Annotated in this window: 54 protein-coding genes and 1 riboswitch (2 of these 55 running past the window's edge); of the genes, 23 read left to right on the forward strand and 31 right to left on the reverse strand. The window is 59.8% G+C overall.

What is annotated here, in order from left to right; translation table 11 throughout:
* The 3 genes from DXD49_RS04625 to DXD49_RS04635 form a co-directional block, all read right to left on the reverse strand.
* A protein-coding gene (locus DXD49_RS04625) for an elongator complex protein 3 (RefSeq protein ID WP_117763707.1) crosses the window boundary here: on the reverse strand, positions 1–1,611 show its 5' portion. Its footprint begins 297 nt before the window's first position; 1,611 of the gene's 1,908 nt are visible here — the first part of the coding sequence; its start codon is at positions 1,609–1,611; the stop codon falls past the left edge of the window.
* A 97-nt stretch (positions 1,612–1,708) separates the two neighbouring features.
* Entirely contained in the window at positions 1,709–2,605 is an 897-nt protein-coding gene (locus DXD49_RS04630) for a DUF4097 family beta strand repeat-containing protein (RefSeq protein WP_158564862.1), read from the reverse strand.
* Positions 2,605–3,321, reverse strand: coding sequence for a helix-turn-helix domain-containing protein (locus DXD49_RS04635; protein ID WP_117794342.1), 717 nt, complete (start codon positions 3,319–3,321; stop codon positions 2,605–2,607). Before DXD49_RS04635 ends, DXD49_RS04630 begins: the two co-directional genes overlap by 1 nt.
* Positions 3,322–3,586: 265 nt before the next feature.
* On the opposite strand from DXD49_RS04635, the gene DXD49_RS04640 reads away from it, so the two are divergent.
* The 3 genes from DXD49_RS04640 (at position 3,587) to DXD49_RS04650 (ending at position 8,407) form a co-directional block, all read left to right on the forward strand.
* Positions 3,587–4,459 (forward strand): class I SAM-dependent methyltransferase, encoded by an 873-nt coding sequence (locus DXD49_RS04640; RefSeq protein WP_117794343.1) that lies wholly within the window; start codon positions 3,587–3,589, stop codon positions 4,457–4,459.
* 117 nt (positions 4,460–4,576) lie between these two features.
* On the forward strand, positions 4,577–5,416 hold the full coding sequence (locus DXD49_RS04645) for a tRNA (guanosine(46)-N(7))-methyltransferase TrmB (RefSeq protein ID WP_117794344.1): 840 nt from the start codon (positions 4,577–4,579) through the stop codon (positions 5,414–5,416).
* A 309-nt stretch (positions 5,417–5,725) separates the two neighbouring features.
* Positions 5,726–8,407 (forward strand): RNA helicase, encoded by a 2,682-nt coding sequence (locus DXD49_RS04650; protein WP_117794345.1) that lies wholly within the window; start codon positions 5,726–5,728, stop codon positions 8,405–8,407.
* A gap of 79 nt (positions 8,408–8,486) precedes the next feature.
* Here DXD49_RS04650 and DXD49_RS04655 read toward each other — a convergent pair whose 3' ends face one another.
* The 9 genes from DXD49_RS04655 to DXD49_RS04695 form a co-directional block, all read right to left on the reverse strand.
* Positions 8,487–10,244 (reverse strand): DUF2130 domain-containing protein, encoded by a 1,758-nt coding sequence (locus DXD49_RS04655; RefSeq protein ID WP_117743399.1) that lies wholly within the window; start codon positions 10,242–10,244, stop codon positions 8,487–8,489.
* 139 nt (positions 10,245–10,383) lie between these two features.
* Entirely contained in the window at positions 10,384–11,148 is a 765-nt protein-coding gene (locus tag DXD49_RS04660; protein ID WP_117743398.1) for a ChbG/HpnK family deacetylase, read from the reverse strand.
* Between the two features lie 78 nt (positions 11,149–11,226).
* Positions 11,227–12,675 (reverse strand): PTS transporter subunit EIIC, encoded by a 1,449-nt coding sequence (locus tag DXD49_RS04665; protein WP_117743397.1) that lies wholly within the window; start codon positions 12,673–12,675, stop codon positions 11,227–11,229.
* Between the two features lie 341 nt (positions 12,676–13,016).
* A complete protein-coding gene (locus DXD49_RS04670; protein ID WP_158553152.1) occupies positions 13,017–13,853 on the reverse strand; it encodes a PRD domain-containing protein in 837 nt (278 codons plus the stop codon).
* A gap of 73 nt (positions 13,854–13,926) precedes the next feature.
* Entirely contained in the window at positions 13,927–14,472 is a 546-nt protein-coding gene (locus DXD49_RS04675; RefSeq protein ID WP_117794346.1) for a metallophosphoesterase, read from the reverse strand.
* 66 nt (positions 14,473–14,538) lie between these two features.
* Positions 14,539–14,718: a hypothetical protein gene (locus DXD49_RS04680; protein WP_117743394.1), complete on the reverse strand. Its 180-nt coding sequence runs from the start codon at positions 14,716–14,718 to the stop codon at positions 14,539–14,541.
* 18 nt (positions 14,719–14,736) lie between these two features.
* Complete coding sequence (locus DXD49_RS04685; protein WP_117743393.1) at positions 14,737–15,063, reverse strand: HIRAN domain-containing protein; 327 nt, start codon at positions 15,061–15,063, stop codon at positions 14,737–14,739.
* Positions 15,064–15,154: 91 nt separating this feature from the next.
* Complete coding sequence (locus DXD49_RS04690) at positions 15,155–16,534, reverse strand: aldehyde dehydrogenase (protein ID WP_117794347.1); 1,380 nt, start codon at positions 16,532–16,534, stop codon at positions 15,155–15,157.
* An 8-nt stretch (positions 16,535–16,542) separates the two neighbouring features.
* On the reverse strand, positions 16,543–17,763 hold the full coding sequence (locus DXD49_RS04695) for an iron-containing alcohol dehydrogenase (protein ID WP_117794348.1): 1,221 nt from the start codon (positions 17,761–17,763) through the stop codon (positions 16,543–16,545).
* A 253-nt stretch (positions 17,764–18,016) separates the two neighbouring features.
* Here DXD49_RS04695 and DXD49_RS04700 point away from each other — a divergent pair, with 253 nt between their 5' ends.
* A complete protein-coding gene (locus tag DXD49_RS04700; protein WP_070097113.1) occupies positions 18,017–18,580 on the forward strand; it encodes a ferritin family protein in 564 nt (187 codons plus the stop codon).
* Positions 18,581–18,822: 242 nt separating this feature from the next.
* Here DXD49_RS04700 and DXD49_RS04705 read toward each other — a convergent pair whose 3' ends face one another.
* On the reverse strand, positions 18,823–19,704 hold the full coding sequence (locus DXD49_RS04705) for a hypothetical protein (protein WP_117794349.1): 882 nt from the start codon (positions 19,702–19,704) through the stop codon (positions 18,823–18,825).
* A gap of 537 nt (positions 19,705–20,241) precedes the next feature.
* Positions 20,242–21,681, reverse strand: a complete 1,440-nt coding sequence (locus tag DXD49_RS04710) for a PLP-dependent aminotransferase family protein (protein ID WP_117794350.1) — start codon at positions 21,679–21,681, stop codon at positions 20,242–20,244.
* A 145-nt stretch (positions 21,682–21,826) separates the two neighbouring features.
* Here DXD49_RS04710 and pdxS point away from each other — a divergent pair, with 145 nt between their 5' ends.
* The 3 genes from pdxS to DXD49_RS09645 all read left to right on the forward strand — a co-directional run bounded on the left by pdxS (position 21,827) and on the right by DXD49_RS09645 (position 23,686).
* The gene (gene pdxS / locus DXD49_RS04715) at positions 21,827–22,717 is read left to right on the forward strand and encodes a pyridoxal 5'-phosphate synthase lyase subunit PdxS (RefSeq protein WP_117794351.1); all 891 of its coding nucleotides are present in this window, start codon (positions 21,827–21,829) and stop codon (positions 22,715–22,717) included.
* A 20-nt stretch (positions 22,718–22,737) separates the two neighbouring features.
* Positions 22,738–23,325: a pyridoxal 5'-phosphate synthase glutaminase subunit PdxT gene (pdxT, locus tag DXD49_RS04720; RefSeq protein WP_117743387.1), complete on the forward strand. Its 588-nt coding sequence runs from the start codon at positions 22,738–22,740 to the stop codon at positions 23,323–23,325.
* A 184-nt stretch (positions 23,326–23,509) separates the two neighbouring features.
* A complete protein-coding gene (locus DXD49_RS09645) occupies positions 23,510–23,686 on the forward strand; it encodes a hypothetical protein (protein ID WP_158557570.1) in 177 nt (58 codons plus the stop codon).
* Positions 23,687–23,751: 65 nt separating this feature from the next.
* Here DXD49_RS09645 and DXD49_RS04725 read toward each other — a convergent pair whose 3' ends face one another.
* The gene (locus tag DXD49_RS04725; protein ID WP_117794352.1) at positions 23,752–24,645 is read right to left on the reverse strand and encodes a hypothetical protein; all 894 of its coding nucleotides are present in this window, start codon (positions 24,643–24,645) and stop codon (positions 23,752–23,754) included.
* A gap of 214 nt (positions 24,646–24,859) precedes the next feature.
* Between DXD49_RS04725 and DXD49_RS04730 the strand changes: the two genes are divergently transcribed.
* Positions 24,860–25,270: a peptide deformylase gene (locus DXD49_RS04730; protein ID WP_117734541.1), complete on the forward strand. Its 411-nt coding sequence runs from the start codon at positions 24,860–24,862 to the stop codon at positions 25,268–25,270.
* A 75-nt stretch (positions 25,271–25,345) separates the two neighbouring features.
* On the opposite strand, the gene DXD49_RS04735 is transcribed toward DXD49_RS04730, so the two are convergent.
* Both DXD49_RS04735 and DXD49_RS04740 read right to left on the reverse strand, forming a co-directional pair.
* Positions 25,346–26,827: an aminotransferase class I/II-fold pyridoxal phosphate-dependent enzyme gene (locus tag DXD49_RS04735; protein ID WP_117734733.1), complete on the reverse strand. Its 1,482-nt coding sequence runs from the start codon at positions 26,825–26,827 to the stop codon at positions 25,346–25,348.
* A 202-nt stretch (positions 26,828–27,029) separates the two neighbouring features.
* Positions 27,030–27,887 carry a LysR family transcriptional regulator gene (locus tag DXD49_RS04740; RefSeq protein WP_117794353.1) on the reverse strand — a complete coding sequence of 286 codons (858 nt, stop codon included), beginning with the start codon at positions 27,885–27,887 and terminating at the stop codon, positions 27,030–27,032.
* A gap of 118 nt (positions 27,888–28,005) precedes the next feature.
* On the opposite strand from DXD49_RS04740, the gene DXD49_RS04745 reads away from it, so the two are divergent.
* Both DXD49_RS04745 and DXD49_RS04750 read left to right on the forward strand, forming a co-directional pair.
* Entirely contained in the window at positions 28,006–28,917 is a 912-nt protein-coding gene (locus DXD49_RS04745) for a DMT family transporter (RefSeq protein ID WP_117794354.1), read from the forward strand.
* 140 nt (positions 28,918–29,057) lie between these two features.
* Positions 29,058–31,307: a KUP/HAK/KT family potassium transporter gene (locus DXD49_RS04750; protein WP_117794355.1), complete on the forward strand. Its 2,250-nt coding sequence runs from the start codon at positions 29,058–29,060 to the stop codon at positions 31,305–31,307.
* A 79-nt stretch (positions 31,308–31,386) separates the two neighbouring features.
* On the opposite strand, the gene bsh is transcribed toward DXD49_RS04750, so the two are convergent.
* Positions 31,387–32,352: a choloylglycine hydrolase gene (gene bsh / locus DXD49_RS04755; RefSeq protein ID WP_117794356.1), complete on the reverse strand. Its 966-nt coding sequence runs from the start codon at positions 32,350–32,352 to the stop codon at positions 31,387–31,389.
* 243 nt (positions 32,353–32,595) lie between these two features.
* A complete protein-coding gene (locus tag DXD49_RS04760) occupies positions 32,596–33,015 on the reverse strand; it encodes a peptide deformylase (RefSeq protein ID WP_117734546.1) in 420 nt (139 codons plus the stop codon).
* A 194-nt stretch (positions 33,016–33,209) separates the two neighbouring features.
* On the opposite strand from DXD49_RS04760, the gene DXD49_RS04765 reads away from it, so the two are divergent.
* Positions 33,210–34,523 (forward strand): NCS2 family permease, encoded by a 1,314-nt coding sequence (locus tag DXD49_RS04765; protein WP_117794357.1) that lies wholly within the window; start codon positions 33,210–33,212, stop codon positions 34,521–34,523.
* A gap of 137 nt (positions 34,524–34,660) precedes the next feature.
* On the forward strand, positions 34,661–35,326 hold the full coding sequence (locus tag DXD49_RS04770) for an alpha/beta hydrolase (RefSeq protein WP_147347832.1): 666 nt from the start codon (positions 34,661–34,663) through the stop codon (positions 35,324–35,326).
* Positions 35,327–35,387: 61 nt separating this feature from the next.
* Here the strand turns inward: DXD49_RS04770 and DXD49_RS04775 are convergent, their stop codons facing one another.
* From DXD49_RS04775 to DXD49_RS04790, 4 genes are all read right to left on the reverse strand, one after another.
* A complete protein-coding gene (locus DXD49_RS04775; RefSeq protein WP_117794359.1) occupies positions 35,388–36,722 on the reverse strand; it encodes a uracil-xanthine permease family protein in 1,335 nt (444 codons plus the stop codon).
* Between the two features lie 122 nt (positions 36,723–36,844).
* Positions 36,845–37,978 carry a 5-methyltetrahydropteroyltriglutamate--homocysteine S-methyltransferase gene (locus DXD49_RS04780; RefSeq protein WP_117794360.1) on the reverse strand — a complete coding sequence of 378 codons (1,134 nt, stop codon included), beginning with the start codon at positions 37,976–37,978 and terminating at the stop codon, positions 36,845–36,847.
* A 156-nt stretch (positions 37,979–38,134) separates the two neighbouring features.
* Entirely contained in the window at positions 38,135–39,031 is an 897-nt protein-coding gene (locus DXD49_RS04785; protein ID WP_117734551.1) for a LysR family transcriptional regulator, read from the reverse strand.
* Positions 39,032–39,041: 10 nt separating this feature from the next.
* Positions 39,042–39,950, reverse strand: coding sequence for an HAD-IIB family hydrolase (locus DXD49_RS04790; protein WP_117794361.1), 909 nt, complete (start codon positions 39,948–39,950; stop codon positions 39,042–39,044).
* Positions 39,951–40,011: 61 nt separating this feature from the next.
* Positions 40,012–40,122: riboswitch (TPP riboswitch) on the forward strand.
* 51 nt (positions 40,123–40,173) lie between these two features.
* Between DXD49_RS04790 and thiM the strand changes: the two genes are divergently transcribed.
* From thiM to DXD49_RS04805, 3 genes are read left to right on the forward strand one after another with little or no spacing between them, the layout of a single operon-like run.
* Positions 40,174–41,013: a hydroxyethylthiazole kinase gene (gene thiM / locus DXD49_RS04795; protein WP_117743297.1), complete on the forward strand. Its 840-nt coding sequence runs from the start codon at positions 40,174–40,176 to the stop codon at positions 41,011–41,013.
* 3 nt (positions 41,014–41,016) lie between these two features.
* On the forward strand, positions 41,017–41,358 hold the full coding sequence (locus tag DXD49_RS04800; protein WP_233541750.1) for a thiamine-binding protein: 342 nt from the start codon (positions 41,017–41,019) through the stop codon (positions 41,356–41,358).
* Positions 41,355–42,050, forward strand: coding sequence for a thiamine phosphate synthase (locus DXD49_RS04805; protein ID WP_117743298.1), 696 nt, complete (start codon positions 41,355–41,357; stop codon positions 42,048–42,050). Before DXD49_RS04800 ends, DXD49_RS04805 begins: the two co-directional genes overlap by 4 nt.
* 100 nt (positions 42,051–42,150) lie before the next feature.
* Here the strand turns inward: DXD49_RS04805 and DXD49_RS04810 are convergent, their stop codons facing one another.
* The gene (locus tag DXD49_RS04810) at positions 42,151–43,020 is read right to left on the reverse strand and encodes a patatin family protein (RefSeq protein WP_117794362.1); all 870 of its coding nucleotides are present in this window, start codon (positions 43,018–43,020) and stop codon (positions 42,151–42,153) included.
* Between the two features lie 257 nt (positions 43,021–43,277).
* Between DXD49_RS04810 and DXD49_RS04815 the strand changes: the two genes are divergently transcribed.
* From DXD49_RS04815 to DXD49_RS04830, 4 genes are all read left to right on the forward strand, one after another.
* Positions 43,278–43,901 (forward strand): flavodoxin family protein, encoded by a 624-nt coding sequence (locus DXD49_RS04815; protein WP_117794363.1) that lies wholly within the window; start codon positions 43,278–43,280, stop codon positions 43,899–43,901.
* A gap of 17 nt (positions 43,902–43,918) precedes the next feature.
* Positions 43,919–44,260 carry an arsenate reductase family protein gene (locus DXD49_RS04820; protein ID WP_055252194.1) on the forward strand — a complete coding sequence of 114 codons (342 nt, stop codon included), beginning with the start codon at positions 43,919–43,921 and terminating at the stop codon, positions 44,258–44,260.
* Between the two features lie 86 nt (positions 44,261–44,346).
* Positions 44,347–45,477, forward strand: a complete 1,131-nt coding sequence (locus tag DXD49_RS04825) for a GTP-binding protein (protein ID WP_117794364.1) — start codon at positions 44,347–44,349, stop codon at positions 45,475–45,477.
* A 93-nt stretch (positions 45,478–45,570) separates the two neighbouring features.
* Positions 45,571–46,170 carry a tRNA (cytidine(34)-2'-O)-methyltransferase gene (locus DXD49_RS04830; protein WP_117794365.1) on the forward strand — a complete coding sequence of 200 codons (600 nt, stop codon included), beginning with the start codon at positions 45,571–45,573 and terminating at the stop codon, positions 46,168–46,170.
* A gap of 29 nt (positions 46,171–46,199) precedes the next feature.
* On the opposite strand, the gene DXD49_RS04835 is transcribed toward DXD49_RS04830, so the two are convergent.
* The 4 genes from DXD49_RS04835 to DXD49_RS04850 form a co-directional block, all read right to left on the reverse strand.
* Complete coding sequence (locus tag DXD49_RS04835; protein WP_117794366.1) at positions 46,200–48,692, reverse strand: excinuclease ABC subunit UvrA; 2,493 nt, start codon at positions 48,690–48,692, stop codon at positions 46,200–46,202.
* Between the two features lie 52 nt (positions 48,693–48,744).
* The gene (locus DXD49_RS04840) at positions 48,745–49,299 is read right to left on the reverse strand and encodes a GNAT family N-acetyltransferase (protein ID WP_117794367.1); all 555 of its coding nucleotides are present in this window, start codon (positions 49,297–49,299) and stop codon (positions 48,745–48,747) included.
* Between the two features lie 46 nt (positions 49,300–49,345).
* Complete coding sequence (locus tag DXD49_RS04845; RefSeq protein WP_117794368.1) at positions 49,346–51,349, reverse strand: translation factor GTPase family protein; 2,004 nt, start codon at positions 51,347–51,349, stop codon at positions 49,346–49,348.
* A gap of 254 nt (positions 51,350–51,603) precedes the next feature.
* Positions 51,604–52,092, reverse strand: coding sequence for an N-acetyltransferase (locus tag DXD49_RS04850; protein WP_117734562.1), 489 nt, complete (start codon positions 52,090–52,092; stop codon positions 51,604–51,606).
* A 76-nt stretch (positions 52,093–52,168) separates the two neighbouring features.
* Here DXD49_RS04850 and DXD49_RS04855 point away from each other — a divergent pair, with 76 nt between their 5' ends.
* Positions 52,169–52,465, forward strand: a complete 297-nt coding sequence (locus DXD49_RS04855) for a hypothetical protein (protein ID WP_055310006.1) — start codon at positions 52,169–52,171, stop codon at positions 52,463–52,465.
* 48 nt (positions 52,466–52,513) lie between these two features.
* Here the strand turns inward: DXD49_RS04855 and DXD49_RS04860 are convergent, their stop codons facing one another.
* Positions 52,514–53,218, reverse strand: coding sequence for a class I SAM-dependent methyltransferase (locus DXD49_RS04860; RefSeq protein WP_117734563.1), 705 nt, complete (start codon positions 53,216–53,218; stop codon positions 52,514–52,516).
* 435 nt (positions 53,219–53,653) lie between these two features.
* Here DXD49_RS04860 and DXD49_RS04865 point away from each other — a divergent pair, with 435 nt between their 5' ends.
* Entirely contained in the window at positions 53,654–54,055 is a 402-nt protein-coding gene (locus DXD49_RS04865) for a hypothetical protein (RefSeq protein ID WP_117734564.1), read from the forward strand.
* A gap of 125 nt (positions 54,056–54,180) precedes the next feature.
* Here DXD49_RS04865 and DXD49_RS04870 read toward each other — a convergent pair whose 3' ends face one another.
* Positions 54,181–54,996, reverse strand: coding sequence for a putative RNA methyltransferase (locus tag DXD49_RS04870; protein ID WP_117734565.1), 816 nt, complete (start codon positions 54,994–54,996; stop codon positions 54,181–54,183).
* Between the two features lie 193 nt (positions 54,997–55,189).
* Between DXD49_RS04870 and DXD49_RS04875 the strand changes: the two genes are divergently transcribed.
* On the forward strand, positions 55,190–56,572 hold the full coding sequence (locus DXD49_RS04875; RefSeq protein WP_117763680.1) for an MATE family efflux transporter: 1,383 nt from the start codon (positions 55,190–55,192) through the stop codon (positions 56,570–56,572).
* 27 nt (positions 56,573–56,599) lie between these two features.
* On the opposite strand, the gene DXD49_RS04880 is transcribed toward DXD49_RS04875, so the two are convergent.
* Entirely contained in the window at positions 56,600–57,466 is an 867-nt protein-coding gene (locus DXD49_RS04880; protein ID WP_117734567.1) for a LysR family transcriptional regulator, read from the reverse strand.
* A 158-nt stretch (positions 57,467–57,624) separates the two neighbouring features.
* On the opposite strand from DXD49_RS04880, the gene DXD49_RS04885 reads away from it, so the two are divergent.
* Positions 57,625–57,671, forward strand: the 5' portion of a protein-coding gene (locus DXD49_RS04885) for a DMT family transporter (RefSeq protein ID WP_117734568.1). It continues 856 nt past the right edge of the window; the window shows 47 of its 903 coding nt (coding positions 1–47); the start codon lies at positions 57,625–57,627; its stop codon lies beyond the right edge, outside the window.

A 57,671-nucleotide genomic window follows, 5' to 3' on the forward strand; every position in this document is an offset into this window, starting at 1 on the left:
CAAAAAGCCCGCGATCTTGCCCTGCGGCGTTACCCACTGCAAAAAGCGCTCATGCGTCACCGGCGTCTCGTACGCCACCTCCTCGTTAAGGGTCAACTCGCCCAGGTCGGCGCCCGCCGTGCTGATCTCGCGATAGCGAATCTCGCGCACCTTGGCGCCCTTGCCCTGCGCCGCCAGGCGATTCTCGACCAGCTGGCGAAGGTTAGGCTTCTTGTTGCCCACCATAATGTCGTCGGAACTAAAGTCGCGAATCATACGGCTAATGCGGCAGAACGCCGGTGTCACCACGATGTCATCGGCCAACACATCGAGCAGCTCGTCCTCGGTATAGGGGCGCCACTCGCCACGCTCGTAGCATCCCACCAGACGCGAGCCCTCAATGAGCGCACACGGGTAGACCTTGACCTCGTCGGGCATAAAGGCGCCCTCGGTCATAAAGCGCTCGTAGTCGCGCTTGTCCCCCGCGGACGTGGCGCCCAGCAAGTTAAGCATAAAATGTGCGTGGATCTTAAAGCCAAACAGGCGCGCGAGCGAAAACGCCCGATCGATCTGCGCCACCGAAATGCGACGCTCGTTGATATCGAGCAGGTGCTGGTCGAGACTCTGGATGCCCATCTGAATCTTGGTGCAGCCCAGACGGCGGATGAGCGTGAGCGCCTGCGGCGTCACGGCATCGGGGCGCATCTCGATAACGAGCCCCACCACGCGATGCTTCGCCGTCTCGTTGATGCGCTGCTGGCGCTCAAGCTCCTCCATTGTTGCCGTCTGCCACTCGGCAACCCGGCCCCACGGCGTGCCGGGGCCATAGAGCTTTCGCACCGCGCGGTTATAGCCACCCACGGCAGCATCCACACGCCCTTGCTCGCCGGCAACGCCGGCGGCAAGCTCAGCCTCATCGGTCGCAATGCCGGCAGTCCTATAGCGCTCGCGACGCACCGCCACCACCGGCGGCAGGGCATCGGCGGGAGCGTCATCGAGCAGGCGCCCCGCCTCGGCACGGCTGATGCCCGGACGCGCCAACATGGGGTTGGCTGCCACGCCGGCCACGGCATCGTCATTGAGCGCACGGAAAAGCTCCGACACGAACCATGTTTGATACCCTTGCGGATAGTCGCTCCAAGTACCGCCAAGTACGATGAGCTCGATCTTGTCGGTCGCATGCCCCATTTGCGAAAGCGCGGTCAGACGAGCGCTCACCTGCAGATACGGATCAAAGCAGTTTTGCTCCGCACGGGCGCACGCCGGCTCAGCGTGCAGATAGCTCTTGGGCATGCGCAGGTCGTTGGGGCAAAACAGGCAATCGCCCGAGCACGGCCACGGCTTGGTGATGACGGTAATGGTCGCCACGCCCGAGGCCGTTCGGCGCGGCTTCATACGCAGCACCTGCAGCAGTTGACGTTCCAGATCGGAATCGACATTCCACGCAGCCCACCGAGCCGGCTCCTCACGTTTAACCCGCTGGTAGAACGGCAGCAGACGGCGCTTGGCCAAATCGCGTTTGTCGGCACCCTCGCGGCGCGCCTCGGCATGTATCAGTTTGACGAGCGCTTTGTCGTCCACGGTCTCGCCGCGACGCAGAGCCTCGAGTATGTTCAAGATAATCTGTTCCATGCCCCCATTGTAAAGGCAAAGGCGCCGAAGCCGATCTCGGCTTCGGCGCCTTCATCAAACAGCGCGTCTATGCTTACGGGTTTTCGAAAAGCGCCCGTTACTCCGAATCAAACGACACGTCGCCCGAGCCGATCTCAAAACGATACGTGGCGGACTTATCGCCATTGTCGAATTCAGAATTCAATATGGTCTCGCCATCGTAGCCAAGCGGAAGGAAATCACTCTCGAAGTCGCCACTGCCCAGGGTAAGGCTCGCCTTAAAGCCCGTAGAGTTCGGAACCGTTATCTCTACATCGCCCGAGCCCACGGTAACGTCCATCGAGCTCGCGGGGGCCTGATTCAGCTCAAACGTCGCATCGCCCGAACCGACCTCGGTATTCAGGGTATCGGTCACGGCGCCCGTAAACTCGACGTCTCCCGAATTCAACGTTATATCCAGATCATGGCACGCAATGTCCGCGACCGTCAGGTCGCCTGATCCTACATTCGCCGTAATGCCCGCCAGGCTATCCGCAACATCTCGCGGCAGCTCAATGGTAATTGTGCGGTCAATCGCGCGCTTATCATCGTAGTCGAACTGACTGATCTTGAGCGTAGAGCCCTTGACCTCAGCAAGGTTCCGGGTAGCCGCATCAGAAGCAGACGTCCCCTTCGCAACGCGGCCGCTTTCGATAACACGCACCGGGCCGCCGGTGACGTGTTTGACCTCGACCGTGCCCGACGTCACGTCCAAGTCAAGCGATGTGAACGCGTCGGCATCAAACGTTTCGCTCGAAAGTTGTTGAGGCCGAGCGGAATAGTTACCGCTATCCAAGAGATCATCGTCGTCAAACATATCGTCAAAATCAGACAAATTGCCAGATAGAATACCGGTCGTACGCACCATATCGGAATGAGCCAATAGCCGCGAAATGCCAAAGACAAGCCCGATGATGAGCACAAACGCTCCGATGCCAACGCCCAAGCGCACCTTGGATTCATGCGAAAGCTTCATCATTCATCACCCTCTTTGGCAATCGGCTCAGCGGTGGCCGCGGTGGTCACGTCAGCGTCAACCGCAGCGGAAACATTCTGAGCCCTAGCTGCCACCGGCGCCGGACCAACCTGAATATCCCCGCGCGCCCAATCACCATCGAGCGCACGCGCCACCCAGTGATAGATGGGAATCGTAAAGAAGATCAGCGCGGCAAAGGGACCGGCGCCAAACAGGAACATCAGCAAAAAGAACAGCATCCAGCACACAGCCCAATACGGGAACGACTGGAACGGTCCTTTCACCGGAGTCGGATTGACCGCACCGGCGTTCGTCGCTTGCGCCGTCGCGGCGTTAGCCGCCTGCGCGCTCCAGCTTGCAGCCTGCGCCGCCTTAGCCGCGGCATCACTCGCCTGCGTTGCGGCCTCGGTAGCGCGTGCCGCCGCCTCGTGGGTACGGGCTCGCTCCGCCGCCTCGGCCTCGCGCTGGCGGGCGCGGTCCTCATTCTCAAACTCGATATCGTCCTCGATCTCGTCGCTCGGATTGAGCAGCTCGTCCAGACTCACACCATAGAGCTTGGCGAGCGAGATCAGGTTCTCGGTATCGGGCGAGCTCTCCGCGCGCTCCCATTTACTGACCGCCTGGCGCGACAGTCCCAGCTTTCGCGCCAATCCCTCTTGGCTAAAGCCCTTGCTGCGGCGAAGGTCGGCGAGCCGCTGCGCAGTTTCTACATTCATGGTTCCTCCTATGCGATGCCAGCCGTGCCGCCGGACCGTTTTTTCTTAAGGCGCCTTGCACAGTTAAAAATCTATCCGCCACCGCCAAAAGCATGCCACCTATTCTAGTGAGATTTTTGACAACCGACGGTTGCGGGCACATATGAGCTGCGAAAATGCGTCCAAACAAAGCAATGGCCCGCAGCTCGGTTGTCCCCGTTGCGGTGTTAACGGTAGTATGGTCGTACTGTTTATTCCGCACCGCCAACGGAGGGAGTTCCGCGCCGTGAACCGCGATTTCGCCTCATCGCTCATCCAGCTCAACAATACGTTCTATCGCGAGCACTCCGCCTCTTTTTCCGATACGCGCCAGGCCCCGTGGCCTGGCTGGGTGCGCACCATGGACATCGCGCTCGGGCAGCTCGACGTCGCCACGATCGAGCATCCCGTCCGCGTCTTCGATCTCGCCTGCGGCAATATGCGATTCGAGAACTTTGCCGCCGGCGGCACACTTGCCGCCAAAGGCGTCGACGGCACGAGTCCCTCGGCAGACGCCAGCTGCCCGCTTGAGTTCTATGGCGTCGACTCGTGCCAAGACCTGGCCATCGATGCTCATGGCCACGCCCTGCGCATCCCCAACCTGCACTTCCAGGAACTCGACGTGCTCGATGCCCTCATGAAGCTCAACCCCGCCGAGACACCCGACGCGCTTTTCGACGCCCCGCTCGCCGACATCTCGGTCTGCTTTGGCTTTATGCACCACGTGCCGTCGTGCGAGTATCGCGTGCGCGTGCTCGACGCCCTGGTGCGCCAGACGCGCCCGGGCGGTATCATCGCCATCAGCTTTTGGGAGTTTATGAACGACGAGCGTATGGCACGCAAAGCCGTTCGCGCCGAGGCCCGCGCTGAGCTCACCCCGCCGTTTGAGGACTACGATTCCGCGCAGTTCGAAGCCGGCGACCACCTCATTGGATGGCAAAACGACCGCCATGCCTACCGCTATTGCCACCACTTTGACGATCAGCAGATCACCGACCTGGTGCGCGGCGTTCGTACGTTCTACAAGAGTGGCGAGGTTCCCGTACGCGAGCTCGAGCGTTTCCACGCCGACGGTCGCAGCGGCGAGCTCAACCGCTATGTGATCCTCAAGCGCCTGTAGGCATCGGCGACCCGCCGCCGAGTCGCGCCGCAACTTCCGGGCAAACCATGCCCACCTTTTCCAACCCGTTGACGGAACGCGTAGTCATGCGTTCCATGCGTATAACCAAGGAGCCTCATGGGAGCCGTCCACGTTCGCACGCCTAAGAACTTTGTGCTCGAAGAGCGCCTGGAGCGCTACGCCGATGCGATTGAGACGAACCCCGAGGCCTATGCCGGGAATTGGGGCGAAGCCTGCGCGCCAGCCGGCGGCCTGCCCTTTACCCGCCTTCATCTGGATCTAGGCTGCGGCAAAGGCACCTATCTGGTTGAGCGAGCTCGCCGTGAACCCGACACGCTCTTTGTCGGTATGGACCAGGAGCCCATCTGCATCGCCTATGCCGCACAGAAAATCTGCGAGCAGGGGCTGCCCAACGCGCTCGTACTCCCGCGCGGAGCTGCAGCGTTGCCCGCGCTGTTTGCCGCAGGCGAGCTCGATGCCATCACCATCAACTTTCCCACGCCGCAGCCCAAAGCCAAGTACGCCAAAAAGCGGCTCGTCCATGTCGACCATCTGATGCTCTACCGCCCGCTCCTTGCAGCTGGCGCCACCGTCACGCTGCGCACCGACAGTAAACCATTGCGCGACTACGCTCTGGGGCAGTTTGCCGCGGCAGGCTACGACACGCGTTGGGTAAGTGACGACGTCCGCCGCGACCATCCCGAGCATCCCGAGACCGAATATGAGTGCCGTACGCGCGAGATGGGTGCCGTTGTCTACGGCATTTGCGCCACACCCGGCGCACAGCCCGGTGACGATGAGCTCACGGCGGGGCGCATGCAGGAGCAAAGTCTTGCCTGCTACCTGCCCGACGACCTTAATGAGCTCACGTACGTGCCCCTGGGCATGGAAGAGGCCGTCGAGAATTTTAAAAACCGCGCCCGCAAGGGCAAGAAGCGCCTGCCGCAAGAGTCCTAGGGGCTTTTGGCAGTCGCGGCGCCGGTAGCCAAACGCAAATAGGCGCCGACGAACGACCCTCAAACCTAAGTGAGTAGACTTTTTTGCAATAGCCAAGCACAACCCGCATAACGAAAACTAAAACCGCAGGTAGAGCCCTTGCGCAAAAGCCATGTGCTCGCGATATCGCAAAAAGTCTACTCACTTAGCTGGCGACTGCACCAAACGGCTGGGCAGAACGCCCATTTCCTGCATTTTCTTGCCTGCGAACGCATCGATGCGACGCTACGCCATAATAGTTGGCGGACAAACGCGAGAGAAAGCAACCACATGGCACAGACCACAACAGATACCGCCGCCAGCACCGTCTCCGGCGCCGGCGCTGCCAGCTCATTCTCGGGCGGCACGGGAACCGAGGCAGAGTTCGGCTCGCTCGGCGCGCTCTCCCCCACTTGGTGGGAGCCCGAGGATGGCAGCGAGCCCGAACCGTGGCTCACGCCCGATCAGGCCTTCGAGCGCTTCTTTGAATGGACGAGCGACCGCGGCATTGAGCTGTGGGGCCACCAGGAAGAGGCCCTCATGGACCTGGCCGCCGGCGATCACGTCATCTTAGGCACGCCGACCGGCTCGGGTAAGTCACTTGTCGCGCTGGGCATGCTCTTTATGGGCATGGCGCAGGGCAAGCGCTGTTATTACACGGCCCCCATCAAGGCCCTGGTCAGCGAAAAGTTTTTCGACCTGGTGCAGGTGCTCGGCCGCGATAACGTAGGCATGATCACCGGCGACACGCACATCAACACCAAGGCGCCCGTCATCTGCTGCACGGCAGAGATCCTGGCCAACGACGCACTGCGCGAGGGCGAAGATGCCGATGTGGGCTGCGTAGCCATGGACGAGTTCCACTACTTTGCCGACCCCGATCGTGGTTGGGCCTGGCAGGTGCCGCTGCTCACCCTGCCCCACACGCAGTTTATGCTCATGAGCGCCACGCTCGGCGATGTCACCGCGATCGCCGCCTCACTCGAGGAGCACACCAGCGCTGCTTGCGACTTGGTCGTCGATGCCCCGCGCCCTGTTCCGCTGAGCTACGACTATGTAACGACCTCTCTCGAGGGCACGGTCGAGCTCGCCATGCGCCGCGGCGAGGCCCCGCTCTATATCGTGCACTTTAGCCAGGATGCCGCACTTGCAACGGCGCAATCCCTCGCCAATTTTGGCATCGCCAGCAAGAAGCAACGCGAGGCTATTAAGGAAGCCGCCAAAGGCACGAGCTTCTCCACGGCCTTTGGCAAGATTCTTAAGCGCTTGCTCGGATGCGGCGTCGGCGTGCACCATGCCGGCATGCTGCCGCGCTATCGCCTGCTGGTCGAGCGCTTGGCGCAGCAGGGCCTACTGCCCGTCATCTGCGGTACCGATACGCTCGGCGTCGGCATCAACGTACCCATCCACACCGTGGTGCTCACCGCACTCACCAAGTTCGATGGCTACAAGATGCGTCGCCTGCGTGCCCGCGAGTTCCACCAGATTGCCGGTCGCGCCGGCCGCTCGGGCTTCGATACCGAGGGCATGGTGATTGCCGAGGCACCTGAGCACGAGATTGAAAACGCCAAGCTCATGGCAAAGGCGGGCGACGATCCCAAGAAGCTTCGCAAGATTAAAAAGAAGAAGGCGCCCGAGGGCTTTGTCACCTGGAACAAGCAGACCTTTGAGCGCCTGATCGAGACGCAGCCCGAGACACTCAAGCCGCGCCTGCGCATCACGCACTCTATGGTGATTAGCGTAGTCGAGCAGGACGGCGACGCCCGCGCCCGCGTGCACGACCTTATCGAGACAAGCTTGCAGACCCCCGAGGAAAAGGCCAAGCTCGAGGTTCGCGCCGACGAAATCTTCGCCACGCTCATCGATTCCGGCGTCGTCGTGCGTACCGAGGTGCCGCCCGCACCCAACGCCCCGGCCGACGCCACGCCAGACATCGACTATGCGCTGACGGTCGATCTGCCCGAGGACTTCGCGCTCGATCAACCGCTCTCGCCATTTTTGCTTGCCGCGCTGGAGCTGCTCGACCCCGAGAGCGAGACCTATACCATGGATCTCATCAGCATGGTCGAGGCCACACTCGAAGACCCTAAGCAGGTGCTCCGCGCCCAGGAGCGTGCCGCGCGCGACCGCGCTATGGCCGAGATGAAGGCCGACGGCGTCGAATATGAGGAACGCCTAGAGCGCATTCAGGACGTCACGTACGAAAAGCCGCTCGAGGAGCTGCTCGATGCCGCCTTTGACAAGTACTGCCAGGAAGTGCCCTGGGCAAACGACTACCAGCTCTCGCCCAAGAGCGTCCTGCGCGACATGTTGGAGAGCGCGAGCGACTTTAAGGGCTATATCCAAAAGCTCGGAATCGCCCGCTCCGAGGGCATTTTGCTGCGCTACCTGGCAGAGGCCTACCGCTCGCTCGACCGCACCGTACCCATCGAGAAGCGCGACGAGCGCCTGCGCGACATTATCTCGTGGCTGGGCTTTGTGGTGCGCTCGGTGGACTCGAGCCTGGTGGACGAGTGGGAAAACGCCGGCAACCCAGCGGCACTCGACGCTGCGCCGCCGCAAGGCATCGACGAGGTCGTGGCGGACCGCCGCGGCTGCACGCTACTGGTGCGCAACGCCCTCTTCCGCCGCGTGACCCTTGCCGCCCGCGGGCACGTACGCGACCTGGGTGAGCTCGACGACGACTGGGGCATGAGCGAAATCCGTTGGCAAAAAGCGCTCGATGCCTACCATGAGCAGCACGAGGAGATTCTCACCAACGGCGACGCGCGCAGCTCCGCCATGTTCTCGATCGACGAGTCCGACGAGAAGGCGCTCCACGTGTGGCACGTGCACCAGATCTTTGCCGACGAGGACGGCGACCACGACTTTGGCATCATGGGCGATGTCGACCTGGATGCCACGCAAGACGGCGGCGAGGTCATTTTCAAGAACTACCGTGTCGGCTTTATCGAGGATTTGCTCGAGGACTAGCCGTACATACTGGAACGAAATGAAGCGGGGCCGCCGGCAACATCGCCAGCGGCCCCGCTTTTGCGCTATCGACTATGCCCTACTCGGCATCCTCAACCTCATACGAATCCGCCTCGGCCGGCTCATTGCTTGACTCTGGCGCAGCCTCGCGCGCCTCGTCAAACGCTGTCTTCATGGTCTTGTTGCCCCATGTGAGCTTGCGAATGGTAAGCTCATCGGCCTTGTTGTGGGCCAAGCGTAGGTTCTCGGTGCTGCGGCGCAAGTCGTCCTTGGTCTTCTCGAGCTGCTTAATGGCGGCATCGATCTCCTTGATTGCCGACTCGAATTGCTTGCTCGCCAGGTTGTAGTTGCGCGAGAAGCCATCCTTGAACTTCTCCATCTTGGCTTCGAAGTTCGTGACATCGATATTCTGCTGTTTGTACTCCGCCAGTTCCTGCTTATAGCGAAGCGAACCCATAGCGGCGTTGCGCAGCAGCGTAATCATGGGAATGAAAAACTGTGGGCGGATCACGTACATCTTCTCGTAGCGATAGCTCACGTCCACGATTCCTGCGTTATAAAGCTCGCTCTCGGGCTCGAGCAACGTGCAGAGCACCGCGTACTCACAGCCTTTCTGGCGACGATCGTGGTCGAGCTTCTTAAAGAAGTCCTCGTTCTTATGCTTGGTCGCGGTCTCGTCGTTCTCGTTTTTCATCTCGAACATAATCGAAATGATCTCGTTGCCGCTCGCGTCACACTCACGGAAGATAAAGTCGCCCTTGGTGCCCTCGGACGCATCGTTGTCTTTCTCGAAGTACGCGTTGGGAAACGCCGTCATGCGTAGGCGGTTAAACTCGGTCTCGCAGTGCTGCTCGAGCGACTCGCCCACCATCTTGGTGGACAGGCGGACCTTCATGTCCTTAAGGCGCTCAATCTCTTCATCCTTATAGCGAATCAGTTCCTCGTTCGCGCGCTTGGTCTGCGCAAGTTCGAGCTCGTGTGCCGCCTTGGCCTGCTCCTCGCGCGAATCGCGCACCGCCAGCTCGCTCGTCAGCTTGGCACGCGCCTCGTCGCGCTCTCGCTCCGCCGCGGCAACCGCCTCCGACAGGTTCATTTTTGCTGTCAGCTCCTGCTCGCGCAGCTGGGCGCGCAGGCCCTCAGCCTCCTGCTCAGACTGAGCCTTTGCGGCGGAAAACTTCTCCTGCACCTTCGCCTGATAGTCAGCAAATGTGCGTTCAGCCTCGCTGCGAGCAGCATCAAGCGCGCGTTGCGACTCGGCCGCGGCCGCGGCAAGCGCCATCTCCTGGGCCTTGTCCGCCGCGGCAAGCTTGGCCTGCAGCTCGGCAATCTGCGCATCGCGTGCGGCCAGATCGCTTTGAGCAGCGTTACGCACCGCCGACTCGGCAAGCTTGGCTTCGTCATCCTTACGTCCCAGCTGTGCGCGCAAGCTGTCGATTTCGCGCTGGAGCTCGGCGTTCTCCTTTTGAGCATCGGCGCGGGCCTCTACCGCCGCGCGCTGGCTTGCGCTCTCGCGCTCTGCAGCAGCGCCCTCGAGCTTGGCGCGCAGCTCGGCAAGTTCGGCATCGCGCTTGGCGACCTCTTGCGCCAGCTGTTGAGCTGCGGCATTCTTCTGCTCGACAAGCTGGGCGTTACGTTGGGACTCCGCCTTTTGCAAAGCGGCCGCCGAACGCGAGCGCTCAAGCTCCAGCGCCCGCTCGCCCTCGCGCTGGACCGCCTTCACACGCTCATCCAGGTCGTGCGAGAACTCGGTATCGCGCACCTGCTTGACGATATCCGCATAGCCGGACGCATCGACCTTAAAAACTTCGCCGCAATGCGGGCACTTAATCTCGTTCATGGCAGCTCCTCGATGGACGCAAATATCAACCGAATACACTCTACCGCGCCGCACGGACAAAAAAGGCGCCGCCGCCATAATGGCAACAGCGCCAGAACCACCACAAAGGTGCCTGTCCCCTTTGTGGTGGCATGGGTCACTACAGGTCGCGATAGTCGACCAGGCGAAGATCAGGTTGAGACCCGAGCCAAGCGCGCAGCTCAGGGTCGATCAGCGCGTCGACTTCCTTGGTACGATCGGTCGTAAGCGAGCTGTTCTCGAGGATAAACCGATCGAGATAGCCCGGGTGGCACACAAAGACGACCGTCTCGCCGTCGGATATCTCGCGAACCGTCTGCATAATCGAGTCCTTGGGTTCGTAGCCCGGCTCCATCGAATGCATCACCATGCGCAGGTCGGTATCTCCGCAATGCACCACCGCCGTGGGGTCGAAGCTTGCCTTTTGCTCCTTAAGGCCCAGCTCCTGGGCAACCGCCGAGATCGCTCGGTTAAGGTTTTCGCTCATGACGGCATGGGCCTCAAAGTAATCGGGCTCGCGGCCCACAATCTCGACAAAACGGTCGTGCTGTGCGCGGATCTCGATGCAGGCCTCGTCGAAGTCTATCAGCTCCTCACCGCGCTTAAAATGCTCACGGAAGGTACGGCTGCTATGGAACTCGCCGCTCTCGTTGAGCATGCTCGGGATGAGCGCCGGATCGGCGCACGGCTTGCCCAGGCACACGTTGGTATGCTGGCCCACTGCAATATCGGCATCCGCCACGAGCGACCACCCACGCTCGGCCTCGGGCATATTTGGCATAAGGCCCGCCGAGCGCACCAGGCCCTCGTTGACGCTTCGGGCAATCCCCAGGTCAACAGCATACGAATAACCGATATCATCGGCACGAATAAGCAATTGCTTCATAACGACTCCAATCTATGGAAAGGGGCACTTGGAGTGTAGCCAAGTGCCCCAGGTAATTATCCTACCTAAACAGATGTCTTAAGCCTTAGCGGCAGCAACATCTTCCTCGAGCTGATCCTTGCTAAAGCCAAAGAGGTAGGCGATGGCAGCGGCGGCAACAAATGCAGCGCCCGATGCAACGCAACCCCAGACGAGATTAGCCGTTCCGCCAGCAACAAAGCCGGTGACGCCCAGAATATTGGTCGCGCCCAGAACATACGTTGTCACATTGGTGAGGGCTGCGATCAAACCGCCGATAGCACCGCCGGCAACCATGGCGCCCAGGCAGCGAGTGTACTTAAAGCCACAGCCATACAGTGCGGGCTCCGTCACGCCGCCCACGATACCGGAGAGCGAGAAGCCGAGCATGGCGCCCTTCTCGTCGGTCTCCTTAAGGCGCAGGAAGGCACCGAAGGCCATGCCCCACGTAGCGAACTGAGCGATACCGGCCGCGACCATAACGCAAGAGTCGGAGCCCAGGGTGAGCAGCTGCACAATACCAAGGGCAAGCAGGACCTGGTGCATACCGGTCATAACCAGGAACTCCCAAAGTGCGGCAATGACGACGAGGGAGAGGATGGTGACGATGCCGCCGGCGTTACCGAGACCGAACATAAAGTTGCCGACCATGCTGCCCAGGATGGAGCCAATCGGAGCCAAAGCGCACAGCGAAACGGGAATCATGACGGCCATGGTGCCCACGGGTACAAACACCGTAGAGAGCATGTCGGGAACGACCTTCTTCATGAACTTCTCGACGACCATGAGTACCGGCATGGACAGAACCATGGGGAGCACCGTGGAGGAATAGTTGTTCAGCTGGGCCGGCAGCACGCCGTAGACCATGGTGGTCGTTACGCCCGAATCCGCTGCAGCGTTGACCATCGTCATGAACTCAGGAGCAATGAGCACACCGCCGAGCATCATGCCGAGCGGCTGGCTGCAGCCAAGCTGCTTCGCAGCAGCCCAACCCAAATAAACGGGAAGGAAGTAATAACCGGCGTTGTAAATCCAGTTGTAGAAGAAGTTGTAGATGTCGGAATCGGCAGACCAAATGCCGAGCATGCCGTCACCGCAAACCACGGCGATAGTACGGAACATGGCAGCACCCATGATAATGGGGATCGTCATGACCATGGTTTTGGACAGGTAGTTGAGGGTCTTACTGCCCGCAGTCTTGAGCGTCAGCGGCTCCTTGGCGCCGCCATCGAGGTTCTCGTCAATGGAGCCTTCGCCCTTAACTCCCAGCGCAATGGCGGCGTCGTAGACCTTCGGTACGTTCTGACCGATGATGACCTGATATTGGCCGCCAGACCACTGGGCACCCAGTACGCCCTTGATCTTCTTAACTTCATCGTCATTGGGGATGGACTGATCCTTAAGGTTCAGACGCAGACGGGTCATGCAGTGCGTCGCGTTCGTTACATTGGAGGCGCCGCCGATGGCAGCAAGCACGTCCTCGGCAATCTTCTTGTTATCGACAGCCATGTCGAATCCCTTCTCTTCCAACTAAAAGCCCGTGGGGTTTCACAGCGCCAAGACGCACGATTCTGCTCGCGCCTGCGCAGCACGCGATGCCCGTTGGCAAGAGATTTGATTACATGTGATTCCCGGGTGGATCGACATGAAAAAAGCCCCGCGCACAACCGACAGAGACCCAATGGGGGCCTCGACAGAATCGGTAGTGCCTCTCGGAGCTGCGCCGTGAGTAACACCCAACACACGGCGAGTATATGCGGCAGATGCGTTCTCCGTGACTCAGATTGCCGACGAACGGTAGCAAACAGTCCGCGAACGGTCACTACGACGGAAATAAAACGCCAGAGACCCTATTTATTCAAGCTTGCAGGAGCCACGCGATTCACATGCATGATCAGATAGACGAGCTCTTCTTGGGCCAATGGCTCGCCAAAGGCCTCTTGAATCAGAGCGTCGATACGATGGGCGCAGCGCGATGCCGCAGGATATTGCTCCACGAGCACGTCGTAAAGACCGGAATTCTCGGTGTCAATCGGCTCTTTCTTTGCCACGCGATCGAGCAGATAGCGCACATGGGTGGCAAAGCGAGTAAAGGCAAACGACGAGCGATCGACTGTCACGCCCAACTCTTCTTGAATAATCGCAACCGTCATATCGAGGAGATGCTCCTCGTGCTGCTCGGCAAGCACGCGCCGCTCGCTCGGCTTAATCGCCGCATTGATAATCGACATGGCGATACCCGCGGCCTCACTCTGGGGCATGCGAACGGCAAAAGTTTTCTTAATGCCACGAACAGCCAGCTCGCCCAAGCGGTATTCAATGGGATGCAGCTGCTCCAGATCGCGTTTGAGCGGCAACGACACCACCATATGTTCGCGGGCGCGCTTAATAGCAAACTGGATATGATCTGCCAGCGTAATGGGCAGATTAGGACTCAATTCGTACGAAAGCTGTCCGGTCGCAATATCTGCCAGCTGAGCAGAAAACTCAAGCACCTCGGGGTCGACCTCGTCGATGAACGCCAGATACTTTGGATCGATGCCGTAAAAGGTACGCGTAATAACGTCAAGATCGACCTCGTGCGGCATTTCGCCAAAGCCGATACCACGACCCAACGCGATAAGCTGGCGCCCCGCACCATCTTCGCAGATGGCAGCGTTGTGGTTAATGCGCTGGATAGCCCTCATGGAATCACCGTTCCTGCAAACACACGCCGTGTAGACCATCCACACGGCGCGTTCATTCTACCTGCACTTCTAATTACAGTCCAAAAAAGCCAAGGATTTGATCGCGGCTTACGGGCTTGTAGTCATTGGCGTCGAGGCCCACATCGTAGCGGTAAATGGGGCGCTCGCGATCGCGGTTGCGCGCGTTGGTGCGGTCTCCCCTGCTGTGGATATGCCCGTGCAGCATGATGGCGCCACGCGCCTTGCCATTCCAGCTAAGCATGGGGTAGTGGCTCATAACCAGACGATGGCCCTTGGCATAGCCGGGGGCAATCTCCAGATAATCACGCACGTCTTCCCAAATTTGCGGCACGTCGGGATCTTCCCAATCGCCGTCATGGTTACCACGGATGAGCGTCACGTTTTGGCAGGCAATACGCTCGCGCAGGCGCACCGCCTCCGCCAGGGGCAAACGATAGGTAAAGTCACCCAGAATGTAGAGACGGTCATCCACAGCCACGCACTCATTGATGGCATCGATGACCTTGCGATTCATCTCCTCGACCGAATCAAACGGTCGATCCATGTCGTGCAAGATATTCGTATCGCCCAAGTGCAGGTCGGCGGTAAACCACATCATCGTCTATGCCCTCATTTCGCAACGTGTTCAACTCGTGCTAAGTATACAGACGTAGCGATACAGCGGTTATCCAAAGAGCCCGCCGAACAGTCCGCGGCGGCGCTTGTCTTGCTTTTTCGAAGCGTCACTCTGAGTTTTCTTGTCCTGCCGTTTCCTACGGTCCTGTTCCAACTCACCGTCATCGAGTAGCATATCCCACTCAAACGGATCATCTGTCAGATCGAACAGGTCATCGTCATCAAACATGGCAGCCTCCATTGCCGACTAGCGAGCATCCACCACATAGAGCCCAACGCGTACCTGATGCCACGGGCTGCGCTCGGGGGCAACCTGTTGCACGCGGGCCTCAAATACGTCCTCGTGGCCGTAATACATCATCAAGGACAGCGGGCCGACCTCGTTTCCCGGAACATAGCCAAGCTTGGTGTTGCCGTAGTAGATTGCAACCGCCTCGGGGTCATGGGGATTATCGCGCTCGGCGCACAGCGTCAGCTTATCGCCCGCTTTAAGATCGCCTAGGACCAAAGCGCCGTCGGCATATTGAAATCCCGCGATATGAAACGACAGAAGCACACGTAAAGGCTCGTACATGGCAACTCCTCTAACGGCCGGATAAACCAGCGTTTGACCTTATCGAGAAGTCTACGGGCCCGTGCGGACATAAATTCATCCTTATCTGATTCTAATGCACAAACATGCGCACGAATTTGTGTTTCCAGCTTGCGTAGGGCGCATACCGAAACGGCACGTCCAGCCAGGTTGCCTTGTTCACGATGCTCTTCTTGTGGCTAAACGTATCGAAGCTCTCGCGGCCATGGTACTGCCCCATGCCGCTCGCGCCCATGCCGCCAAAGCCCATATGGCTCGTGGCCAGGTGCATGATCGTATCGTTAATGCAGCCGCCGCCAAAGGGCACGTAGCGCACAAAGCGCTGCTGAACCGCACGGTCCTGACTAAAGACGTACAGGGCCAGCGGCGTCGGGCGATTCTCGATGAACGCCTCGACCTCATCCAGGCTCTCAAACGTCAGCACCGGCAAGATGGGGCCGAAAATCTCCTCCTGCATTACGGCGTCATCGGGGGTCACGCCATCCAGAATCGTCGGCTCAATCTTGAGCGACATCTCGCGCGCCGCGCCACCAAGCACAACCTTATCGGGATCGATCAGCCCGCGCACGCGCGCAAAGTGCTTGGCGTTGACGATATGGCCGTAATCCTCGTTGTCGAGCGGATGCTCGCCAAACATACGGCGGACTTCCTCCTTGATAAGGCCCAGCAGCTCGTCGTGCACGCGTCTATCGACCAGCAGGTAGTCGGGCGCCACGCAGGTCTGCCCCACGTTGAGCCATTTTCCAAAGGCGATACGCCGTGCCGCGACCTTCAAGTTTGCCGTTGCATCTACGATGCAGGGACTCTTCCCACCCAGCTCGAGCGTCACGGGCGTAAGGTTTTTACTTGCCCGCTCCATGACGAGTTTGCCGACCGGAACGCTACCGGTAAAGAAAATCTTGTCCCAGCACTCATCGAGCAGCGCTTCGTTCTCGGCGCGCCCGCCCTCGACAACCGTTACCAGGCGCGGATCAAATGCCTCTTCGCAGATTTGCTTGAGCACCGCGCTCGAAGCCGGGGCATAGGCGCTCGGCTTGATGACCACGGTATTGCCCGCGGCAAGGGCGCCGGCAAGCGGCTCGAGCGTCAACAAAAACGGATAGTTCCAAGGAGCCATGATGAGCGTAACGCCATAGGGCACGGCCTGCGTCTTGCACACACTCACGGCGTTGGCGAGGTCACACGGGCGCAGGCGCGGGCGACTCCATCGAGCCACGTGCGCAATCTGATGACGAATCTCGGAAAGCGACGTGCCGATCTCGCACATATATGCCTCGTCGTGCGACTTGCCCAAATCGGTCTTGAGCGCATGGGCAATATTGGCCTCGTGCGCCTGTACCGCATCACGCAAGCTCACGAGCGCGCGACGGCGAGCATCGACATCAAACGTGGCATGCGTCTTAAAATAGGCGCGTTGATCGGCAACGATGCGCGCGATTTCCTCGGTGTTCATGGGCCCTCCTAGTTCTCGCCCTCAAACATACCACCTGCAACGACTTCGTACATATGCTCGAGCTCCAAGCGGTCCATTAGAAGCGGAACGGGGTACAGGGGATTGGCCTCGGCATCGGCATGCGCCGCCATCTGCGGAATGTCGGAGCGGCGAACGCCTGTCACATATTTGGGGATACCCAGGGCAACGTTCATGCGGTCGACCCAATCGATAAAGGCCTCGGCCGCAAGACCGTCCTGCGCGGTAGCCGGCGCAATGTCCGCCATGCGGGCAAGATCGGCGAGCTTGGGGGCGGCGGCGTCACCATAAGCGCGAAGCATATGCGGCAGGATGATGGCGTTGGCCAGGCCATGCGGAATCCCGTATCGTCCGCCCAGGCTGTGTGCAATGGCATGAACGTATCCAACGTAGGAGCGCGTAAACGCAACGCCCGCCTTATACGCTGCAGAAAGCATATTGTGGCGCGCACACATGTTGTCGCCGTGCTCATAGGCCTCGAGCAAATAATCGTGGATGAGCTGTACCGCCTGACGCGCCATCTTGCGCGTATAGGGCGTGGTGCTGCGGCCGATAAAGGCCTCGACGGCATGCGTCAGGGCATCCATACCCGTTTGTCCCGTAATGGAGGCGGGCAGGCCGCGCGTAAACTCGGGGTCGTACACCGCAAAGCGCGGGATAAGCACAAAGTCGTTAATGGGGTACTTGTAGTGCGTCTTGTCATCGGTAATGACCGCTGCAAGTGTGACCTCGCTTCCCGTGCCTGCCGTGGTGGGGACGGCGATGAGCAGCGGCAGGCGACGATGAACGCGCAGCAGGCCACGCATCTTGTTGATGGGCTTGTTTGGCTGTGCGATGCGTGCGCCCACACCCTTAGCACAGTCCATGGCCGAGCCGCCGCCAAAGCCGATAACGGCCTGGCAGGCGTTCTCCCGATACAGGGACGCCGCTTCCTCCACGTTTGAGACCGTAGGGTTTGCCGATGTTTTGGCATAGATCGCAACGCCGATTCCCTTGGACGCGAGCGCCGTCTCGAGCGGTGCCGTAAGCCCCAGACGGGCAATACCGGGATCCGTCACGATAAGAACCCGCTGTATCGAGCGTTTTTGAAGCACCGCGGGGACATCCTCGGCATGCTCCAGAATATGCGGCTCGGTATAGGGCAACACCGGCAATGCGATGCGAAAAACCATCTGATACGTTCGGCACCAGGCGCGACGGGCTAGATGCATAAAGGAAGCTCCTTCATTTGTTGATGGGTCAACATTTGCTCGACCGATTGTACTCATCGGAGGTCTCGGGCGGCCTGCCAATCGTTAATCAATCAACATCTTCACAAGCTCAAAATTTTTTATTAAAAATCATTCCTAATAGGCTTCACATTCGGTTGCATTTATGGATAATAGAACTCGTCAAGACGCGCGTCCGGAGAGGGCCTTTACGGGACCGGACGAGCGCTCCATCGCCATCGATCGAAAGGATCGAATCATGAAATTTGTTTGCCCCGTTTGCGGTTATGTGGAAGAGTTCGACGGCGACCAGCTGCCCGAGGATTTCAAATGCCCCCAGTGCGGCGTTCCCGGTTCTCGTTTCCTGAAGCAGGAGGAGGGCCAGCTCGAGTGGGCTGCCGAGCACGTCGTGGGCGTCGCCAAGATGGAGGGTGTCTCCGAGGATATCGTTGCTGACCTGCGCGCCAACTTTGAAGGCGAGTGCTCCGAGGTCGGTATGTACCTGGCCATGGCTCGCGTCGCTCATCGCGAGGGCTATCCCGAGATCGGCCTGTACTGGGAGAAGGCTGCGCACGAGGAGGCCGAGCATGCCGCCAAGTTCGCTGAGCTCCTGGGCGAGGTCGTGACCGACTCCACCAAGAAGAACCTCGAGATGCGCGTTGAGGCCGAGAACGGCGCCACCGCCGGAAAGACCGATCTTGCCAAGCGCGCCAAGGCCGCTGGCCTCGATGCCATCCACGACACCGTGCACGAGATGGCTCGCGACGAGGCTCGCCACGGCAAGGCTTTCGCCGGCCTGCTCAAGCGCTACTTTGGCTAAGCCAATCGCCTGAGAGATAATCTCTAGCTCGATAAGGCCCGGACCGCATGGTTCGGGCCTTTTTCGTGTCTTGCGAACCAGTTAACGTCCCAAAAATAGGAACACCTTTGACATCGGCTTCGCGTCAAAAACTAAGTGAGTAGACTTTTTGGAACTTGTCGAGCAGACCACCCGTATTGCTTTATAAAACCGCAGGTAGATAGCTTGCCGCAAAACAATCTGGTCGCCATCACGCTAAAAGTCTACTCACTTAGATTAGCAGCCGCCCACGATCGGGCCTTTTTGTATCTAACGGGTATCTTTTTGTCGATTTCTCCCAGTTTTGACCAGTCAACGAACAGCTCAGACCGGAGTAACGCCTCGGCCCCTTGCTCCTCCGAGCTTTTATCGCGATATTCAACATCGAGCAACCTGCATACGGCCTTAACAATCGCGCGAAATCTATCCTCATCGGATATCTGTCCGTGTGTCAGGAGAAATACATCGTAGCCCATTGCCTGAAGCGCCGTCATGCGGTCGGCGTCACGCAAGCCATCCCCCGCTCGCCCGTGCGAGGCCTTCCCCTGACATTCGATGGCCACCTGCCGCTTTCCGTTCGGCGAAGACAACAGTAGGTCGATATATACGCGGGACTTTCCCACAATCGATCGAGCACTTGTGCTTAGCATCACTTCAACATTAAGCTCTATGCCGCAAAAACCTTCGCCTCCCAGGGATCGTGGCAACCCAAGCAACAAATACGTCTCAACCTCAAAAGGCGATGCGGCGCCCAGTGGAACGAGATGCGATACCGCGACAAATCGCTTGCCGTAACGCATCCCACAAACATCTGAACAAAAACGGTCAAGGTCTCCGCCCAAAACCAAAGCGTCGCGCCGCCACAAATTTGAGGCGGCACCGTCCTCGGACGGGCAACGTGCCCAACCAAAGGTTGCCGGAATCGCGCCCGACTCAATTGCACGCGAAAGCTCTGCCTCGAGTGCTGCTGGCAAGGCACAAACCGTAAACAAGCCGCACATCTCCGCCAATACCAAAAGCAGCTGGAGATCCGTCAGATGCCGCGACATGATGAATGCCGTCAGCAAAGGAGATGTGACCAAAAACCCATGTTCCGTTTCCAGCACGGATTCCCTAGGAAGCTCACCAAGGAACAGCCGTTGCCTAACGCTGGCAGGACAAGTCCGCTTATTTCTCGTCCCAACCAATGTATGCAACGGCAAGCCGAGCACGACCGCAGCCGTCGGGTTACGGGCGAGGCCATATCGCTGCCGGTCTTCTTCCGGTCGTGGAAGTGGCGGACACAAAGCGAGAGCTTGAGGAGGCAAACGCCAGTACCTAAAAGCCGATATGTCACAAAGTAGATCCTTCATAGGCACAGGAAAACACGAATTTCAACCCAGACAGTCTCGCATTGGCGCGAACGCACCAAAAATGGCACCGAGCGGACCGCTAAGTTTTCAACAGCCCTCCCCAACTGACCAATAGCTTGCCAAGAACTGGACGAAGCCCTGTTGAAAACCCCTTTTTTTCTCATGGAGAAGCTTTGCGCGGCAAGTGAGTAGACTTTTTGGAGCATCCCGAGCAGGCCGGTCATCCTGCTTTTCAAAACCGCAGGTAGATAGCTTGTTACAAAACTGCCTGGTCGCCAAAGAGCTAAAGGTCTACTCACTTAGGCTAGAGGGCACCCCCATTAGCTGTGATTCCAGGGTGTTTAGCGCATTTGAACTCAAGTCGTCATACTGGACAAGGATTCGAGCCGAGCTTTCAGGGACAGATGCGCCATCGGCACACCAAAAGCAGTCACTGATATCGATAAAAGGGATACTCGAGCGCGTGAGGGCCAGCGTAAAAGAGCTTCCGCCCGCGCCACGCTCCGCAACCACGATGCAGTAAAGACCCGCATCCGCATGTTCGATCGAGACCTCCCCCGCCGGAAACGTCTTCCGTACAAGCGCCGCCAGGCCATCACGCGCCTCGCGAGCACGAACACGCACGCGGTTCACATGTCGCTCGTAATCACCCGATTCCAGCAAGCGCGCTAAAGCGACCTGGTCAACAGAGCTCACCGACGAGGCGTAAAAACCAAGGTCGCGCCCGAACCGCTCCATCAGGTCATCGGGCAGGACCATATACGCCAAACGCAACGCCGAGGAAAGGCTCTTCGAAAACGTGTTGGTGTAGATAACCGACTGAGCGGCATCGATCGACGCGAGCGCGGGAATCGGCTTGCCAGCAAGGCGAAACTCGCAATCGAAGTCATCTTCGATGAGATACCGGTCTGGCCGCTCGGCAGCCCAGCTCAGCAGCGCATAGCGACGCGCGATGCTCGTCACAAGGCCGGTCGGATACTGATGGGACGGCATCAGGTGAAGGACATCTGTTCCGGTTTTCTGCAAAGCGCTCAAGTCCACGCCCTCACCATCCAGCGGGATATGGCGAACTTCGCAACCCATAGCCTGATAGATGCGTGTCAGACGCAAATAACCCGGATCCTCGACGGCATACACCTTGTCCGCGCCAAGCAACTGAACCAACATGGTATCGAGCAGCTGGGCGCCCGCACCGATAACAATGTTGTCGGGATTAACATTCATGCCCCGTGTCCCGCGCAGATGGCGAGCGATTGCGCGTCGTAGCCGAGCGGTGCCCTGCGCTGGTGCGGGCGAAAAGATCTCGCGTTCGTCTTCGGATGTCAGCGTTGCCCGTAGCGCGCCTTGCCAAAGCCTAGCCGCCTCCAAAGCGGAAGGAGAAAGCGCATCGAATCGCTCGATCTGTCCATCGGCGTCATGCGCCCCGGGGTCCATAGAGACAGTATCCCGGTCGATATCCTCTGTAACCAAAGCCAAAACCGGTGCATCCGGAAGCTCGCACGCATAGTAGCCGCGACGCGGCTTTGAGCGAATATAACCCTCGGCAAGCAGCTGACTATATGCATTCTCGATGGTAATGACACTGATTCCCAGATGACTGGCAAAGGCGCGCTTAGACGGCAGATGCTCCCCCGCCGCAATGCGTCCAGCAACGATATCATCTCGAATTTGCTGGTAAACATACTCATAGAGCGACGCTTCGCCGCGTTGTTCCAAATTGTAGTCAAGCATGAGTCTATCATCTGACCTTATCGAGTCATTCAATCTGGTATTAGTCTGACCTTGTTATTATCTCGAAAACTGAGTATTTCGCCATACCCAGCTCCCCGATAGGATATTCCGTCAAGCAATGCACATGCCAATCAAGGGAGCGACCATGGCAGAACAGACCAGCAAGGCCGATCGCGTCAAACTCAACCGCGAGCTCGCGCAGATGCTCAAGGGCGGCGTCATCATGGACGTTACCACGCCCGAGCAGGCCCGCATCGCCGAGAAGACAGGCGCCTGCGCCGTCATGGCTCTCGAGCGCATCCCGGCCGACATCCGCGCCGCCGGCGGCGTGTCGCGCATGAGTGACCCCAAGATGATCGAGGGCATTCAGGAGGCCGTCTCCATCCCCGTCATGGCAAAGTGCCGCATCGGTCACATCGTCGAGGCGCAGGTCCTTCAGGCCATCGAGATCGATTACATCGATGAGTCCGAGGTTCTCTCCCCCGCCGACGATGTCTACCACATCGACAAGGCCCAGTTTGACGTGCCGTTTGTCTGCGGCGCCCGCGATCTGGGCGAGGCGCTGCGCCGTGTTGCCGAGGGCGCCACGATGATTCGCACCAAGGGCGAGCCGGGCACGGGCGACGTGGTCCAGGCCGTGCGCCACATGCGCAAGATCCAAAAGCAGATCCGTGACGTTGTCGCCCTGCGTGACGATGAGCTCTTTGAGGCAGCCAAGCAACTGCAGGTTCCGGTCGAGCTGGTGCGCGATATCCATGCCACGGGTAAGCTTCCCGTGGTGAACTTTGCTGCTGGCGGTGTAGCAACCCCTGCCGACGCCGCGCTGATGATGCAGTTGGGCGCCGAAGGCGTCTTTGTCGGCTCGGGCATCTTTAAGAGCGGCGACCCGGCCAAGCGCGCCGCCGCCATCGTCAAGGCCGTGGCCAACTTCACCGACGCCAGGCTCATCGCTGAGCTTTCGGAGGATCTAGGCGAGGCCATGGTCGGCATCAACGCCGACGAGATCGAGATCATCATGGAGGAACGCGGACGCTAGTCCGGTAGAAAGGATCGCACATGAGCGATTACGCAGACCAGACGGTCGCCGTGCTGGCGGTCCAAGGTGCTTTTGTCGAGCACGAGGCAAGGCTGTCCGAGCTGGGCGCACGTTGTATTGAACTGAGGCAGGCGGCTGATTTGAAGCAGGACTTTGACCGTCTGGTCCTCCCCGGCGGCGAGTCGACTGTTCAAGGCAAACTCCTTGCTGAGCTTGGGATGCTCGAGGACCTTCGCGCTCGCATTGCGGACGGCATGCCCGTCCTGGGCACCTGCGCCGGCTTGATTCTCTTGGCACGCGATCTTGCCACCCACGACGATAAGGGCACGCCGCGTTTGGCAACCATGGATGTACTTGTCGAGCGCAATGCCTACGGCAGGCAGCTCGGCAGCTTTCGAACCAAGGGGCAGGTAGCCGGCATCGACGCTGAAGTGCCGCTGACGTTTATCCGCGCGCCCCGCATCGTCGAGGTCCACGGCGACGCCAGGGCCTTAGCGAAAGTCGATGGGCGCATCGTCGCCGCCCGCCAGGGCAACCAGCTCGGCGTCACCTTCCATCCCGAACTCGACGACGACACCCACCTCCACGAACTGTTCCTACAAATGTAGGCGGAGTAGAAACGAGCGTGGATTTTCAGACACACAACAAATGAGAGTGGATAATCTCCCACTTTGAGTTTGAATACAGGCTCAAACCGGGAGATTATCCACTCTCATGCTATGTAGTCGTTGGGGACGTTCTTAAACAACTAGTCAAACAAGAACGTCCAGCAACCACAAGGAGTGTCCCCAAGTGCCAGCAGAAAAGGAACGTCCCCAAGTGCCGGAAATAAGCTACCCAACAGATCATTTTGGCAACAGCAATTACGCTGATGTTTCGGAAACGCCAGCGAGCGCCGCCCAGGGCGAACAAGTTGGCATGAAAAAGGCAAGGCATAGACCTTCTGGTCATGCCTTGCCTTTTGAATGACAAATTGTCGCCCTGGGTGGCGCGTAGCGTCAACTAGTTACGCGGTTCGTAGAACCGCGTAACCCCTAAAAGCGGTTGCCGCGGAAGCCGCCGCCGTTGCGGCCGCCACGATCGCCACCGCGACCGCCGCGGTCGTTACCACGGTTGCCGCCGAAGCCGCCACGGTTGCCACCGCGGTCGCCATAGCCACCACGGTTGCCGCCAAAGCCGCCGCGACCGCCACGGTCGCCGCCACGGCCGCCACGATCGCCACCGCGACCGCCACGGTCGCCACCGCGGCCACCGCGATCGCCAAAGCCGCCGCGGCCGCCACGGTCACCGCCACGGCCACCACGATCGTCACGGCCGCCGCGAGGACCGCGGTCCTCATCCAGGCCCATGGCGACGAGCGGAGCGATAACCTTATCGAGAGCGGCCATCAGCTCGGTGGCCTCCCCGTAAGAAAGCTCGGGCAGGAGCTTCTCCTTCTTATTGGCAAGCTCGACCAGGCCTTCAGCGGCATCCTCGGCAGCGAAGACAACGATCTTGCGCATATCGCCCTCGGCGTCGTCGATGCGGCCGACCAGATCGGCAGCCTCGGCCTCGGCCATCAGGCCATCGAGCTCGCGAAGGCGCATGCCCAGCAGATCGGACATTTCCTTCTGCTCCATCTTGGGCTTGAGGTCAAGAAGCTTGATAGCGCGCTCGATGTTCGCCATGCGCTCGGCCTTGGCCTCCTCCTCCTTGGAAATAGCAAAGCGACGGCTACGCAGCAGGCGGGCGGCCTTCTGCATCTTGTCCATCAGCTCTTCGTCATCGTAATCAGCGGCGGCCTCGACAACCTCGGCCTCCTCCTCGGCGGAAACCTCGTCAGCAGCCTCAACCTCGGCAGCTTCGGTCTCCACGGTCTCGACTGCCTCAACCTCGGCAGCCATGGTCTCGTTCTCGGTCTCGTTCATGATCTCTTCGTTCTCGGACATGAGACTCCTTCTTGGCCCTCTCGGGCATCATCGCCCCATTCGCGGGGCCCGTCGCGCACTCTTTGCGCTTTAAACATTCATGCCTCTCGGCAAAACGTCCATTAGTTTATGGTGTCGCCATCCAATCTAGCTGCAGAATCTATGTGCACACATTAATGCGACATGTCGCGGTATCATGGCCCGAACCAAACGCATCCACCTTAAGGAGCCCGCCATGATTAAGCCCATCATGAAATCCGAGTTCTTTTTGCGCCTGCCTTCCGAAGACGCGGGGCCCGACGACGCCGCGACCGGGCAGGATCTTCTGGACACGCTGCACGAACACGAGCACGAGTGCGTGGGCCTTGCCGCCAACATGATCGGCGTACGCAAGCGCATCATCTGCGTAAAGGACGACAACAGGGCGCTGCTCATGTACAACCCTCAAATTCTTGAGAAGGTCAACGCCTACCAGACGAGTGAAGGATGTCTTTCGCTCGTCGGCGAGCGTCCCTGCACTCGTTATCGCCGCATTAAGGTGGAATATCTGGACGAGAGCTTTGTCCACCGCATCAAAAACTTCTCAGGCTACACCGCCGAGATCATCCAACACGAAATCGACCACTGCCAAGGAATCGTTATATAGTTCCGCCAATTCAAGAAGGCTCCCTGCAGCCAAGCAACTGCAGGGAGCTTTTCATAGTGCGGAACTTCTATCCCACTAGCTCTGGCGGTAGTGATCGAAGAAGTCGGCGAGGTCCTCGAGCGACTCCTTTAGTACTTCCATGCGCGGCAGGTACACGATGCGGAAGTGGTCGGGCTCGGCCCAGTTAAAGCCGCCGCCGCGCGTGATCAGGATCTTTTTCTCGTGCAGCAGGTCAAGGGCAAACTGCTCGTCATCGGTGATGTTGAACTTCTTAACATCCATCTTGGGGAAGATGTAGAACGCCGCACGCGGCTTGACCACCGAGATGCCATCAATCTTGTTGAGCGCCTCATACACAAAGTTGCGCTGCTCGTAGACACGGCCGCCGGGACGGATGTAGTCGTTGACGGACTGATGTCCACCGAGTGCCGTCTGAACGATCGATTGAGCCGGCACGTTGGAGCACAGGCGCATGTTGGAGAGCATGTTGATGCCCATGATGAAGTCGCTCATGCAGCGCTGGTTGCCCGAAAGCACCATCCAACCGATGCGATAGCCTGCAATCATGTGCGACTTGGACAGGCCGCTAAACGTAACGCAGGGCAGGTCGGGGGCAAGCGATGCAATGGAGACGTGCTCGTAGCCGTCCATGCACAGACGGTCGTAGATCTCATCAGCAAAGATCATCAGCTGATGCCTGCGTGCAATCTCGACGATGCCCTCGAGCACCTCGCGCGGATAGACGGAACCCGTGGGGTTGTTGGGGTTGATGATCACGAGGGCTTTGGTCGCGCTCGTGATCTTGGACTCCATATCCTCCAGATCGGGATACCAATCCGCCTGCTCGTCGCACAGATAGTGCACGGGATGTCCGCCGGCAAGAGTTGCGCACGCCGTCCACAGCGGGTAATCGGGGCTGGGAATCAGGATCTCGTCGCCGTTATCGAGCAGTGCGTTCATCGAAAGCTGAATGAGCTCGGACACGCCGTTGCCCGTGTAGATGTGCTCCATCTGAACATTGGGCAGGCCCTTGATCTGCGAGTACTGCATGATCGCCTTGCGCGCGGAGAACAGGCCGCGCGAGTTGGAATAGCCTTCGCAGTCGGGCAGCTGCTGGCGCATGTCCTTAATGACCTCGTCGGGCGTGCGAAAACCAAAGGGCGCGGGGTTGCCGATATTGAGCTTGAGAATGCGCTCGCCCTCGTCCTCCATACGGGCGGCCTCGTCAACGACGGGACCGCGCACGTCATAGAGGACGTTGTCGAGCTTGCTGGATTTAGAAAAAGTACGCATGGTGGCGCTCCTTGCAATTTGAGCCGAGGGGTTGGGTTCGGGTTTGGAAACGTTGCGGGGCGATGATGTCTCGCCTTGATCGGCGTCACTGGCGAGCAGCCAGGTAACATCGACCTCCAAAATACGGGCGAGCAGCTCTGCCACATCGCGCCGCGGAATCGTCTTGCCGCTCACATATTGGCTCATCTGACTCTTGCCGAGTTTTTTGCCGAGCATCTCCGATGCGCGGATCACGTCCGACTGGCGAACGTCGCGATCGGACATAGCCTGTCGCAGGCGATCGCTAAACGTCTCTTGGGCCACTAGAACCTCCTTGCTGGCAAAGTTCAATTTGTAGAACACGAATTGAACCTGAGTTCAATTTAGGCAGCAGTATAACGCCGTGCTATTTCGAAAAGTTCAATTTCAAAAATAAAATGAGCCAAACCTCGAGATTTATCCCAAGGCGATAACGACGTGCGCTCGTTTAGAGGTATTCGAGGAAACGAGCGGCGGCAAGCGAAACATCGGCCGTGCGATATATCGCATTGATCAGCCGATGAGGATGTCCCTCGAGCGGACGCACGGCAACATCGAACTGGCAGCGGCGCAAGATGAGCGCCGGAAGTATGCTCGCACCCAGACCGTCCTCGACCATGGCCATAATCGCATAGTCATCCCAGGTTGACAGCTTCGAGCGCACCGCCAGGCCCGCACGACGGAACAGTGGCGTAATCTCATCGTCACTGCCACGTTCCAGCAGAATAAACTGCTCGTTGGCAAAATCAGCAAGAGAAACGGCCTTTGCAGTGGCAAGTGAAGAGTTTGCCGGCACCACCGCCATCAGCTCATCTTGCACCAACGCCCGCGATGTCATGCCGTTTCCTCGGGGCTCACGCGGAATAAAGCCCAGGTCGCAGCGCCCTTCCGCCACCCATTGCTCAATCTCCGAGTAATCGCCCATCAGCAACTCATAATCGACGTCCGGGTGATCGGCACGAAAGCGCGCAATCACCGGCGGCAGCACATGGGTCGCCACACTCGAAAACGTACCGATGCAGATTTTGCCGCGCATGAGCCCACGCATCTCATCCACCCGTCGCTGCAAACGAACAAATTCCTCGCATAACGCCTCGACCGCCGGCATAACTTGCCGCCCATCGGAAGAAAGCACTACGCCCTCGCGGCTTCTATCGAGCACTTTAAAGCCCCAGTCTGCCTCAAGATCGGCCACCATACGGCTCACGCCCGACTGCGAATAGCTCATCCGCTCGGCGGCGCGCGTAAAACTGCCGGCGCGCACGGTCTCGAGCAGCACCTGCATCTTTTGAATATTCGTTTCCACGGCACCCCTCCACCTTTACATGAGTTTTTGTCATGTTATCCATGCATTATATTCGCTTTTCTTCTATAGCCACCTCACCCATAGTGAACATGTTCGGATATAAAGGGGACAGAAGCACATGAACAACGGACTGTTTACGTACTTAGCAGCATTGCTATTGTTTGGCTCCAACGGCATCATCGCCGCTGCCATCGCGCTGCCGAGCTCCGATATCGTGCTGCTGCGCACCTTTCTGGGAGCCCTCTCGCTTGTCACCATCCTCGTTATCACCCAACGCCATAAGCTGCAGGCGCCATCTCGTCCCCGCGAAGCCGCAGCACTCCTTCTCTCGGGAGCCGCGCTGGGCGCCAGCTGGATTTTTCTGTTCCGCGCCTACCAGACGATCGGCGTCGGCGTATCCTCGCTGCTGTACTACTGCGGCCCCATCATCGTCATGGCCCTCTCGCCGTTTATCTTTGGCGAAAAACTGACCGGCAGCAAAATCGCCGGCTTTATCGCCGTCGCCTGCGGCGCTTTTCTCATTGCAGCGCAAGGTCTCGGCGGCAACATGCCCATTGCGGGCATCGTCTGCGGCATCGCCTCGGCATTTTGCTATGCGCTGATGGTCATCGCTAGCAAGGGTGCGCCACACATCGAGGGTCTCGAGAACTCCGCGCTCCAGTTGAGCGCCGCCTTTGTGACCGCGCTGGTCCTTACGCTCGTCACCCAAGGCGCTCCCTCGTTTTTCTCCCCCGGCATCGCCGCAGGCATCGATTGGCGCGCCGTCGCTATGCTCGGCGTCGTCAACACCGGCATCGGTTGCCTGCTCTACTTTAGCGCCGTCGCCAAGCTGCCCGTGCAGACCGTCGCGGTTGTCGGCTACCTCGAGCCGCTCTCGGCCGTCGTGTTCTCCGCCGTCCTTTTGGGTGAAGTTATAACGCCAGTCCGCCTGATGGGCACCGCACTTATCATCGGCGGCGCGATTTTTTGCGAACTCGCTGGCAAGCGCGCAAGCGCCAAGGCCGGTATCGCCCAGACAGTACGCGCTTAAAAGCCCCTGTTTTGAAATGCTACCTACGTACATAAATAATCCCCAGCTGGGGATTATTGTCTAAAAATACCCGATGTGCCAAACTGCTCTTGTATGTATAAAGACGGCATAAAAGTTATCTGCTCAGGACAGATAACCGGATGTCTAAGGGAGTCCACGTGGCACACAACAAGTTGGAGGCAAACCTCCAAGACCAGCGCGGGCAAGGCGGGCACGGAGCCATCCCCCTCTCCGCTGGCATGCTGCTCGTAACGCTCGGCGTCGTCTATGGCGACATCGGCACGAGCCCCATGTACACCATGAAATCAATCGTCGCCAACAACGGCGGCATCGGTACCGTCAGCGAGGACATGATCCTGGGCGCGCTTTCGCTCGTCATCTGGACCATGACGCTCGTGACCACGGTCAAGTACGTGCTGATCGCCATGAAGGCCGACAACCACAACGAAGGCGGCATCTTCGCCCTGTTCAGCCTCGTACGCAAGGTGGCACCATGGCTGATTCTGCCCGCCATGATCGGCGGTGCGGCACTGCTTGCCGACGGCATCCTCACCCCCGCCGTCACGGTCACCACAGCCATCGAGGGTCTGCGCACCATCGAATGGGGCCATGCGCTGCTGGGCGACGGCCAGACCAACGTCATCATCATCACCATCATCATTATCTGCGGCCTATTTGCCATGCAGCGCGCCGGTACCTCGTCAATCGGCAAGCTCTTCGGCCCGCTCATGACGCTGTGGTTCCTGTTCCTGGCAGGCGCCGGTCTGTTCAACATGCTCGGCAACCTGTCCATCTTGCGCGCGCTCAACCCCATCCGCGGCATTATGTTCCTGTTCTCGCCCATCAACCATTCGGGCATTATGGTGCTCGGCTTTGTCTTCCTGTCGACAACCGGTGCCGAGGCGCTCTACTCGGACATGGGCCACGTGGGCAAGGCAAACATCTATGCATCCTGGCCGTTTGTTAAGGCGGCCCTTATCCTCAACTATCTGGGTCAAGGCGCTTGGCTACTCGCCAATAACTCCAACCCCCAGATGCTCGCGATGGATATCGTCAACCCGTTCTATATGATGCTCCCCGAGCCCCTACGCCCCTTTGCCATCGTGCTTTCGGCCGTGGCGGCCATCATCGCCTCACAGGCGCTCATCACCGGCTCGTTCTCGCTGGTATCCGAGGCAACGCGCCTCAACCTTATGCCGCATCTGCGCATCCACTACCCCAGCGACACCAAGGGCCAGCTCTATATTCCGCTCGTCAACAAACTCATGTGGGTCGGCTGCATCTTTATCGTGCTGCTGTTCCAGAACTCCGAGCGCATGGAAAGCGCCTATGGCCTCGCCATCACCGTGACCATGCTCATGACCACGACGCTTTTGACGAGCTATATCGCCGGCATTCTCAAGCACAAGCTGGGTGCCTGCGTCTTCGCCCTGCTCTTCGGTGCCATTGAGCTGTGCTTCTTCGCCTCGTGCCTTACCATGTTCTTTGACGGCGGCTATGTGATGATCTTCCTGGCCTCGCTGCTGTTTGGCCTTATGTATGTGTGGCGCCGCGGCACCGCCATCGAGCGCACGCAGACGATCCTGCTGCCGGTCTCCAAGTACATCGATCAGCTCAACCGCCTGCGCAACGACGAGACCTATCCCGTGCTCGCCGACAACCTGGTGTTCCTCACCAACAGCCCCGATCCGCTCACACTCGACCGCGACGTGCTCTATTCCATCCTGGACAAACATCCCAAGCGCGCCAAGGCATACTGGTTCATTAACGTGCATGTCACCGATGAGCCCTATACGCACGAGTATTCCGTCGAGACCTTTGGCACGGACTTTTTGTTCCGCGTGCGCCTGGACCTGGGCTTTAAGGTCAACCAGCGCGTTAATGCCTACCTGCGCCAAATCGTTGGCGACCTGATGGCATCGGGCGAGCTGCCGCCGCAGCACCACACCTACTCCATCTATGAGACGCGCGGCAACGTGGGCGACTTCCGTTTTTGCATGCTGCGCAAGATGCTCGCCCCCGAAACGGACATCAACCGCAACGACCACCGCGTGATGGCCATCAAGTACGCCGTCCGCCGCGCCTGCGGAAGCCCGGCACGCTGGTACGGTCTTGAGAACTCGGCCATCATCATCGAGTACGTGCCGCTGTTTGCCCGCATGCGCCCGGCCGTTAAGCTCGTGCGTACCCAGGTGCCGCTCGAGGTTCAGATCGAAGAGGCCGAGGAAATGGAAGTCGACATCTTCTCGGACGACTTGGTCAACGGCAACGAGGCCGGTAGGGACATGAACGTCGATCCCACCGAGCTGCTCGAGAGCGTCGCCGATACGCCCGAACAGCAACAGCTCGACGGTCTTGAGAACGAACAACTCAACGACGCCAACTTCTAGCGACGTCACAAATCAACGACAGCGGCCCTGCACCTCACGAGAGACGCAGGGCCGCTTTGCATTGCAGTAAAGCTAACGGCTACGAACGACGCGGCTCGGGAACCACGAGCCTATCGGGGCTCGCGCCCTCGGCATCCATCAAGCTCACGTAGCGAATCGACGGATCCTCATACATCGCATAGTAATAATTGCCCGTGCGCGCGCTAAAGCATCCGGTGTAGATAGTCTTCTCGAACTTGCCATCGCCCATCCTGGACGCCCCCTCAATCATCACCACGCCCTCGAGTGAGCGGAACATGCGGACGACGTTTTCGGCCTCGCTCTCCTTTTGCGGGTAATTGGCATTGAGGTACGCCGCCTTTACAAAACGGCTCGGCGAATAGCAGTCACCGGGAATGCCGCGCATGCCGGCACCCGCGCCATAGGGTTTGAGCTCGGCGCCACGCCATGTCGCCGTCTGCGGAAAATCGCTTGTGGCTGTGATATAGGTGTGCAGGTTTTCCATGTGCCACGGGAAGGTCGGCTGGTTGGCAAGGGTGTCGACCGGATCGTCGTATACATGCAGGCCGTCAGCCATCATCTCGACCACGATGCTGCGCTGGCTGTCGCCGATAATCCAATGGAGCAGCGACACGCCCAGCCCCTCTCCGGCAGATTTGGCGACAATCACCGTGTCGCGCAGCGCGGCCTCGACCTCATCGACCGTCGAGAACGTCGCTGCCACCCACAGGGGAAACTCATAGGCCGCGATATTGGTCTTTCCATCAACCGGGCCCTCGGCATACTCGGCATAGCCGGGAAAGTTAAGCCCCGCCACAGCCAGACCCGCATCGTTACCACAGTCGAAAAACATGGGATAGTTCTTGTAATCGATGCACATGCCGATTACCGCGTGTGCCGCCGACGCATCGTCGACAAACGAATACGGAATGTGAAACCCGCGCGGCATCACACGAACCTGTTGGCCGTAGTCAAAGCTCCAGTCGAGGTTGCGGCCTAGATACATGTGGCCAGAATTATCGGTAAATCGAATGCTCGTGCACATAGCGCCTCCTAGCTCAATGTTCTTACTAGGCTCATTGTCACCAAACAAAGGAGCGCTAAACAAAAAGTCCGGACATGACAACAATGTCATACCCGGACTTTACAAGCAAGATAGACCCAACCAAGTCAACCCCGCAGGTCGTCTAAGGGGTCAAAGTGCCGCAGATTGCCACGAAAGAGGAGCGAAGCGTACTTAAGGTACGCGAGCGACGATTGAGCGGCAAGGTGCGGTGCTTTGGTCCCCTTAGACCAACTTGCCAAGACAGTGATCAATCATGTGTTGGATCATCTGTGCCTCAAAACCTGCGTAGTCGCGGCGGCACTCCTTCATCTTGCCGTCGACGATCTGGTCAAAGGCAACCTTGCACTTGATGTAGCGCGTGGACTTGGTGATCTCGTCGTGCGTCAGGCAGCTCTCCTCCATCTTGCTGGCGCCCAGGCCAAACACCAGACGGGGGTTGTAGAGCACGTGGGGCTCGCCGGCATCGTCCAGATAGACGCAGACCTTCTTGGTGACGCCAATCTGGTTGGCGGCAAGGCAGCCGGCATCCTCGAGCGACTTAATGGTATCGATCAGGTCCTGTGCGACCGACTCGTCCTCGACAGTCGCAACCTCGCAGCGCTGGGACAGGATGACCTCGTCGCGGCAGAGCTCTTTAATCATACGTTCCTCCAAAGAGTTCGTTGTAACCGCTTAAGTATACGGTACCTACACATTTTCATACGAAAAATACCGCACGTCTGCCCCCAAAGCGCCGAACATCAACATGCGAGGAACACTAACTATAAAAAGGCGATATAGTAAGGAAGTTCGTGTCAATCGGCCTAAACTCGGGGCCGAACAAGGAAAGGGTATGCATGGACGAACTTTTTCACGTCAGTGAGCGCAAGTCCACAATCGGGACCGAACTTCGCGCTGGACTGACAACATTCCTGGCGATGGCCTACATCATCGCCGTCAACCCCGCGGTGCTCTCGGGCGCCGGCATCGATGCGGGAGCGCTCGCCTGCGCCACTTGTCTGGGCGCCGGCATCATGACCATCTGCATGGGCATCTTCGCCAACCGCCCGCTCGCCTGCGCGTCGGGTCTGGGCATCAACGCCATGATTGCGGGCATCACCACCACCATGTGCGGCGGTGACTGGCACGTGGCCATGAGCGTTATCTTCCTCGAGGGTGTCGTCATCTTGCTGCTCGTCCTTTGCGGCCTGCGCGAGGCCATTATGGACGCCATCCCCGTGGTCCTGCGCCACGCCATCTCGGTTGGTCTGGGCATGTTCATCGCCATGATCGGCCTGTGCGATGCCGGCATCATCACCGCTGGCGCCGGTACGCTTGTCGGCCTGGGCGACATCACCTCCCCCACCTTTATCGTCGGCATCATCTCCATCGTCGTGACGGTTGCCCTGGCTTCCCGCAACGTGCCGGGCTCGCTGCTCATCGGCATCATTGTCGCCGTTATCGCCGGTATCCCGCTGGGCGTCACCCATGCCCCCGAGGGCCTCATCGCCCCGCTCAACTTCTCGACCTTTGGCGCCCCGTTTGCCAACACGGCCGATGGCAACATTGCCATCGTGAAGGTTCTGACCGACCCGATGCTGCTCGTCGTTGCCTTCTCGCTGCTCATGAGCGACTTCTTTGACACCATGGGCACCGCCATGGCCGTCGCCAAGCAGGGCGAGTTCCTAACCGAGGACGGCAATGTCGAGGACATCCGCCCCATCCTGGTCGTTGACTCCGTGGCCGCCGCTGCCGGTGGCTTTATGGGCGTCTCCTCCATCACCACCTTCGTCGAGTCCACCTCCGGCGCTGCCGACGGTGGCCGCACGGGCCTCACCTCCGTCACCACCGGCGTGTTGTTCATCCTCGCCGCGTTCTTCTCCCCCGTCGTCTCCATCGTTTCCAGTGCCGCCACCTGCGGCGCCCTGGTCTACGTCGGCTACCTCATGATGAGCGAGGTCTCCGAGATCGACTGGTCCGACGTGTCGCAGGGCTTCCCGGCGTTCATGATTGTCGCCGGCGTGCCCTTCACCTACTCCATCTCTGCCGGTATTGGCCTGGGCTTTATCGCCTACGTGGTCGTCGCGCTCTTTAAGGGCGAGGCCTCCAAGATCAAGCCGCTCATGTGGATCGCAGCCCTTGCCTTCCTCGTCTACTTCTTCGTGGCGTAACGGCATAGTCTGCTAACGCAAAACAACAAGGCGCGGAGTCGCATCGAGCGGCTCCGCGCCTTTCTTTTAGCGTCTGCCCCCGTGCCAGCGTGCGACAATTGAGGCTGTCAATATCACAACACCGAGAGAAGCCTGCCTTGGAAGCACATCATAAGCAGATAACCGTTTATTCAGAGTGTGTGGAAGGAGCGCCCGTCATCTACCTCCCCGTTGTCATGGGCGACGGTAGTGAAGCCTACGAGCGCTGCCGAGAGCTCGACTGCCCGCCGTTCACCCTTGTCGCCATTGGAGGGCTCGATTGGAATCGCGAGCTGAGTCCCTGGGCATGCGACGGAGCTATACGAGATGCCGAGCCCTTTGGCGGACAGGCTGCTGGTTTTCTTGACGAGTTGTTGAAGCAGATAATCCCCCAGGCCGAATCATCGCTCCCGCAACCGCCCGCCTGGCGCGGCGTTGCCGGCTACTCGTTGGCGGGTCTTTTTGCACTGTGGGCACTTTGGCAAACAGATGTCTTTGAGCGCGCGGCGAGTGCATCGGGGTCGCTGTGGTTCCCCGGCTTTATCGACTACGCGCGCGAGCGTACGATGACAGCTACGCCCGACGCCACCTATCTGTCGCTCGGTAAAAAGGAAACCAAGACGCCCAACCGCATGATGCGGCACGTACTCGACGATACGCGCGCAATGGAAACGCTGCTCAGTGACCGAGGGATCCTCACGACCTTGGAACTCAACCCCGGCAACCACTTTGCCCAAACCGACCTGCGCATGGCGCGCGGCATCCACTGGATACTGACGCATTAAAAATGGTGCCCACGCGCATATACGCATGGGCACCATATCTTGTTTTAGCTGAACGCAGCTGCTACTTAGCAGCCTCCTCAAGCTCAGAAGTATCGAACTCAAAATCATTACCGGGCAGGATGGCGTTGAGCACAATACCCACCAGCGAGCCCACGGCAAGACCGGAAAGCGAAATCGTCACGCCGCCCAGCTCCAGCACGATGGCGCCGGCGGTGCTGTACGCAATACCGAGCGAAAGCACAAGCACCAGAGCGGCCACCAGCACGTTGCGGTTGTTCTGGAAATCGACCTGGTTCTCGATGAGGTTACGGACGCCCACAGCGCTGATCATGCCGTAGAGCACGAGCGACACGCCGCCGATAACGCATGCCGGCATGGCTGCGATGACCGCGGCAAACTTGGGGCAGAACGAAAGCACGATGGCACAACACGCGGCAATGCGGATCACGCGCGGGTCGAACACGCGCGTCAGGGCGAGCACGCCGGTGTTCTCACCATAGGTGGTGTTGGCCGGAGCGCCAAAGAGCGAAGCCAGAATCGTGGCAAGGCCGTCACCGAGCAGCGTGAGATGCAGACCAGGATCGGCGATGTAGTTACGCTCGCAAGTGGAGCCGATAGCCGAGATGTCACCGATATGCTCAATCATGGTCGCAAAGGCCAGCGGCATAATGGTAATGATGGCCGTCGTGGCAAGGCCGCTATCGAACTGCGGGCCAAAGAGCGCAAACACGGTGTTGTCCCACACGATGGGCAGACCGACCCACGGAGCGGCGGCAACGCCCGAAAAATCGACCTCACCCAACGCAGCCGCGACGGCATAGCTCACCACGACGCCCAGCAGGATCGGCACGATCTTGACCATGCCGCGGCCCCAAATATTGCAGATGACGATGACGGCCACAGCGACAACGGCAACAAGCCAATTGGTCTGGCAGTTGGCGATAGCAGAGCTTGCCAAGATCAGGCCGATGGAAATGACGATGGGGCCGGTCACCACCGGCGGAAAGAAGCGCATAACGCGCTTGGCGCCAAAGGCGCGGAACAGCGCTGCCAGCACCGGATAGAGCAGACCGGCGCAGGCAACGCCCAGGCAGGAGTAGGGCAAAAGCTCGGCCTCGCCGTTGGGCGCAATTGCGGCATAACCGGCAATAAAGGCAAACGATGAGCCCAAAAATGCCGGCACCTTACCGCGCGATAGGAAGTGGAACAGTAGCGTGCCCAAGCCAGCAAACAAAAGCGTTGCCGACACCGAGAGACCGGTGAGCACGGGCACCAGCACCGTGGCGCCAAACATGGCAAACAGGTGTTGCAGACCGAGCAGGAACATGCGCGGGCGGCCGAGCGACAATGCGTCGTAGATGGCATCGCTAACGGCGGGCGTCGAGGACTGGGACATCGATGTCCTTTCGAATGGAAGGGCGATCGGGCATATCGGATAAACTGCCCGAACGATACGATCCGAACCATTGTACGCGATACGCAGCGCCTCGCACGCGCCGCTGCCTGCGAACGGCATCGTTATTTCCAGACACGCTCCACAATACGCTTGACCAGTGCAATCTTTGCCCACTGCTCGTCCTCGGTCAGCTTGTTGCCAATCTCGCAGCTGGCAAAGCCACACTGCGGAGACAGATACAGGTTCTCGAGCGGCACATACTTTGTCGCCTCGCGTATGCGCTCGACGATGGCGTCTTCGTTCTCGAGCTCTGCCGCCTTGGTGGTCACCAGGCCCAACACGACCTTCTTGCCGGGGGCAACGTACTTGAGCGGCTCAAAGCCACCGGCACGCGGCGTATCGAACTCAAGATAGAACGCATCGACGTTCTCGTGTGCGAACAGGTACGGCGCGATGGGGTCGTAGCCGCCCTCAAAAGCATAGGTGGAGTGATAGTTGCCGCGGCACACGTGCGTGTTAATGACAAGGTCATCGGGCTTGCCCTCGATGGCGGCGTTGTTGAGCGCCACGCCCAGCTCGCTCACCTTTTGCAGGTCAACCGGGCTCATACCGGTCTTGGACACAAAGTCGGCATCGCAATAGATGCCCCAGGTGCAGTCATCAAATTGAATGTTGCGGCAGCCTGCGGCATACAGGTCGGCAATAACGGTGCGGTATGCTGCGGCGATGGCATCGGCGAGATCTTCGTCGGTCTTGTAGACGGCGCGCAGGCTCTCCTGCTGGCCATCGCAGCGGTCGAGCGTGACTTCGGAGAACGTCTGAATCGGCGCCGGAATGGTCTGTCGCGCGACCTGACCCTCCCCCTCGAGCGCCTTGACAAATTTGAAGTGCTCGACGAACGGATGATTCTCGCCGCTAATGGGACCGGTTACCACGGCGGTGTCGGCGGTAGTCTCCTCATCGTGGAACATATAGCCTGTACGCGAGGTGCGACGCTCGACGCCGTTCAGCCCCCACATAAAATCGAGGTGCCAGTAGCTGCGGCGAAACTCGCCATCGGTGATGACCTGCAGGCCGGCGGCCTTTTGCTTTGCCACCAAATCGCGGATGGCATCGTCCTCGACGGCCTTAAGTCCCTCGGCATCAAGCGTGCCTGCCGTATAGGCCGCACGAGCGTCCTTTACGGCCTGCGGACGAAGAAAGCTGCCGACGATATCGGCGCGAAACGGTGCGTTCGGTTGAATCGAAGTGCTCATAGATATCTCCCTTTTGCATTGGTTGCTTTACCGGGACAGAGTATGAGCGTTCATATGGCCATCGTAAAATATACGTTTATAACAGTTTGATATAGATGCTTCCTATGTCACTCTGGACTGCCATAAAGGGACTTGAACCGTGGGGAACACAGCAGCCTAGATATGCTGACGAATCGCGTCGATATAGGCCCGACCGTAGCGCGTGAGCGTCGTGTTCTTGCGCGTGATGATGCCAATCTCCATGTACTCGTCCACGTCGAGCGGAATCGAGATAATGCCGGGGCCGTTGAGCTCGTGGCTAATCACGCCCGAACACACCGTGTAGCCGTTGAGGCCCATGACCAGGTTGAACAACGTCGCGCGGTCGCGCACGCGGATATTCTTGCGACGCTCAAACGTCGAGGTCAGCTCCTCGGAATAGTAAAACGAGTTGTAGCTGCCCTGCTCGTAGGACAGGAACGGATAATCTTCCAAGTCCTCGAGCGTCACGCTGGAGCGGGTCGCCAGCGGATGGTCGGCGCATACAAAAACGTGCGGCGCGGCACAAAAGAGTCCCTCAAACATAAGCTCATTGGCAGCGAGCATACGCTCAATAACCTCGCGGTTGTGATCGGATAAGTACAGGATGCCCAACTCGCTTTTCATGTGCGCGACATCCTCGATAATCTCGTGGGTCTGCTCCTCGCGCAGGGTAAAGTCGTAGCGCGCGGCATCGAACTCGCGGATCACATCGACAAACGCGTTGACCGCAAAGGAGTAGTGCTGGCAGCTCACGCTAAAATGCGGCACCTGCTCGGATGCCCCTTTGAATTTGTCCTCGAGCAGATCAGCCTGATCGAGCACCTGGCGCGCATAGCCCAAGAAGGTCTCGCCCTCCTCGGACACAATGACGCCCTTGTTGGTGCGCTCAAAGATATGCACGCCCATCTCGTTTTCGAGATCGCGAATCGACGCGGTAATCGAAGGCTGCGACACATAGAGGCGACGCGAGGCCTCGGTGATGCTGCCACATTCGGCAACCTTTACAACGTACCTGAGCTGCTGAAGCTTCATGGCTTTCTCCCTAGACGTTCGCGATGCCGAAGTCTGCCGCGTTCATCTGACGCATAAATGTCGGCATCTCACCCGTCGCGGCGCAGGCGGCAATCTGATGCAGCGCTGCGGCAACCGCATCATCTGCCGCAGCGCCGATATGCCAGCGTGCGGCAGCCGTGACGGCCTCGTTAGCATTGGCGACCGCAACGGAGTTGGGAACGGCATCGATCATGGGCAGGTCGTTATCGGAATCGCCAAATACGGCCACCTCGTCGGGCGTTAGGCCCAAAGCGCGCGCCAGCTCCAGCGCAGCGCAGCCCTTGTCCCAACCAGCCGGAAGGATGTCGAACAGGCGCACACGGTTGTTGGGAAACACAAGCGAGAGCTCCGGCACCTCGGCGGCAACGCGCTCGCGTAGCTCCGCGAGCTCCTCACGCGAACGGGCGCTCCAGATATTCGCCTTGAACACCGGCGCATCATCGACGACAGGGCGGCACGGGGCCTCTTCGCCCTTGAGCCACGCATTGCCGCCCGATTCCATAGCGCGGCGCACACGCTCGGCATCACGTGTCACGCAATAGGCATCGTTATCCCAAAAGCCATCACCCAAGCTGTATACCTTCAGATAGGTATCGTCGGTTTCTTCTTCCAGATAGGCGGCCAAGCGCATAAGCGCGTCGTTATCGGTCGCACGCGAGGCGACCACTTCGCCATCGACAAACATGACCTGGCCGTTGCAGAATGCGCCGGTCGAAAAACACTCGGAATGATTTTTAAACATCCAGCCCATCGCGGACGGTTGGCGACCCGAAACCGGACCAAAGTGCAGACCCGCCGCCTGCATGGCATGAATGCCCTCGATGGCATAGTCGCTGGCGCCGTCATGCCCGGCCGGAATCAGCGTATCGTCCATATCGGTCAGCACGAGTTTGATCATAAGGTCCCCCAGTCGTTTTCATCCTAACCATTGTACCGATGCGCTAGTATAGGGAACAACAGATTCGATGCGGGAGTGCCGGCGGTGCAAACCATAAGGCTGAGAGGGCATGGGGCCCAATCCTTTGAACCTGTCAGTTAATGCTGGCGTAGGGAGCATGCCGCCTTTTTAGGGGCGCTGTCTATGCACAGCGCCCCTTTTCTATGCCAAGGAGGCATGTGCAGTGATCGATTCGGAACAGCTTAAGCAAAACGTGGTCAAGGCCGTGGAGGAGATTCGTGCCACCAATCCCATGGCCGGCTCCATCACCAACACGGTAACGATTGACTTTGTCGCCAACGCGCAGCTCGCCGTGGGCGGTTCGGCCGCCATGGTCTATCTGCCCGACGAGGGCGAGGCACTCGTTGCCGGCGGCGGCGCCATCTATCTGAACATGGGCACGCTCTTCCCCATCTACGAGCAGACGATTCCCCGCGCGGCCAAGGCGGCACACGACGCCGGCAAGCCCTGGGTGCTCGATCCGGTGGGCCTGGGCATCGGCAGCCTGCGCACCCAACTGGTAAACGAACTCAAGCAGTACAAGCCCGCCATCGTGCGCGGCAATGCCTCCGAGATTATCGCGCTCGCCGGACTGTGGGGCCTTGAGGGCGAAGCGGCCGATCTGAGCCGCGTGCGTGGCGTCGATACCACCGACACGGTAGACGCCGCCCGTGATGCCGCCGTGGCGCTCGCCCGCTACACCGGCGGCGCCGTAGTGGTCTCGGGCGAAGTCGACCTGATTACCGACGGCACGACCGTTGCCAAGTCCCACGGCGGCAGCCCACTCATGTCCAAGATCACCGGCTGCGGCTGTTCGCAGGGCGGCGTGCTGGCCGTGTACGCCTGCGCCACCGACCCGTTTACGGCGGCCATCTGCGGCACCGCCGTCTACAACGTTGCCGGCACGCGTGCCGCCGCCGTCGCCGATGCCCCGGCAAGCTTTAAGGTCGCCTTTATCGACGAGCTCTACCGCGCAACCGCCCAGGACATTGCCGATAACCAACTCGAGCTCGAGGAGGCATAAGCCATGTCCAAGCCCGCAACCAATGCCGGCATGAACACACTCGTCGCTGTGGCCATCGCCCCGTGCGGCACCGGCGACGAGCTATCTGCCGAAGTCGCCGAGGTCGTACGCGTCATTCGCGAGAGCGGCCTTCCCAACCGCACCACCTCGATGTTCACCGAAATCGAGGGCGACTGGGACGAGGTCATGCAGGTCGTGCGCGACGCAACCTTTGTGTTGGCGAGCAAGGGCATCCGCACCGAAGTCGTGCTCAAAGCCGATATTCGACCCGGATTTACCGACACCATGACCGGCAAACTCGAGCGCATGGAAGCGCAGATCAAAAAGCAGGAGGAAGCACGATGAGCATCCGCGACAACCTTGATATCTCGGCCTACCTGGTACTCGGCCCCGAAAACACCCTCGGACGCCCCGTGAGCGATGTGGTGACCCAGGCGCTCGATGCCGGCTTTACCTGCATCCAGGTGCGCTCCAAGGTGGCAAGTGCCCGCGAGATTATCGCACTGACGGGCGATGCCGCGCAGGCCATCGCTCAGGCCGGCAAAACCGGACAGGTCGCTCTGCTGATCGATGACCGTCTTGACTGCGTACTCGCCGCACGCGAGCAGGGCATCGCTGTCGACGGCGTGCACGTGGGCCAGAGCGATATCCCCGTGGAGGTCTGCCGAAAGCTTCTGGGGCCCGACGCCATCGTGGGTCTTTCGGCCCGCTGCGAGGAGATGCTCGAGTACGTCAAGACCGCCGACATGAGCCTGGTCGATTACCTGGGCGTAGGCCCGCTCCACGAGACCGAAACCAAGCGCGACTGCGGACGTGCGGCCGACGGCTCCATCATCACCAAGAGCTTTGAGGACCTGGCTGCCCTCCATGCGGCAAGCCCCGTGCCCATCGTGGTGGGCGGCGGCGTCAAGACGGCCGACCTGCCGCAGCTCAAGACTACCGGCGTCGACGGCTTCTTTGTGGTGAGCGCCGTCTGCAGTGCCGACGACCCCTACGCCGCAGCCAAGGAGCTCGTCGATACCTGGCAGCAGGCATAGGCCCATGCCAAGCAGCTGCTCCGCAGCCCCATATCTTCAATAGCGGAAAGCGCATCCCAGTTTGGACGTCCATTCTGGGATGCGCTTTCCGCCGTGGCCCCTACCCCGCCAGATACGCTTCCAGCGCCGACAGCGTCGCCTCCGCATCGCGACGGCCGATCTGATAGATGCGCTCGAGCTCATCGGGCTCGCGGCACAGCGACGGCACCTTCACCGATTCGCTCGGCCGCACCACAAAGATCTCGCCAGCGGCTTCGCGGCGCGCCAGGTCATCGAGCGTGGCATTGTAGACCTCGTGCCGATGCTCAAGAGCCGCGACAAACTCCGGATAGTGACGATACACGCGACGCAGCATGGGCATCACGCTATTGGGTTGCTTTACAAAGCCCGCCGGCTGCGTCAGCACCACCACGTTGCGGTCATAACCCTGCTCAAACAGCCAAGTGCTGGGAATGGAATCGGCAACACCGCCATCCAAGTACTTACGACCCTCGATGGCAACAGGACGCGTCGCCACGGGAATCGCCGACGACGCCCGGATCCACTCAATATCGCGCTCGTCTCCATAGGGCAGGTCGTGGTAGACGGCCTTGCCCGTCTCGATATCGGTACACACGCACGTAAACCGCATGGGGCAGGCGCGATATGCCTCCAGATCGATAGGATCGCGCTCGATAGGCACCTCGTGATAGGCAAACTCGGCATTGAACATATCGCCGGTTCGTAGCCAGCTCGTCACGCTCGCATAGCGCTTGTCGGCACAATAAGCCTTGTTGTAGCGAATGGCGCGGCCAATCTGGCGCGATTTAAAGTTGTAGCCAAACGCCGCGCCCGCCGAGACGCCCACCATATGGTCGCAGGTTAAGCCATGCTCCATCCATACGTCGAGCACGCCCGCCGTATACATACCGCGGTAGCCGCCTCCCTCGAGCGCAAGCCCCACCGTGCGCGTCGTATCTGGCTGTGCCATGCAACCATCTCCGTTCTCATGCTTTTGAACTAAACAAGTATATCTGTCAACATATGCCGTCAAAAACGTGTTTATAAGCATTTATCGAACGTTTCCCGATGTATCCCCATGCCGCACCGCAATGCCCCTAGATGGCCTTGGGCATGAACGCCCTTAAGAACGTTGCGAAATAAACATCGCCTGCACCGTGCCAACGCCGTCGCACACAACGTGAGATAATTCTCAGCAGAATTCACCGATAGCAGATGGAGTTTGTGATGAAGGTTCTTTTGGTCAATGGCAGCCCCAAGGCAAACGGCAACACGGCCCGCGCACTCGCCGAGGTCGCCGAGCAGCTCAACGCCGAGGGCATCGAGGCCGAGATGTTTCAGCTGGGCGCCAAGCCTATTCGCGATTGCATCGGTTGCGGCCAGTGCGGCAAGCTCGATTGCCGTTGCACCTTTGACGACGATGTGGTCAACGAGCTGATTGCCGCTGCCGAGCAGGCAGACGGCTTTGTCTTTGGCTCGCCCGTCTACTACGCACATCCCAGCGGACGCATCCTCTCGGCACTCGACCGCGCATTCTATGCAGGCAGCAAGGCCTTTGCGCACAAGCCGGGCTCCGCTGTCGCCGTTGCCCGCCGCGGCGGCACGTCGACCACCTTCGACGTGCTCAACAAGTACTTCACCATCAACCAGATGCCCGTGGTAGCATCCACCTACTGGAACAACGTCTTTGGTGCCATGCCGGGTGAGGCCACCCAAGACGCCGAGGGCCTCGCCACCATGCGAAACATCGGCAATAACATGGCCTGGCTACTGCGTTGCATCGAGGCGGGAAAGGCCGCCGGCATCGAAGCCCCCCAGGCCGATCGCGCTAGGACCAACTTCATCAGGTAGAACGGCGGAACCAAACAATGAACGTGCAGATCTTCGGTACCAAAAAGTCCTTCGATACCAAGAAGGCGCAGCGTTATTTTAAGGAGCGCCGTATTAAGGTGCAGTTTATCGACCTTAAGGAAAAGGAGATGAGCAAGGGCGAGCTCACGAGCGTGATGCAGGCGGTCGGCGGCATCGACAAGCTGCTCAACCCCAAAGCCAAGGACGAGGAGACGCTCGCGCTCATCCAGCATCTCACCCCCAGTCAGCGCTTTGATAAGCTGCTCGAGAACCAGCAGGTTCTGGCCGAACCCATCGTGCGCAACGGCAAAAAGGCCACCGTCGGCTATTGTCCCGACGTATGGGGAGCCTGGGAGTAGCCTGTGTTATTTGCCCGTGCGTGGGTATAAGAGCAGGCGTTTGGCATAAGATTCATCTGTAAGCCATGTCTAACAAAGGAGGGCACATGCCCAACAAACCCGTGAAGATCATCATGCTTACCGGATACCTCGGTGCCGGCAAGACCACGCTGCTCAACCACATCCTCGCTAACGACGGCGGCATCCGCGCCGCCGTGATCGTCAACGATATCGGCGAGATCAATGTCGACGCCAGCCTTATCGCCGACGGCGGCCTGTCCGAGACCGACGACCTCATCCCGCTCACCAACGGCTGCATCTGCTGCACGCTTTCGGACGACCTTGCCAACCAGCTGCAGGGCATCGCCGATTCGGGCAACTTCGACTACATCATCATCGAGGCATCGGGTATTTGCGAGCCCATCCCCATCGCCTACACCATCTCGAGCTTCTGCGACGCGGCCAAGGTGGGCGGCGAACCCAAGCTCGCGCTCGACAACATCGTGGCCGTGGTCGATTGCGCCCGCATGTATGACGAGTTCAACGGCGGTCGCGACCTGCTGGCCGAGGATATCGACGAGGACGACATCGAGAGTCTGCTCATCCAGCAGATCGAGTTTTGCTCCACGCTGATCCTCAACAAGACCGATACCGTCACGCCTGAGCAGATCGCCGAGCTCAAGGCCATCGTGCGTAGCCTGCAGAAGGACGCCGTGATTGTCGAGGCCCAAAACGGCGAGGTCCCCATGGAGGAGCTGCTCGACACCGACCGCTTCGACTTTATGCGCGCCTACAACTCCGCCGCCTGGATCGAGGCCATGGAGCATCCCGAGGAGCACGAAGACCCCGAGGTACTCGAGTATGACATCGAGACCTTTGTATACTCGCGCCGCAAGCCGTTTGACCTGCAGAAGTTCACCGATTTTGTTGAGCAGGAGTGGCCCGACGAGGTCATTCGCGTTAAGGGTCCGCTGTGGCAGACCGGCGATCCGGACATGTGCTACATGTTTGAGCAGGCCGGCCACCAGATGCGCCTGATGGAAAACGGCCTGTTTGTCGATTCTGCGCCCGAGGGCGAGAAGCAGAAGATTATCGACGAGAACCCCGAAATCATGCAGATTTGGGACGACGAGACGGGCGACCGCATGACGAGCCTGTGCATCATCGGCCGTCACATGGACAAGGACGCGCTCATCGCCGCCCTCGATGCCTGCCTGACCGACTGGCACCGCGCCTAGGTTATCGAAGCGGGCATTTTCCGCCCACGTAACCGCCAAACCACCACGAAGGTGCCCTTCGTGGTGGTTTTTCATTCTGAGCCAAGGAGATTCATGTTCAATATCGTGCTGTACGCGCCCGAGATTCCGGCCAATACGGGCAATATCGGCCGCACCTGCGTGGTCACCGGTACCCGCCTGCACCTGGTGGAGCCGCTGGGCTTTTCGCTCGACGACAAGACGGTACGTCGCGCCGGCCTGGGCTACTGGCAAAACTTGGACGTGACGATCTATGCCGGCTGGGAGGATTTCCTTACGCGCAACGACCTCTCCCCCGCCGACGAACGCCTGCACCTGCTGACCAAAAAGGCGCGCCGCACCTATGCGCAAAGCACCTACCGCGACGGTGACTATCTGGTCTTTGGCAGTGAGAGCTCGGGGATTCCCGAGCCACTGCTTGCCGCGGCGCCCGAGCGCTGTGAGCGCATCCCGATGCTGCGCGATTGCGACTCACTCGATAACGCCGAGGCTTGGGAAGCCCACGAGGAGGCGCTCGGACATACCGAGGACAGCCACGAAGCCATCCTTCGGCAGGATATCTGCGGCAACTTTATCGACCCGGCCGACTACCGCATTAGTGCACTCAACCTCTCCAACAGCGCCGCCATCGTCCTCTACGAGGCCCTGCGCCAAACAGGCTTTCCGGGAATGTGACAAAGGAACTGTTCCTTTGTCACATTCGGTTATAGGTAGCGACCGGTGATGCTCTTGGGGCAGGCCGCGATGTCGTCCGGCGTGCCGGCGCAGACGATTTGCCCGCCGGCGTCGCCACCGCCCGGGCCCATGTCGATCACGTAGTCGGCGTTACGGATAAGGTCGAGATCGTGTTCGATCACGATAACCGTGGCGCCCTTGGCAACGAGGCCGTCAAACACGTTCAACAGCACCTGAACATCGAGCGGATGCAGGCCGATCGTGGGCTCGTCAAATACGAATACGGCATCATCCTGCACGCGGCCCATCTCGCTCGCGAGCTTAAGGCGCTGCGCCTCGCCGCCCGAAAGCGCCGGTGTGGGCTCGCCAAGTGTCAGGTATCCCAGCCCCAGATCGTGAAGCGTCTGCAGGCGTGCCTGAACTTTCTTGAGTCCGACGGTCGCGTCGAGGGCCTCATCCACGCTCATATCCATAAGTTGCGGCAACGTAAGCAGGCTGCCGTCCTTTCCCTCGCGATGGACATGTGATGCTGCGTCTGCATAACGCGAGCCACGGCATGCAGGGCAGACGATCTCGACATCGGGCAAAAACTGCACGTCAAGCGATATCGATCCCGTGCCATCGCACGTAGGGCAACGCAAAGCGCCGGTGTTGTAGCTAAAGGCACCCGCCTTATACCCCGCCGCCTTGGCCTCGGGCGTGCGGGCGAAGGCACGGCGCAGCTCATCGTGGATGTCGGCATAGGTCGCCACCGTCGAGCGCACGTTGGCGCCGATGGGCGTGGCGTCAATCAGGTTGGCGCGCGCGATACCCTCGGCATCGACCCAACGCACGCGTCTGGGCAGGCGCTCGCCGGCCGCCTGCGCCTTGAGTGCCGGGATGAGCGTCTCGAGCACCAGCGTCGTCTTGCCCGAACCCGAAACGCCCGTCACCGCGACAAGGCGGCCGCGCGGGATATCGACTTCGAGTGGTTTGACGGTATGGATGGCACCGGTCGCCATGCGGATATGGCCTTGGTCGAACATTTCGTCGTCAGCCACCTGCGGGCGCAGACGCTTGGGCTCTGCGCGCAAAAACGGGGCGATGCGGCTGTCCTGCGATTGTTCGACCTCACCCACCGTACCGGCGGCGATTACATGACCGCCGCCTGCTCCAGCAACGGGGCCCATCTCGACCAGATAGTCGGCTTCCGCCAGTACGCGCGTGTCGTGGTCGACAACAACCACGGTGTTGCCGTCGTCCACCAGATCGCGCATCACGTCCACCAAGCCGTCGACATTGGCAGGATGCAAGCCGATCGAAGGCTCGTCCAGCACATACAGCACGCCCGTCGATCGGTTGCGCACCACGCGGGCAAGCTGCACGCGCTGGCGCTCACCCGTAGACAGCGTGGCACCGGCGCGGTCGAGCGAAAGGTAATCGAGGCCCAGATCGATCAGGCGGCGAGCCGTACTCAAAAACGAATCGCAGATGTCCGTCGCCATGGGCCGCATCTCGGTCGGCAAGGATGCGGGCACCCCACGCACCCACTCAATCGCCTCGCCCAGCGTCATGGCCGCCGCCTGCGCCAGATTGATACCGCGCACCTGAGACTGGCGCGCGGCCTCGGAAAGACGCGTGCCTCCGCAGTCGCGGCACGGCCCCTCGTGCAAAAAGCGTGCAACGCGCTTGAGCCCCTTATCGTCCTTAACCTTGGCGAGCGCATTCTCGACGGTATAGACGGCGTTGTAATAGGTAAAGTCGAGCGGCGTGGCGCCCTCGCCATTTTTGGGAACGTAGAGAATGTGCTTCTTAACTGCCGGGCCATGGAACACGATGTCGCGCTCTTGAGGCGTGAGCTGGTTAAACGGCACGTCGGTACGCACGCCCATCTCGCCGGCCACCTGCTTCATCAGGTCCCACATGAGCGTGCCCCAGGGAAGCACCGCGCCCTCGTTGATGGTCTTTGACTCGTCGGGCACCAGGCTCGCCTCGTCCACCTCGCGCATAATGCCGGTGCCGCCGCAGGTGGGACACGCGCCGCCGCTGTTAAAAGCAAGGTCCTCGGCCCCCGGCGCAAAGAACTCACGGCCGCATGCGGGGCACGTGAGCGACAGGCCCGCCGCCACGTTAAGGCTCGGCTCCACACGCGCCCCGCAATGCGGGCACACGTGATGGGCGCAGCGGCTAAAGAGTAAACGCAGGCTGTTGTTGAGCTCGGTCATGGTGCCAAAGGTCGAACGCACGCCCGGTACGCTGGGGCGCTGATGCAACGCGAGCGCCGCCGGCACGTGCAGCACCTCGTCCACCTGTGCGTGCTCGGCCTGCGTCAGACGACGGCGGGTATAAGTGCTGAGCGCCTCCAGATAACGACGCGAGCCCTCGGCATACAGAACCCCCAGCGCCAGCGAGCTCTTGCCCGAACCCGACACGCCGGCAATGCCCACGAGCCTTCCCAGCGGAATATCGATATCGATGTCCTTGAGGTTGTGGACACGCGCGCCGCGTACCTCAATAGCGCTTGGTTGTTGCGACACCGTCATCGCTCCCCTTCCTGTTAGCCGAACGTGGCAAAGGGACTGTCCTTTTGTCACGTTACTCGCACTGTGCTCGCCCGCGCCAGTCTTCGCAGGTCAAATAGGTAAAGTACTCGGTACGCACATCGCCCATAAGCTCGCAGGGCACGTCGCGCTCAACGTGATGTGGCACGAACCCACATTTTTGTTGGACGCGTAACGACTTGTTATTGCCCTCATAGTATCCGCACCAAAGCGCCTTGCAGCCAAGCGTTTCAAACGCATAGCGTTGCATAGCTCGCACTGCTTCCGGAGCAAAGCCTCGACCCCAAAACGGCTTGGCGATCCAATACCCCACCTCGAGCTCAAGTCCAACGCTTTGGCCGTTCGATTCGCAGCGCGGCGGCATGAGTCCAATGCTGCCCACGGGCTCGTCTGTCTCGGGCAGGCAAATGGCAAAGATATGGGGCGCCGTGAAGACCGTCTGAATGATCTCTCTGCTTTCCTCAATGCTTCGATGGGGTGGCCAGCCCGCAGCCGGCCCCACGTCCGGGTCGCTCGCGTATGCAAACAGGCTCGCCGCATCCGTCTCGCGCCACGGACGAAGCACCAAGCGCTCAGTATGAATCACCACGTTTCAACCTCTCAATTATCGATGTGACAAAGGGGCTGTCCCTTTGTCACATGTAGCCGAAAAATTCCGCGTCGGCGGGGCGATAGGGGCGGAAGGTGGCGGGATCGATCTTTACGTGTGCCGCGGCGGGCACGTCGTACCATTTGACCGTATAGCCGGCGCCGTGGGCGCAAAAGACCGAATCGGGCGTGTTGGGCAGATCGGCCTCGGGCTCGTAGGCGGCCGTCTCGATGACGCGCTCGGCATCATGGCATGCCGCATAACCGGCGAACTCCAGGTACAGATGTCCGCGGCCGCTCGTGTAGGCAGCCACCTCCAGCGCGTAATCCTGTACCTCGGATGCTGGCACGCGACCCACAAGCTTCGCCCGGTCGCCCGCCATCGCCGGCGGCTCGTACTCGGCGCCCATGCGCGTGACATCCGAAAGCGCCCTGCCCACGCAATCTCCCGGCACCTCGAGCTCAAAGTGGTACCACGGCTCCAACAGCACCGCCGCACCCGCCTCGCGTGCCCGCATCAAACCCTGACGAATCGCGCGGTACGTGGCCTGGCGAAAATCACCGCCCTCGGTGTGTTTGGCATGTGCACGGCCACCCGTAAGCGTAATGCGCACATCGGTGATGGGCGAGCCGGTCAACACGCCCAGGTGATCGCGCTCCATGGCGTTGGTGAGTGCCAAACGCTGCCAGTTCAGATCGAGCTCGTCGGTCGAGGTCACGGTGCCAAACTGCACGCCCGAACCCGCTGGCAGCGGCTCCAGGCGCAGGTGCACCTCGGCGTAATGGCGCAGCGGTTCAAAGTGGCCCACGCCCTCGACCGGCTGCGAGATCGTCTCCTTATAGAGAATGCCGCCGGGCTCAAACTCAATCGAAAGGCCAAAGCGATCGGCCAACACCCGCTGCACGACCTCTAGCTGCACGGCGCCCATCAACTGCAAGTGAATCTGCTCAAGATGCGTATTCCAGCTTACGCCGAGCATGGGGTCTTCGTCCGCCAACTCGGTCAGCGCTTTAAACACCGCATGGACATCATGTTCGCCCGGGAGCACCGTATAGGTAAGGACCGGCGCAATGACGGGCGCATCGCACCCGGGCTCCGCACCCAAGGCATCCCCCGGGCGAACGTGCGCAAGACCCGTCACGGCACAAATACCGCCAGCGGCAACTTCCTGGGCAAGCTCGTACTTCTCTCCGTTATAGATGCGCACCTGATCGACTTTCTGCCCCCATACCTCGGCACCGGAGCGCCCCTCGATCATCTGTTTTGCACGTAGCGCGCCGCCGGTCACTTTAACCCAAGCCAAGCGCTCGCCACGAACACCTCGGCTGACGCGATAGACACGCGCGGCGAACTCCGGGGCCCACGCCTGTTCACGCATCAGCGTGCACATGCCATCCAGCAGCTCGCCCACGCCCTGGTCCTTGAGCGCCGAGCCGGCAAAGCAGGGAAAGAGCTTGCGCTCGACAACCATGCGCGACAGCGTTGCGACAGAAAGCTCGCCCGTCTCAAGAAACTCATCGAGCGCCGCCTCGTCCAACGCAGCAGCGTCCTCCTGAACGGCACCACCCGCCAGTAGTTCGCTGGCATCTAGGCAGCCCTCGGAAAGGCGCTGCCCAAGTTGTGCCAGTAAAACATCGCGGCCGGAATTCTCCAAATCAATTTTGTTGATAAAGACGAACGTCGGGATGTCATAGCGCGCAAGCAGGCGCCACAGGGTTTCGGTGTGTCCCTGCACGCCGTCGTTGGCGCCCACAACCAAAATCGCGTAGTCGAGCGCGCGCAATGTGCGCTCTGCCTCGGCAGAAAAATCGACATGCCCCGGTGCATCCACGAGCATGACGTGGGCATCTCCGTGGTCGAGCACGGCCTGCGACGAGAAAATCGTGATGCCGCGCTCGCGTTCGATAGCGTTGGTATCCAGGTGCGAGTCGCCGTCGTCCACACGGCCGCGCTTGCGAATGCGACCTGCGTTGAACAGCATGGCCTCGGCCAGCGTAGTCTTGCCGGCATCGACATGCGCCAAGATTCCAACGACCGCTTGCTTCGACATGGCTCTCCTCTTATTGCAAGCCCATCGCACGTGGCAACGGGCACCCTCGTTCCACACTGGATGATACAATTTACGGGCCGGCGGGCGAAGCGGGCCCTATCCCCCGACCGAGCTCATCGCCCCGCGTTGCCGCGCGGCGATTTTCGCAGGTTCGCGCCTTGCGAAAGCCGGCTTGCAAAACAGCGCATCGAACGAAAATGGCCCCGCCCGGGGCCATTTTCATGTACATGGATTGTTGATACGCGTCCTCGCTCTTATGCCTCGCGCAGCCAGTCGAACGCAACACGCGGCGTGCCGTCCGACACATACACGACTCCGGCGCGCTCGAACCCCGCCTTCATGCTCGCACCCTGCATGGGCAGGTTGTCCGCGTGCGTATCGATACGCAGATGGTCGGCACGCTCCTTGGCAAAGGCAAACATCGCGGCCGCGATACCGTGCACGGTGCCGTCGGACGCCACGCGGTGCAGCACGGCGTACGGAGTGTCGCTACGCCACTGACCGTCCTCGATGACGTCATAGCACTCGTCCGGGCCCGGCAAAAAGGCAAACGTCGCCACCACGCGACCGTCGACTTCGCACACATAGCTGCCGCCGGCGGCGATATCGGCAGTCAGCTGCTCGGCCGAAGGCGTGCCCTCGGGCCACTGCGTGGCGTTGCCATGCGCGCGCATAAAGGCGCGGGCGACGTCATAGATGGCCATGACGGCAGGAATGTCGGTATCGAGGGTTTTTCTGATCATCACGCGGCGACCTCACGTTTATTGGTATCACTTTGATTGAGCAATGATACCAGCGTTTGGAAAGGACACGAAGCAGATGGGGAGCAAAAAGCGAGCCGCCTGGTCAAAGGCCAAAAGCGAGTTTTTGGGCGCTGCTACGGGCGGCGATATGAGCGACCTGTTTGCGCGCGAGGATGAGCGCCGCGACGCCCTGGACGCCGAGCGAGATGAGGCCTGGCGCTACAAGTCGTGCGAGCGAAAAAACCGTTACGACACGCGCGCCGAGGCCGAGGCAGTTATGGCTGACTGCGAAAACCGCGGACGCCGCGGGCTGGCCTGCTACAAATGCGAGTACTGCGGCGGCTGGCATCTGACGTCGCATCCATGGAAATAGACGCCGCATCGGCACGGCACTGACGGAGCGCCAACCATCGCACGCAAGCTACGGGCGCGGCGGCACCAAAACATCGTAGCGAACGGCCTTGCCCGCAAGCTGATAGCTCGGCTTAACGCCGGCAAGCAGCGGCCCCTTCACTGGCCGCTTGATAACAACCTTGCGCGGGCACGACGCAAGAGCAGCCTCGACCAGCGTCTCCTCATCGGCACACGGCTGCTCCAAATGGTGCAAGAGCTGGAACTTCTTTTTAACCGCCGCGCTCTTGGTGCGCTCGGGAAACATGGGGTCCAAATACACCACATCGGGAGCCGCGAGCTCACCGCGCTCGACCAGCTCAGCCGTATGGCGAAGGCCGGCAATGCTGTCCTCGCCCGCATGCAAGCGCATGCGTGCCACGGCAGCCGCAAGCGCCGGATCATCCGCCGCGCGGTCCAAGGCATCCTTGAGCAATGCCGCAATCACGCAATCCTGTTCATACAGATCGACGGTAAAGCCCGTGGCGGCCAGCAGCAGCGAATCCTCGCCAAAGCCTGCCGTGGCGTCAATCGCCCATGGCTGCTCGATGCCTTTTGTGCGCGCAGCCTTCACCAGCAGCTCTTGCTGCAGACGGCCCTGCTTGAGCCGTGGAAGCATGCGGGCAAAATCGGCACGCAGCTCCATCGCGCCGTCGGTGAGCGTGAGGCCCTCGGGCTTCCCGGTCAGCTCAAGCCCCGCGGCCCGAGCAACAGAAAAGGGATCGACGACGCCCATGGGCACTCCTTTACAAGCAAAATGAATACGTGAGCGCCGCCCCTGTCGGCACTCAACCGTCCGCTATTGTCCCACATGCGACATGGCCCACAGCATCCCAATGCAAAGCACCGCCATCAATCCCGTGCATACGGCAGCGATCACAGAATCACTCATGCGCCTTCCCAACGACCGCGGCTCGCGCACTTGCCCTGTTCCGTACATCATGGCTCCTCCTTAGACCAACTCCTTGTCACGACCTCATCATCGCAGCGCCGCACATGTGCTGCCATCGATTTGGCTTACGTCCAGCTTTCCTTTTTGAAAGATTGCTCTGCACAGGCGAGAAGCGCTTTCTAGCACACACGCCGTCACGTTGAACTACAATGTGCTTCACGATATGTGCAGCTTATGGGACGCGCCAGACTGGCAGCGCCCGAATCGAAAGGACTACCTATGAGCGCCGCGCGCAAGACACTCAAAATCCTTGCCCTCATCTATTTTGTTTTGGGCATCGCCAGCCTCGTCATCGGAATCGCCGGCATCGCGACCGGCAAATTTGAATCCATCTACGGATCGAACGCCATACTCGCTGCTGTCGTTGTGATTATCAAGGGCGTTGTCGATCTTGCCGCAGGTGTTGCGGGCATCAAGGGTGCCAACAAGCCTTCGCAGGTGGATGGCGCGTTTAAGCTCGGTATCGTTGCCGCGGTCGCTACGCTCGTCCAGGCTGTGCTTACCCTTCCCGCGCTCGGCGGCAGCGCCGTCAATATCGGCGCCTTTGTCATCGTGGTCTACGACCTGTTCTTTATTCAGCAGGCGCACGCCGTGAAGGCCGAAAACAAGGACCGTCTGTAAGCGCTCGCTTCTCATAACCTCTGCAGCCAAGCAACTAAAAAGGGCCGATCGCGCAGCAACGCGGTCGGCCCTTTACGTTAGCCCAGATAAAACCCGCCAAAATAAACCTGTCCCTTTTTTGTAGGTTAGCTGTGGCGGTACTCGGCGATGATGAAGTCGATGTCGGTCTGAAGGGTATCGAGGTTTGCCAGGCGTGCTTTGTCGGCGGGGCGCGTGCGGTAGTAGTACGGCGTCATCTGGAACACCGCCTCGATGTCGGCCTGGGTCTGAAGGGTGATAGAGGCTGTCACGCGCCGCGTTCCGACCAACTCGAGCTCGGTAGTCTTCGGCAGCTTCTCGTCATTGAGGTATGGCCTGTCGTAGAGCACCTCCTTGAGCCCAAACAGGTGATGGGCACCCGGCACCACGGTGTAGAGCGAGCCCTCGGGCACCAGCACGCGAGCAAACTCGCGCTCGTTAAAGGGAGCAAAGAGCTCGGTCACCATATCGAAGGCGCCATCTGCCACGGGGATATCCTTCATGTTGGCCACAAAATAGGTCGCATCGCCGCGCTTGGCGGCCAGGCGCACCATCTCTTTGCCCAGGTCGAAACCGTAAGCATCCACGCCCGGCACCGCACCCATGGCACTGGTGTAGTAGCCCTCGCCGCAGCAAATATCGAGCAGCGTCATGGGGCCATTCGCAGACGTTGCACGTCCAGACACCTGCTTGCGCACCAGCTCGACCATCGCATCGCGCAACGGCGCGTAGTAACCGCGGTTAAGAAAGTCGCGACGACTGCGCGCCTGCGACTTGGGATCGCCCATGGAGTCGCCGCTCTTGGACGAGCGCAGCAGATAGAGATAGCCCTCGCGCGCACGGTCAAACCGGTGTCCGCCCGCGCATGTAGCACCGCGCTCGTCGTCCACCAACGGCTCATGGCAAACGGGACACAACAACATGGCAACTCCTTAGCGCGAACAACACAACGCCCACCATTGTCGCACGCCTTCCCCACCTAGTCATCGGGGACGTTATTGAATGACCAGTCGTTTAAGAACGTCCCAACGACTATCTAAGTACCGACTGGTTGCATTAGGAGTATCATCGTCTGCGCAAATAAGCACGAAATAGCATATTAGAGATTGAGAGTGTATGGCCGATACCGCATCTAAGCACATTGACATGACCACCGGCTCGCTGTGGCGCAATATTCCCCTGTTCGCCTTCCCCGTGGCCGCCACGAGCATCTTGGAACAGCTATCGAACCTCATCGCCACGGTCATCATCGGCAACTTCTCGGGCGACCAGGGAACCCTTGCCATGGCAGCGGTCGGCTCCAATGTTCCGATTACCAGTCTTATGCTCAACCTGTTTATCGGCATGTCGCTTGGCTCAAATGTGGTCATCGCCAACGCTATCGGCCGCAACGATCAGAACATGGTCAAACGTGCCGTCCATACCTCGGTTTTAATGGCGCTCGTGGGCTTTGTCGTCATCGCGCTGGGCGAGATCTTTGCCGAGCCCATGCTCGCCGCGCTCAACGTTCCTGCCGAAACCATGCCGCTCGCTTCGCTCTACCTGCGCGTCTTTTTGCTCAGCATGCCCTCGATCTTGCTCTACAACTTTGAGGCCGCGATCTTCCGCTCCGTCGGCATCACCCGCATGCCGCTGCAGGCGCTTGCCGTGTCCACCGTCCTCAACATTGGCCTGGACCTCATCTTTGTCCCCGTACTTCACTGGGGCGTCGCGGGCGTCGCCATCGCCACCGCCATCGCCTACACCGTCAGCGCCGCTACGCTCTTTATCCGCCTGCTCAAGACCGACTCTGTCGTCCGCGTCACCCCGCGTGACTTGGCTATCGACCCCGTCGCCCTCAAGCGCATCGTCAAGATCGGCCTGCCCGCCGGCATCCAAAGCGCCGTCTTTGCCGTCGCCAACATCATCATCCAGTCCGCCATCAACAGCCTGGGCACCGAGGTCATGGCGGCATCGAGCGCCGCCATGAGCTTGGAGTACGTATGCTACAACCTGCTCAACAGCTTTAGCCAGGCTTGCACCACCTTTGTGGGACAAAACCACGGTGCCCGCCAGATCGACCGCTGCACCAAAACGCTCAAGGTCTGCCTGGTCGAAGGCGGTATCGTCGCGCTCACCACAATTATCGTTATTGTCGGCCTGGGGCGCGAGATCTTGTCGCTGTTCAACAGCGATCCCAACATCGTCTCGATCGGCTATATCCGCGTGTGTTCGATCTTCCCGGCGTACGCCTTTAGCATGTTCTACGAAAACATGTCCGGCTACCTGCGCGGCTTTGGTATCTCGCTCACGCCCGCCCTCATCACCATGATCTGCGTCTGCGGCATCCGCTTCTATTGGGTGTTCTGCGTGTTCCCGCACTTCCGCACCTTTGCGAACATCATGATGGTCTACCCCATCAGCCTGGGCACCACGGCGTTCTTTATGGTCGTGGCGGTGCTACTCTGCCACCCGGCACGCACCTATCGTGTCACCCAAGCCAAAGCGACAGCCCGCTAAACACCGCACTCAACGCCGCGCCAGTCATTAATTGACAATATGCGAGCTCATATAGTCGATAAAGCGCCTCGTGGCGATGGGCATGGTGTCCCAGCTGCGCCAGGCCGCCACTACGTCGCGCGAGGGGGCGTGCACGATGGGACGTACGCGAATATCGGCACGCATGCCCTCCACAGTACGACGGTAGAGCATGCTCACGCCTAGGCCCTCCTCCACCATCGCCATGATGGTGTAGTCGTCGGTGACCTCGCTCGTCACGTGCGGCGACAGGCCATGCGCCGCGAATGCATCGAGCACCAGGCTCTGTTCGCCCTCATCCAGAAGCACAAACGGCTCGGAAGCCAGGTCGGCGAGTGTCACCTTTTCCTTTGCCGCCAGCGGATGCGCGACAGGCAACAGTGCCACCAACTCGTCGTGATAGACCACGCGCTTCTCGAGGCCAGCGGTAAACCCGCGTGCTGTAAAGCAAAAATCGACCACGCCATCGTGCACCCATTGGGCGTTGCGCGTGTAGTCGCCCTGCTTAAGGGTAAAGCGTACGCCCGGGTGCAGCGCCCCAAAGTCGCGGATCACACGCGGTAACACGGTTCGACTCACGTTGGTAAACGTCGCGATGCGAATATCGGTCGACGAAAGCCCCAGCAACTCCTGGCGCTTGCCCTCGAGCTCAGCCTCGGCAGTCACAATCTGGCGCAGATACGGCAGATATTGTTTACCGTCGCGCGTAAGCGAAACGCCCTGCTTACCGCGCTCGATAAGCGTGGTACCCAGCTCGCGCTCGAGTGCCTTGACGGCCTGGCTCACCGCACTTTGCGTATAGCCCAGCTCGTCCGCCGCGCCCTTAAGACTGCCGCGATCGACCACCATACAAACAATCTGATACCGCGATGCCATCGCACCTCCACATCAATGCAGCCGTAAAACGTTTTGCCAGGGCTTTTTCTGCCAACATTAGTATTTCTTAATCATACTGAAGATACATTCGCTTTACTACATCCATATCTGGGAGCAGAATCCTTTTTGCGAAACCGTTCTGTAACAAAAGGAGTCCCATGGATCGCAAAAAAGCAATCGCGCTCTCATTTTCCGTTCCCGTCGC

The organism is Collinsella sp. TM05-38 (genome assembly GCF_003466445.1).
Lineage (GTDB): Bacteria > Actinomycetota > Coriobacteriia > Coriobacteriales > Coriobacteriaceae > Collinsella.

Coding starts and splice junctions, on each gene's coding strand:
- DXD49_RS04630 (WP_158564862.1), bottom strand. CDS start 2,605: ATGAAGCTTTCGCATGAATCCAAGGTGCGCTTGGGCGTTGGCATCGGA.
- DXD49_RS04635 (WP_117794342.1), bottom strand. CDS start 3,321: ATGAATGTAGAAACTGCGCAGCGGCTCGCCGACCTTCGCCGCAGCAAG.
- DXD49_RS04645 (WP_117794344.1), top strand. CDS start 4,577: ATGGGAGCCGTCCACGTTCGCACGCCTAAGAACTTTGTGCTCGAAGAG.
- DXD49_RS04650 (WP_117794345.1), top strand. CDS start 5,726: ATGGCACAGACCACAACAGATACCGCCGCCAGCACCGTCTCCGGCGCC.
- DXD49_RS04655 (WP_117743399.1), bottom strand. CDS start 10,244: ATGAACGAGATTAAGTGCCCGCATTGCGGCGAAGTTTTTAAGGTCGAT.
- DXD49_RS04660 (WP_117743398.1), bottom strand. CDS start 11,148: ATGAAGCAATTGCTTATTCGTGCCGATGATATCGGTTATTCGTATGCT.
- DXD49_RS04665 (WP_117743397.1), bottom strand. CDS start 12,675: ATGGCTGTCGATAACAAGAAGATTGCCGAGGACGTGCTTGCTGCCATC.
- DXD49_RS04670 (WP_158553152.1), bottom strand. CDS start 13,853: ATGAGGGCTATCCAGCGCATTAACCACAACGCTGCCATCTGCGAAGAT.
- DXD49_RS04675 (WP_117794346.1), bottom strand. CDS start 14,472: ATGATGTGGTTTACCGCCGACCTGCACTTGGGCGATACGAATATCTTG.
- DXD49_RS04680 (WP_117743394.1), bottom strand. CDS start 14,718: ATGTTTGATGACGATGACCTGTTCGATCTGACAGATGATCCGTTTGAG.
- DXD49_RS04685 (WP_117743393.1), bottom strand. CDS start 15,063: ATGTACGAGCCTTTACGTGTGCTTCTGTCGTTTCATATCGCGGGATTT.
- DXD49_RS04690 (WP_117794347.1), bottom strand. CDS start 16,534: ATGAACACCGAGGAAATCGCGCGCATCGTTGCCGATCAACGCGCCTAT.
- DXD49_RS04695 (WP_117794348.1), bottom strand. CDS start 17,763: ATGCATCTAGCCCGTCGCGCCTGGTGCCGAACGTATCAGATGGTTTTT.
- DXD49_RS04710 (WP_117794350.1), bottom strand. CDS start 21,681: ATGCTTGACTACAATTTGGAACAACGCGGCGAAGCGTCGCTCTATGAG.
- pdxS (WP_117794351.1), top strand. CDS start 21,827: ATGGCAGAACAGACCAGCAAGGCCGATCGCGTCAAACTCAACCGCGAG.
- pdxT (WP_117743387.1), top strand. CDS start 22,738: ATGAGCGATTACGCAGACCAGACGGTCGCCGTGCTGGCGGTCCAAGGT.
- DXD49_RS04725 (WP_117794352.1), bottom strand. CDS start 24,645: ATGTCCGAGAACGAAGAGATCATGAACGAGACCGAGAACGAGACCATG.
- DXD49_RS04730 (WP_117734541.1), top strand. CDS start 24,860: ATGATTAAGCCCATCATGAAATCCGAGTTCTTTTTGCGCCTGCCTTCC.
- DXD49_RS04735 (WP_117734733.1), bottom strand. CDS start 26,827: ATGTCCGATCGCGACGTTCGCCAGTCGGACGTGATCCGCGCATCGGAG.
- DXD49_RS04745 (WP_117794354.1), top strand. CDS start 28,006: ATGAACAACGGACTGTTTACGTACTTAGCAGCATTGCTATTGTTTGGC.
- DXD49_RS04750 (WP_117794355.1), top strand. CDS start 29,058: ATGTCTAAGGGAGTCCACGTGGCACACAACAAGTTGGAGGCAAACCTC.
- bsh (WP_117794356.1), bottom strand. CDS start 32,352: ATGTGCACGAGCATTCGATTTACCGATAATTCTGGCCACATGTATCTA.
- DXD49_RS04760 (WP_117734546.1), bottom strand. CDS start 33,015: ATGATTAAAGAGCTCTGCCGCGACGAGGTCATCCTGTCCCAGCGCTGC.
- DXD49_RS04765 (WP_117794357.1), top strand. CDS start 33,210: ATGGACGAACTTTTTCACGTCAGTGAGCGCAAGTCCACAATCGGGACC.
- DXD49_RS04775 (WP_117794359.1), bottom strand. CDS start 36,722: ATGTCCCAGTCCTCGACGCCCGCCGTTAGCGATGCCATCTACGACGCA.
- DXD49_RS04780 (WP_117794360.1), bottom strand. CDS start 37,978: ATGAGCACTTCGATTCAACCGAACGCACCGTTTCGCGCCGATATCGTC.
- DXD49_RS04785 (WP_117734551.1), bottom strand. CDS start 39,031: ATGAAGCTTCAGCAGCTCAGGTACGTTGTAAAGGTTGCCGAATGTGGC.
- DXD49_RS04790 (WP_117794361.1), bottom strand. CDS start 39,950: ATGATCAAACTCGTGCTGACCGATATGGACGATACGCTGATTCCGGCC.
- DXD49_RS04800 (WP_233541750.1), top strand. CDS start 41,017: ATGTCCAAGCCCGCAACCAATGCCGGCATGAACACACTCGTCGCTGTG.
- DXD49_RS04805 (WP_117743298.1), top strand. CDS start 41,355: ATGAGCATCCGCGACAACCTTGATATCTCGGCCTACCTGGTACTCGGC.
- DXD49_RS04810 (WP_117794362.1), bottom strand. CDS start 43,020: ATGGCACAGCCAGATACGACGCGCACGGTGGGGCTTGCGCTCGAGGGA.
- DXD49_RS04815 (WP_117794363.1), top strand. CDS start 43,278: ATGAAGGTTCTTTTGGTCAATGGCAGCCCCAAGGCAAACGGCAACACG.
- DXD49_RS04820 (WP_055252194.1), top strand. CDS start 43,919: ATGAACGTGCAGATCTTCGGTACCAAAAAGTCCTTCGATACCAAGAAG.
- DXD49_RS04825 (WP_117794364.1), top strand. CDS start 44,347: ATGCCCAACAAACCCGTGAAGATCATCATGCTTACCGGATACCTCGGT.
- DXD49_RS04830 (WP_117794365.1), top strand. CDS start 45,571: ATGTTCAATATCGTGCTGTACGCGCCCGAGATTCCGGCCAATACGGGC.
- DXD49_RS04835 (WP_117794366.1), bottom strand. CDS start 48,692: ATGACGGTGTCGCAACAACCAAGCGCTATTGAGGTACGCGGCGCGCGT.
- DXD49_RS04845 (WP_117794368.1), bottom strand. CDS start 51,349: ATGTCGAAGCAAGCGGTCGTTGGAATCTTGGCGCATGTCGATGCCGGC.
- DXD49_RS04850 (WP_117734562.1), bottom strand. CDS start 52,092: ATGATCAGAAAAACCCTCGATACCGACATTCCTGCCGTCATGGCCATC.
- DXD49_RS04855 (WP_055310006.1), top strand. CDS start 52,169: ATGGGGAGCAAAAAGCGAGCCGCCTGGTCAAAGGCCAAAAGCGAGTTT.
- DXD49_RS04860 (WP_117734563.1), bottom strand. CDS start 53,218: ATGGGCGTCGTCGATCCCTTTTCTGTTGCTCGGGCCGCGGGGCTTGAG.
- DXD49_RS04865 (WP_117734564.1), top strand. CDS start 53,654: ATGAGCGCCGCGCGCAAGACACTCAAAATCCTTGCCCTCATCTATTTT.
- DXD49_RS04870 (WP_117734565.1), bottom strand. CDS start 54,996: ATGTTGTTGTGTCCCGTTTGCCATGAGCCGTTGGTGGACGACGAGCGC.
- DXD49_RS04875 (WP_117763680.1), top strand. CDS start 55,190: ATGGCCGATACCGCATCTAAGCACATTGACATGACCACCGGCTCGCTG.
- DXD49_RS04880 (WP_117734567.1), bottom strand. CDS start 57,466: ATGGCATCGCGGTATCAGATTGTTTGTATGGTGGTCGATCGCGGCAGT.